The organism is Nitrosomonas communis (genome assembly GCF_900114745.1).
Lineage (GTDB): Bacteria > Pseudomonadota > Gammaproteobacteria > Burkholderiales > Nitrosomonadaceae > Nitrosomonas > Nitrosomonas communis_A.
This window is the reverse complement of record NZ_FOUB01000005.1, coordinates 1-57,671: the sequence shown is the minus strand read 5'-3', so window position 1 is coordinate 57,671 and position 57,671 is coordinate 1. Positions and strand designations below refer to the sequence as shown.

Below are 57,671 nucleotides of genomic sequence, written 5' to 3'. Positions count from 1 at the left end.
TCCACCATGGACAACACACGCTCGACTTCACCGCCAAAATCGGCATGCCCAGGCGTATCGACGATATTGATATGCACACCCTCATAATCGACTGCGCAATTCTTGGAAAAAATCGTGATGCCACGCTCACGTTCGATATCGTTGGAATCCATGACGCGTTCGGCGATGGTCTGATGCGCGGCAAACGTCCCTGCCTGATGCAGCAATTTGTCTACCATAGTAGTTTTGCCATGATCAACGTGAGCAATTATTGCGATATTACGGAGTGGGCGTGACATATAATAAGTACCTAAGAATTAACTTGAAATGGATGCGGACAAAAATAATTATACACTAAATCAGTGACATAATCAGTTATTGTGACTACCCCTAAACTTGAGCTATTCCGCTAATCTTTTTCAGTAAGAATGCGATTCACTGTAGTGGCTGCACATCTGTTTAAGGTACGCGTATTAAAAAACTGAAAAAGATTATCAACTGTTAATTTATCGCCGAGATTCGAGCAGTGGTAATCATTCATTTCTTGATTGATGATTGATCCAATTAGATAGTCAAATGTTTCATAACTTTCCAGAATAGCTGAGAAATTAGCTTGTTTATAACGTATTGCGAAGGTACTTCTGAGCGATCACATGGGTGATTTTGTATATTTCTGCCAATGAGAAATTGAAATTGTATGCAAATGTATGGTTGCCCATCTATTTATTATTCATTAGTATCACGAGGCTATAAAGCTAATGACATAGAGTGATTATCAATATTTATAGCATTACTCAAAAAAGAAGAGATGAGCGAGATACCGAATCAGAACAAACCCTCGTAAGATTAATGACACACTGACGTTAACTCGAAAGATCCAATTCAATTATTAGTTTAGGCAAATTCTATTTTCCTCTTTATTTAAGCGTGCTCTTCCTCTTCGAGAATACTGAATACTGGAGGTATTAGATGACTATCAAAGTCTGGTTTCGCTGGATGGGTCGCTGTCAGAAACAAGCTGCAGGTGAAATTGTTGATCGATTGAATCAACAGGACATCGAAGTTCAAGACTATGATAATGGTTTTTCCTGTATTGCAGGAGTGATTTTTAGTAATGAGGTTACGCCAAAAATCTGCAAGCAATTACGCGAACTTAGCCGTAATGGCCAGATAGCCGTGCTTGCCTGTTGTCATACGACTATTCCGGGTGATGCCGTCTGGCAGCTATTGGAAGCAGGCGCTTCTGACGTCTTGGTGAGCTCGCAAGATAACACCCTCATCCATGAGATCATTTCTCGTCTCCAACGCTGGGGGGCGGTGCATCGTTTGGTATATTCACCCGCAGTGCAAAATGTATTAGTGGGAGAAAGCCAGGTCCTGAAGACGATTCTACGTCAAGTGGTGGAAGTAGCCCATTTCACCGATGCTTCGGTTTTGATCCTTGGAGAAAGCGGTACCGGTAAGGAATTGCTGGCAAATCTCGTGCATGCCTTGGATCCCCGTCCGAACAAGGGCAATTTGGTCATCCAGGATTGCACCACGATCGTGCCGGAATTATCCGGCAGCGAGTTCTTCGGTCATGAGCGGGGTGCTTTTACTGGCGCGGTGTCTTCCCGTGATGGGGTGTTCGCGCTCGCCAACGGCGGCACGCTATTTCTCGATGAAGTAGGGGAACTTCCTCTGACACTGCAAGCCCAGCTATTGCGGGTTATACAAGAACATACCTTCAAACGCGTCGGTGGCAATGCTTGGCAGCGAACTTCCTTCCGCTTGATTTGCGCCACTAATCGCGACCTTTGGGCACAAGTGCAACGCGGTGAATTCCGCGCTGATCTCTATTACCGTATCGCTAGTTATATTTGTCATTTGCCGCCTTTGCGGGAGCGTCCTGAAGACATTCTTCCCTTGGCCAATCACTTCCTGAAGGTATTCCTCCCCAATCAAGACCCCCCTGAGCTGGATGCTCCGGTACAGGAATACCTGCTGCGCCACGAATACCCTGGCAACGTACGTGATCTCAAACAGGTTGTAGCACGTATGCTCTGCCGTTACGCCGGGCAAGGAGCAATCACGGTAGGCTGCATCCCTCCGGAAGACCGACCAAATCATACTAATTGCTGGAGCACATGGTGCGACGATGGCTTTGAGCGTGCTATCCGCGTCGCCTTGACGCGTGGTGTAAGTCTCAAAACCATCAGTCGGGAAAGTAAAAACATTGCTATCCGAATTGCTGTGGATGAAGCTAGCGGCAACCTGCAAAAAGCCGCTCAGCGTCTGGGCGTTACTGACCGCGCACTTCAGATGCGGCGGGCAGCGCAGCGGCAGGAAAACTTTTAGCGTATTTCACGAAAATAACCAACTTACGCGACATGATAGACGGACAATATGCTCTATCTCACATGACCAATAAGCTAAAACCGAGCGTTTTCAGTAATCATTTTCGCTGAATTAGCTAACTTGCCTGTCGCTATTAATGATTTGCCATTTTTAGCTACGCTGATTAAATTTAGAAAATTTCCTCCTGAAATTAAGTTTTCCTGGGATGGCGGCAGTCCTAATGCCTTGATCTTGGTCAGTTCAACTCCAGGATGCAGCCACGGCCCGTCGGAGCCAAACAAGAGTTTATTTGCTCCCGCCCGTTTGACGGCTTGTTTCAGCAAATCAAAGCGCCGTATGCCAGAGGTATCAGCGTAGATATTCGGATGGCGAACCAGATGGTCGATCACAGCAAGTTGAGCACGCCAGTCGTCGGCAAAACTGCCGAGATGCGGAATGATGAAGTTAACATCAGGATATTCTTGAGCAAGTAGCTCGCAGACAGATACCTCACCCGCTACATCGTACAGCACCGGCAAGTTGTAAATGCGCGCAGTTGCACAGATCTCGCGTGTAATGGGGGCATCATGGCGGTGAACTTTGATGCCCACGAAACCATAGCACTCAACGGCAACCTTGACCAGTTCATGCACACGTCCCCGATCACGTGCAGGATGAACAAAAGCAAAGCCGAAAAAACGCTTAGGATTACTCGCTACGATGCGTGCCACCTCTTCATTGGCTATGGCATAGTTTGAATGAAAAGCGGCAAACAGTACCGTTTTGTGTATTCCTGCTGCTGATGCGCGTCGCAGATAATCGTGCAATGATGCCCTGGTGTCCCAGGGGCCAGTCAAGCCATCGCCTGTTCCAGCATGGCAGTGGCAATCAATGATCACGGTGCACCTCCCTTTAAGGAATTAGAATGGATGTGCCATCTCAAAAAATAGAATATTTGCTTAGGAATAGCCGATGAACTGTCCATTTCAGTCATGAAATGTAGTTCCTTCAAAAAGCTGGCGTAGTCCCTATGCAAGTATGATATTTTCATAGCATTTGAAATGAGTATTAAGGTTAAAGACTGCATTATCCAAACTTCACCACGCTGCACTATGGCTATGGGATGCCGGATTCGCTCACCCGCAGCTCATCGACCAGTACAATCGCTTTCTTTCCAGCCGGCGATCGAGCAATGCCAGCCCGCAGAATCGATGGCTCATTAACTGTCGAATCCCAGTTAAGACGGACACGCTCTTCTAGTACGCCATCATTGTCCAGATAAAGCACCGCGGTACTCTCGCGAGTTCCAATCCGCAGCAGATGCAATCGCCATCGACGCCACTCATCGAGTTTAATAATTGCCGAACTGTTTTCGAGCTTTGAGTCATTTGCCACGATTCCTGCTAACAGCAAACCTCCCTTGTGACAGATAATACGTGCCGCAACGCTCAAGTTCTCGCCATCATGAAAACGAAGCAACTGGATCGATTCATCCCCTTTCAAATCCAACGTTGTTGGCTTAAACCGGCCTTCGGCAACCCACTCAAAGCGACCAGTCGGCAACGTTAGTTCGATACCTGCGCGCTGTGGGTTGGTCTCCGTTGTCGAGTTATCGATGCAGAGCATGCCGCGCGTACCTGAGTGAGCAGCGGTGGCATCGTTTGTCACCGTCGTGCCGCTCCCCGTGGTACTTCTCACGCGTCTCCAGCCTGCGGGCGGCATGACGCCATCTTCGAAATCAACAAACTCATCTGTTGCGGTCTGATTTGGAACGGGAATGGGCGCACTCATAACCATATTGCCGCCAACATCGCAAACACGGGCGATAAGAGTATCGCACTCGTCGGGTAAGTTGCGCACCAGAATGCCATAGCGAAGGTCAGTTCGTGGATGTTTTGGATCATTCATACGGGACTTCTGATAGCCTTCCACCCCAATATCGTTGGTAAATATCAATGTGTCGCTGTTTCCTCTCTTCTTGCTGATGGTTGCCTTGTCGTGAAAATCAACGACTCGGGTGTTAATTAGCTGGGAACCGCTCAGAAGGTCCACTTCGACCCTGAGCAAATCGCCCTCTGATTTGTTAGAGGTGCCGAATAAGAGTCGCGTTGTCATACCCATCCCAAACCGGTTGAAGCGATCGATAACCGGTGCAGTAAAATTCATCGTGTTAAAATAAGGGAGATACCGCAAAGGGTGACGGCTAGTTTGCGCCTTGGAATCAGGCGTGTCTTGCAGAAACTCAATATGTAAATGTGGATACGTCGCATCATCCTCACCGACAGTGCCGAGCTCCTGACCCTGCACGACATTCGCACTGGGTGTCACATCCTCGTTGATGCTGTCGAGATGCAGGTGGACAAGATATATTTTCCCGTCATTGGGGTCGTCGACCTCGAGGACAATGTGGCGCGAACTGTACCCATCCTGACCTTTATTTCCGGCAAAGCGCACTGTTCCCTCGCGCATAGCATAAATCTTTGCGCCCTTCTCGGCCGGCAGGTCTATGCCATCGTGGAAATCCCACCGATTAGTATTGATGCGTGGCCCGAATGAAGTATTCATGGCATTGGGCATGGAGCTCCTGCTGAGCGGCCAAATGTAATCTGCACCCATTTTTTCCTCCTCTCAATTCTACGAAATGGCTTAGCATGAACAGATTTCGCTCGAAAGATTTCAGTGATTCATTGCATACTGCTTTCGGCATTCCATCCATGCGATGGAAATGCTAGACCCCATCACGAATCGATCACCGTCTAAGCGGGCGCGATCCTGGTTACCGTTCCCTTCGAACCCCGGTACATAAGCGCTCCGTCCTCAACAAGCAAGATTCCCCCATCAGCAGGATTCACGGACGGAGCGACCGAAGCATTGGCAATCGCGATTACACCCTGCCCTGCTCCAAATTGGCTAGTGGTTCCTAAACCGATATTGCCACCCACGGCCCGTCGCTGAAACACGGCGATGGTCTCGAAGCTGGTATCACTCGCGTTGCGGCCGTTGATCTGAAGCTTGTCCGACTGAACGGCAATCTCATATTTTTCTGCAGGAGCTATTTGATCAGTTTCGACGAACTCGATGTCAGGATTTTGGTCATCGATCCTAATGGAGGCAGCACCTCCATGTTCACCTGCTTGTTTGATATGTAACACGGGTTGGTTATATTCCGGATTTGTGGCCTTTAATAAAAGCACAGCAGACGCAGAATCAAGATGGCCGTCATTCGTCGTGATAACAAGGGCACCCTCGTTCGATTTGGTAGAAATAGCCGTCATCGTATTTTTCCTGTAAGTTAGCGTACTGTTTTAGGCAGAAGACAACCCATCACAATCCTCCATTACAAAATCTTGTCCGCGACCCGATATTCCCGTTTAGTGGGATTCCAAACTTGCCGTTACGTTAAAAGGTGTCCAATTAAAAAGTGAAATACCTCCGTGAAACAGCGATTAAGCTTTTCGTTATCCTCTCAGAACTGAGCATGGCGCCGCACGAAGTTGATGATCGCGAACGCTAAATCCTCGATCAGGCGCAGGCGTTTCCGTTCACACTCAATTTCACTTTCGCCGTCCTGACAGAGACAGATCGTGTCGGCGAGCTCAATTTGAATAGAGTTGATGCATCTTTTTCCGTAGCGTTGAACGGAAAATCTCCCATCCACTGAAGTGTTCTCCTTCCCCTTAGCGTCCGCGGGCGAGAAATCGGACTGAAAGGCCTTGAGCAATCCTTGCAGGCGTGCTCTCCGACTTTCGCACATCAAAGCTCTGGATTTTTACGGTTCCATCATGTGGGCAGGTCAAGATCACCGGCATGGTGCCACGATGTCTATTCATCAGGCGGTCTTGCTCATAGATTAAAGTTTGCATAAATTATCTCCTCGCGCCATGTCAGCGCTTTTTGGTGGTGTCAAGCTGCAATTGCAGGCCGAGTTGCTTGTCATCCAGGCAGGAAGCGACAACCACCTTCGGTAAGAAATATTCTGAATAATCGCGGACGTACAATGCCATCGCAAGTCTTCAGCCACTTGGCAATTCTTGGATCATTGTTGGTGACCGAAACGTAAAAATTATGCCCTGTGCTATATCCAATATACCTGTCGGTTCCCACTTTATCCAAGGGCCGCGACACGTTGACCGATATTTTGGAAATGTTTGTCAGGCGTATATTCACCGTATTTTTTCTCTCTCAATAAATATCTAGCTTGTTCTTTTACATTTTTGCTGTATGCGATACGTGCTTTTTCGATGTAGTAGCCGACACCTGTTGGTCGCATATCGAAGTGCATCATATCGCCGTAATGACCGCCCCAATGCAAGCCCATGGCCTCCATGCCAACGACAAAACGTTTATCAAAATTCAGGATTGCATTTTTCTTGAAATAACCTTTATATTTACCACGCGCAAGGAATCCTGCGAGGTTATTTAGGTTGCTCTGAATTTTTGTTTTTGCTTCCGATAAAGTTAATCTACGCCAGTCAGACGATTGTGAATCTCGTAGGTATTTCAAAAGTTCAGTTGGACTGTCTAATAATTTGAAATAATTCTCCAAGACAGTATCCAGCGCCTGAACATAATCGAATCTGTCTTTAAATTTTCCTCTTGTTTCTTTTTTATAGGCCAATACTTCTGTATTCATCAACAGGGCGGCACTTTTTAAGACATTGTTGAGAGCGTTGATGTCATTTTCTGATTCGATGTAAGGATTTCCAAGATAATTGACATCAACAGCCAAGCCAAACATGTGCATCGAGAATGTAGCGGTTGAGGACGTTTTTCTTGATCCCGAAATGCCTTCTTTACTGTTATTCAACAATATATCGCCTGTTTTTTCCGCACTGCTGCTCCCTAAGATTTTAATAAATTCCCCTTCGATGGTTTTCAACAGTTTCGCCATTTCGATATGAATGTATTGTCCATCCTTAAACCGTCGGCCTAAAAAGGTAATGCGTGTGAACTGTCTGAACCATGTGTCGGGATTCAGTTTTATGGCAATATCTTTTTTCTTATCCTTGAGGGCTATTTCTCGTGCCTTGCGGATAATCTCAGGTAAAAAAACTGCGGGAGCTTCCTTGATAACAACGTAATTCCCTTTTTTAGGTAAACCTGCACTGGCGAGTTTGATTTTACCCTTATAAAGTTCCACTTCCGTTAGTGGGTATTTTGCTGTGGGATTAAATTCGTAATTATGTACAAGGAAAGGCGACTTCGAGGTTTGCATCGTCATACGTCTGTGTGAAGGAAATCTTAATATAACCTCTCTTTGTCGAGCTGGAGATTGTGACAATGATGCAACTTGTTTTACTCGACAAGGTGTATTTTGAATTCGTTCTTTAAGGTAAATGATAGGAACCCAGAAGTGTGGACCTGCATTAGATTTTTTTAAGAGTGGTTGTGTTTTAACCCAATCGGCAAAATCTTTTTTTTTCCACCCATGCACGCAAACATTTTGAAGATTCCGCTCCTTGCTAAGTTTTTCGAGTATTTTCGACCTGCTTGCTGTGTCGTAATAATATATAAAGAGCTTTGCATTTCGATGAGACATTGCCCAATCAGCCCACCTCTTTTCTACTTCCCCATACATACTATCGAAGCCCCAGCATTCCGATATTTTTAACGTGTTCGAGCTTCCCTGCAATTCAGCTATCCGCAACATCGGACTTCCACCACCGGAATGTGCGGCAAGAATTATCCTGCTAATATTTTTGACTTCTTGCTGTGAGCTCTTGCTTACAAAGTGTTTGTTCAATGCGGCTAAGATCTTAGATAAAAAGCTGTCAAATCCTTTGGCAGTTGTCAGATTTCCTGCTTGTGAAAGTGGGCCAAGTGTAGGCGCGACGAATATGACATTTTGCTCACTTGCGCTTACCTCTTCGCGTAACGCAAAGAAGGGAAACTTGCTACCGTTCCAATAATCATCAATTGTGGCGGCGTTTCCCGGATACGCACCTTTATGTCCATGAAGATAAATAATAATATTCACTTCTTTTTTGGGAACATAAGCTTGTGGGATAAAAATGCCGGTCATTGGTTGGATTTTGAAAAACTTTGCGTCTGGCGTTGGTTTACCTGTTTTTTTGTCAACTTTGTTTGGCGCAATGTTTATCCCAAGACCGATCTTGACGCAAAGGGTATCACCGAGCAAAGTTTTTTTGCAGTTTAAAAGCATGGGTACAGACGGGGCATCTTGTATCTCAAACTCTTGCTCATCACTGTTACCGTAGTATGCTTCCCACCCAAGTTCGGGAGCACTCTTATCACTTTCTTTGCTTAGAGATTTATTGGCTTCCAGTTTTTTAAGCCAATCACCAGCTTTTCTCAGCATTTCATCAGCGTTGTGGATACCCTGTTGTGGGTCACGTTTTATTTTTTTCTTAAGTCTGCCTCGATTCTTTAGGTCTAAAGCGTAGCTTGTGATAGCAGCCCAGCTCGAAGGTTTAACGCCGTGTGTATGCATATCTGCAAGAATTTTTTCAGGACCAGAAGGTATCCAATGATGTAGCTTCACTACTTTCCAAAACACTTCGCCATGATTTGGAAGCCCATATTTTTTAACAAGAATGTTCGTTCTCGCAATAAAATAATTTATCAGTTTCACTCCGCTTTGAATCGAATGGTCTTCATCATAGCTGAGCAGTTGATGATTTTTTATTCCACGGTTTTTTGCTTCACCGGGATAAATCTGGAAGTAACCTCTTTCACAAAGATTAGTAATTCTGCCAATTTGTCTTCCCGATTCGATCTCGATCCAACCTAATAGAATGTGAAGAGGAATGTTGCCTCTGTACTTATTAAGTTTTTCGATGAGCGTTTCCGCTTTCGTAGGCGAACATGGCAGTTGCTTCAGCTCAGGGGGTCGACTCGCCCCCTTGGAAATGAGCGTTTTTTCCGTGATAGGGCCAAACTCTCCATCGGGCTTTAAACCATATTGTTTTTGAAAACTTTTAATCGCACGAAGTGTGAGGCTGTCGTGAAAACCATCTTCTCTAAGCTTTGTTCCGGTCTTTATAAGTTGATTTAATGACTTTTGCACCCATTGGATGTAATTTGGGCTACACCAATCATTCTTACATTTTTTTCCTATTGCGAATTCGAGCTCGTTTCCATTCTTTTCCTCAAATAAATCGGATTCGAATTGTGGATCTAACTCAAATGGTTCATTCCGTAAAAGAAATTGATATGTCATGGTACATCTCCTCTCACAAGCTCGTTTGATTATTGGGCCAACTCACAGACAGACGCATCCGACGCGGGCATGAAGTCAGCATGAAACTCACTCCGTCTCCATTTTTCCTTTCATGTTTGTACCCTCTGGCAAAGCTCTACTTTTTCGTACGAACTTAAGAAGAGATCAGCTTTCGAAGTGGCCAGACGCGGGCTGGGGTGTTATAGCCGACGTTCTTCCGGTCCTTCACCGCCTGCCACCACCCCTGGGTCTTGGTGGTGATGCGCTGGTCGAGGGTAGTGGTGACATCGTCGTCAATGTCCGAGCTGAATTGGTCGAGCCAATAGATCTTCCCGTCATTGCCGGTCTTGTCGATTAGGAGCAGCACGCTGTGGTAGCCGTCCATAATAGAGAGACCATAGGCGTACCAACAACCCTTGACTGTCGACAGGTTGAGCACTGCTTTCTGCACGCTCTTCTTGAGACGCTCCGGTCTCAGGGTTCCCGCAGTCTTGTTGCGGCGATCGAAGAAATCAATTGAGATTGCCGGTCTGGCGAAACCCGCCGTGCGAAGCTGTGCCATTGCTTTCTCGATCGTCTCGGTGGTGAGCGCTCCCATTTGCACCTTGCGGCTGCTCTTGCTCCGGGCTTGGGACTCTTTCGTCTTTAACTTCAGCAGCTGCCCTAGCGCCACGTTGAACATCACGATGCAGGAGGCACGATCGACGCTGTTGGCCCCGGCCGCGATGGTATTGTCCTGATAAACCTTCCTGACTCGCTCGACGTCCGCGCCCTTGAAGCAACGGGTCCAGCGCCGCGCAGGCTTCTCTTCCTCTAACTCCATCGCCGAAACACTAATTGGGCGCCTTGCCGCGATCTGCTCCGCGATCGCCGCCAGTGAGGCATCACGACCTACCTCCCACTCCCCCGGCCAGCCATCGAGGGCTCCGTCGGAAAGCATAGTAATTTCAGGATCGAGCGTCTCTTCCCACTCCGAACCTAACCATTCCGGCTCGGCCTCGGTCATTTCCTCGGCATCTTCGAACTCATCGCTGAACGTCTCCCATTCGAATTTGAATTCTGCAGCTGGGTTTGTGCTAGCGGGTTCGGCTGGTTCCGGCATGGCAGGCTCAGCAGGTTTTGTAGCGCCGATTCCTGATAATTTTCCACTTTTCGCTCCTATCAAAGCATCCTTGGATTCCGGCCCCGCGATGCCATCGACTGGCAAGCCCTGTTTCTCTTGAAAACTGCGCAAGGCACTGCGTGTTGGCACATCCATGATGCCGGTAACTGCCAAGCGCAGATTCATGATTTGATTCAATGAACTCTGCACCCACCGCACATACTCGCTGCCATGACGTGGACAGTTAGGCGCTGGACAGGTACAAACATGGGGTGCTGTTATGACGCCCCCAGGCCAGCGCCTATACTTCCCAAAAGGTTTATGAAATGGATAATTACCACGAGATTTAGGTTGGCTTGATGATCCAGGCCTTCGGTAAGCAGCAGGTCTAAGTCCGGCTGGACGCATGGGCATACGTTGGTCCCTTCTGATTTTGGCTTTCCATTCCGCCTCACCTAACTCTGTGTCGAATCCAGCGCTTGTTTCGTACTCGTAATCCGGCTTCCCCCCCGGTTCCCAAAAGCTATAGGTTGCCTCACCCTCAAACCCATTCATTTCGAAGGCATCGCCAACGATTTCGGGTTCTAGATTCAATGCATATTTCATAATTGATCTCCTTCAGATTTTAATCCGAGTTGCAATCATTTCCGATCAATGCGCAGACGGTTCGCCATTTTATTTGTCAATGATGCATACGCAGTCCGCCGAGTATTAGCCAAACGTTGGATAGGACCGGTAACCCTATTTCTTGGCTGCTGCGTAGCCAGTCGTTTTTGGAGCAGTAGGGATGGCTGTGCATAACGCGCTTCCGCTGTGCGGGTATCGACGGTTTCCGAAGTCAGATCGACCCCTGATACTGCATGGTATGCATGCATATAGCGCTGAATTTCAGGCCGCCAGTCACGCGCCCAATTTCTAGCTTGTTCCTGATCGTTAGCAGCGATCCAATCGCCATAGCGGATAGAGAGTAAAATCTGTTCACCATAAGTCCCAAGTTCGTGGAAATGGGTGATTGTGACATCCGTCCAGTCCTGTAGCCGTTTCATGTCATCCACAGCCCCCATCCACGTTTCTTGATACGGCACCGAATAACGGCCCCGCAGAAATTCCTTCATCTCGGGCCGCGCCAGTATCCATTGCATTACCAGCATCTCGTGGCGTGCGGTCCATGGTAGATCGCCGAACTGGTTATGTGCCCCCTCGGCGAGGATGATATGAACTTCCCTCAGGGCATTGAGTAATGAGAAGGCATCGGCGGTGACAGTAGTGTCATCGTCTTCACGATAGAACATCGCCGTACGGTAAAGCAAGTTATGAAACGCCTTGATGAACTGCGAACGACTATCGGCGGAATCCAGTATGGGCACGGCTTTACCTACAAGGGTAATCCCGTATTGATTGTCGTATTCATAGCAGCGGCGTTGAATGCTTAAGCGATTAGGCTCATCCTGAATGAATCCCCAGAAGAGATTATTCAGAGGGCGCAAAGGATCAAGCGCTAGATTTGCCAGTGGATCTTGTGCATGCCGCTTCTTGTTTTGAAAACGCAGAGCAATGGCATTCATCGTTTGCACCAGCATGCCTTCCTCGTGCCAATAGGACCAGATAAGTTCCAGGAGGCTCGGACAGCTAAGCCGATGTTGCAGAATATTATTGCAAAATGGTGATCCCTCTGATTCGTCTACAGTGCGTGAATTCAACGAAGGAAGGGCGCTGACGATTCGCTTCAGATAAGGCAGCGCCCTGCCACTGACATTGCCTACGGTAGCTTGAAGATAATTTTCCAATTCTCCCTGGATTGCTCCAAAGGTAACTGGGTTACCCCGTGCTTTTTCTACTGGTACGGTATCATCGCATTCTCGGTCTCTAAAGCCACTGGGAGTAGGAACGACAAACCGCCCGGTGTTAGGATGTCTCGTGCCTTCGACCACCACTCCGCTTTCAAACAGCAAAAAGGCTTGTGTTGCCAGTTTTAACAGTTGGTAAGCTTCGACGCCGTATATACCGGGTCGGGCGAGCAATTCGTCGTGCCTCTCCGTAACTGAAGGTGATCCAATCGAGCCGGCTGTGGGCGGGGGACCTAGGCTAGATATGGTAGCACCAGTGAAATCTGAACATAACTCAGTGGGGCAAGTTGCTCTGCCTCTGTCTTTGGAATCGCAAAGCACCCGATCAATAAACTCAGCATATCGCTCAAAGCTGATTGCATTCGTTCGATCCCGGATCGCTGCCCAGAGTGCCTGATCTTCAGTTGGCCGTCCCGCAGCGCGTTGCAAAGTTGTGCTTGTTTTTCGGACGAATCCGCCGTCGAAGAACTCCATCGCTTTCTGCACCAGGCCACTGATTTCAGGTGATACTTTTATATCACTATATGTTCCGGTGGAATGGCTAACTCGGATGGTATCTTTATCAATATCATCTTTTTCCATAATATTTCTCCTCAATTAAAATCAATTACATCCCTAGTGCTACACCATCCTAGGTTCATTAACACGCCTTCGATGGCGGTTGGGCTGTCTCAGGCGTTACACAGGCTGTATTGGCCTTCAATGTGCTATACACTGCCCAATAGGTCAGAAGCTTGCCCAAAATTGCGCTCTCCTGTTCCGGACTCATCCTGCCATCGGATCGTGCCTGCCCAATCACCGCAAATACCAAAGTCGGAGCAGTGCGATACATTGCTGCGGGTGTCCGCTGCCAGTGTTCAAAATAAGCATTTAAACGATCAGGTTGACGATTGGCGGTATCCATGACCTCTATCAGCGACTGGCCATGCAAGCTTCGAGGCTGATGGTGAATTAACAGGTCAATGAACTCAGGGATCCCGGCTTCAAGCTGATTAAGCAAGCTATAACCTGCCGTATCCAAGGTTGCCTTTGGATAAAATGACTTCCAGAGTTGGGCCAGTCGATGCCATTGCGGATGAGGATAAAGTGCCTGCCCGATGGCGCAGCTCAGGATGACCCTGATCCAGGGGAAAGGATGGGAATCATTCATATTCATGCGAAAGACAAAAGCCCGTGGCAGACTTACCACCCCCATCAAGCCAAGGGTTGAAGTCACCCCTACCCTGGCAACCGACCAGAAATCCGCAACAATTTCCGATATCCACCGTTCCCAATAACGCCAAATGCTATCCTTGACCTCACGCTCCTGCTGTTGCAATACGACGCGAAGGGAGTTGACGAGATTCAGCAGCGCCGCTGCTTGGTGACCAACCTCATGGATTAATGATGAGGCAATGCCACTGCCAATCATCCGCTCACGCGGCACCCGAATCACGGCCACCGGATTTTCTCCACCACCCGGCAAGCGGGTCCTGGCCCGGCGGATCGCCGCACCCGAACCACGATCTAAATAACAGATCACGGGAGGAGGCACATAATAATCCTCCAACCTCAAGGCATCTGCGGCCACGACATCTAGCCCAGCCAACCTGATACCAGTTTCATATTCACTGCGTTGCGTCAAGGCATCTGCAAAAATATCAAGCTGTGAAAGTGTTGCGTTGAAGCGTAACCGCAGTAAACTCAAACGTTGCTGCGCCTCAACTGGATGGGTGCTCTTGTCGTCCAGGCCTTGCAGCCAATGCAAGTAGGTTTGTACCTGCAACTGCAATGCATGCCGCCCCGCCATCAGATAGCGATCGATCGCGCTTTGAGCCGATAACGAGAAATTTGCCGCCGGCACAGTTGACTCGGTCAATACAAACGGTTTTACCTGAGCCAGCCGAACTAGCATGGCACGAGCCTCCTGCATCAACATCCAGCGCACATAAGCAGGTTTGTTCACCATGAGTGACACTCCAATCAATGCAATGACTACTTGACGCCGTACAGAATGATCTTGCTGCCCCGCTTGACCCAACGCCCGCTGCGGCCACTACCCGGCAGCGACATAGTAGACATGGACGTAGTGAAAGGGGCAGGGCGTAACAGGCCAGGCGCATACTGCTTGGCTGATGTTATCGCGGCGGATTTTGCCGCTACTTTTGAATCGATATTGGACGGAGCATCGGCCGCTTGCTCTGCCGCCGTACTGGCAAAACGTACGAACTGTTTTGCCATTTCAAACTCCTGATCTTCTTCGCTTAGCCCTTCCAGCTCCATACCATAGATTTCGTTTCCAGCTTCTAGCAATTGACTGGCCAGCGCACCGCCTACAGGACCACCAAACGCTGTGCCTAGCATCGGCAGTGCTTTTTGCGCAGCACTCTTCAGAATGCCCTTCAGTGCGTGTCCGGTCGGAGATTTAATAAATTTACCTACCTTGCTTCCGATTTTTTTGAACAACTTTCCGAAAAACTGATCGAGTTCTGCTTCATCTGTAATACCCAGCAATTCCGCTGCCAAGTCCATTTCCTCGGCTTCATCGAGTATGCCTTCCATATCAGCATATTCAAATTCACCGAACTCATAACCAGCTTCAGATTCCATCTCTGGCTCATATTCCATCTCTGGCTCATATTCCATCATTGTGCGATCAATATCATGCATGGCTTAGTCCTCCAATTTTTAGGTCCCCGTTACGCATCGAGTTATGGTCAAATCAGTCATCCAGTTTTGCGTTAACGTGTTTTGGTTTCGTTATCGTCAGGTCAACCTGTTCAACTTTGGTTACCTTCACTATAGATATATGCAAAGATCGCGCCAGAAATGAGTGTTGCCAGAGCACCCGTTTAAAAATTAGTTAACAGATTGAAAATAGGATGAAATAATTGATCGATCTGAGGTATGACATGGAAAAGGAACTGTAAAATTTGGCGAAGTTAGCTTCGCCAAAGGCAATAAATGCTCCTTGGGAGGCGAAAAATATTTCGGCAAGATAGGTGGCGTTAAAAAAGCTGGTGCTAGCCGTATGTTCTGGGCAATTTGAATTGAAAAAAACTTTCAGGATGGCGTATGCTGGTGATTGCGTCGCCAAGAAGCATAATCAAGGCGATGGCTCTCAATGTTAGGAAAATAAAAATGTTTACAGGAATCATCGAAGCAATCGGAGAAATTAAACAACTTACCCAGAAATCGAATGCAATCAGCCTGCAAATTGAGCCAGGCAAGCTCGAGATGGGCGATGTCAAAGTGGGCGACAGTATTGCAGTAAATGGCGTGTGCCTGACAGTAACTTCATTAAGCAATCATCTTTTTACGGTTGATGTGTCCGAGGAGACTTTGCATTGCACATTTGGCCTGGATAGAGTAGGTAATGATGTTAATCTGGAAAAAGCAATGCGCTTAACGGATAGATTAGGCGGTCATCTGGTCAGTGGCCATGTGGATGGGATTGGTGAAGTTACGAAATTCGAGCAAGTGGGAGAAAATTACTTGCTGGCGATCAAATCACCGCCATCGCTGTTAAAATATATCACAGTAAAAGGATCGATTACGATCAATGGTGTCAGTTTAACCGTCAATCGTATCTGTGACGATATCTTGGCAATCAATCTTATTCCCCATACACTAGCTGAAACAAACCTGAAACATCTTAAACCGGGTGAACGATTAAATTTGGAATCGGACATGCTGGCGCGCTATGTAGCGCGTCTGATGGAACTCTCTTCTGGAAGATAAATTAAAAAATATGGCAATTAGCACTACCGATGAAATCATTGCAGACTTCAAAGCCGGGAAAATGGTTATTCTCATTGACGAAGAAGACCGTGAAAATGAGGGTGATCTGGTTTTGGCTGCTGATTTTGTGACAGCAGAAGCAATCAACTTTATGGTTAAATATGGCCGCGGACTGGTTTGTTTAACACTGACCGAAGAACGCTGCCATCAACTCAAATTGCCAATGATGGTTTCGGCTAATTATTCAGTCCATGGCACCAACTTTACTGTTTCCATTGAGGCGGCTAAGGGAGTCACGACAGGGATTTCTGCGGCTGATCGCGCTCGTACTATTCAAGCTGCTGTTAAAGCAGATGCCAAACCCGAAGACATCGTGCAGCCTGGCCATATTTTTCCGCTCAAGGCCCAAAAAGGAGGCGTATTGGTACGCGCTGGTCATACCGAAGCAGGGTGCGATCTGGCGCATATGGCAGGATTGACCCCTGCTGCAGTCATCTGTGAAATTCTGAAAGAAGATGGTGAAATGGCGCGCCTCCCGGATCTCATTGAATTTGCCGCCAAGCATCAACTCAAAATTGGCACCATCGCGGATCTCATTCATCATCGCAGTCTCACCGAAAGCTTGGTCACACGTGTGGCTGAGCGACCCGTTCAAACGACCTATGGTGAATTTCATCTGACTGCTTATCATGATAAAACGGCTAATACTATTCACCTTGCCCTGGTAAAAGGCATACTTCATCCCGATCAAGAAGTGCTCGTTCGCGTGCATGAACCTTTATCTGTCATTGATGTTCTGGATGTCAATGATCGGACGCATTCCTGGAGCATCAATGATGCTATGCGTGCCATTGCTGAGGCGGGGCAAGGAGTGATCGTACTGTTGCATCGCAAAGGCGATGCAGCCATCTTGACAGAACGTCTTTTGCAAAGCAAAGCACAGTATCATGATCAGCCCAAGACTGATTTACGGGATCATGGCATTGGTGCACAAATACTAAAAGATCTCGGCGTAGGTAAGATGCGTTTGCTTGCAACACCCCGCAAAATGCCCAGCATGACAGGTTTTGGCCTTGAAGTGACGGGATATCTGGAAACTCGGAATAAACTAACTGCTTTACAATAGATCCAATCTTTTTATTTTTTTAACTATTAGCACCCTTACTGGAGTGATCATGGCGTATTATGACAATATCCCAGAAGTTGAAACCACACTCGTTGGGGCCGAACTTCGCATCGGCATCGTGATGAGCCGCTTTAATATTGAAGTAGTAGAAGGGCTACTTGGCGCTTGCACTGCGGAATTAACGAGGCAGGGTGTTAAAGGACCCAACATGTTATTGGCTACTGTACCTGGTGCATTGGAAATCCCGCTAGCATTACAAAAAATGGCCTTATCCGATCAGTTTGATGCTTTGATTGCATTAGGAGCTGTCATACGAGGCGATACCTATCATTTTGAAATCGTCGCCAATGAATCAGCCAGGGGCTTAATCACCGTGCAGCTCGATACGGGTATTCCTATAGCAAATGGCATACTCACGACTGACAACGGTGATCAAGCGCTTGCCCGCATGACCCAAAAAGGAATAGAAGCTGCACGCGCAGCGATTGAAATGGCCAATCTTCTGGCAAAATTTGATGAAATAACCTAAGAACACATTCATGGCTGCTGCACAATCAACTTCACATTCAAAATCTGGCTTTAAATACAAGAAACGTCGTCATCTTTCGCGCGAACTCGTGCTACAAGGCATTTATCAATGGCGGGTCGCTGGAAGCGATGCTAGTTTCATCGAGACACAATTACGTGATACCAGCCTTTTTCCCAAAATAGATGAATCTTTTTTTTCCGAATTACTTCGCGGTGTACTTAAAAACGCAACCATGCTGGAACAACACATACAACCCTGTCTTGATCGTTCTCTGACCGATCTCAGCCCTATTGAGTCTTCTATTCTTTTACTCAGTACCTATGAGCTCATTTATCACCTGGAAATTCCTTATCGTGCCATTATCAACGAAGCCATCGAACTCGCTAAAACATACGGGGGAACCGACGGCTACAAATATGTGAATGGGGTGCTGGATAAGCTCGCAGCACAATTACGCACCATTGAAATTCAGTCGCTAGCCAAGAAAAAAATTGAACCGGCATCCTAAGTTTCTTTCTTCCAGTTTTCTGATATATCCTTCATGATAACCTTCATTCCACAGCCTAATCGTGAGTTCCGAGTTTGATATTATCCAGCGCTATTTTACACGACCGACTCCCCGGGCGATTCTTGGCGGAGGCGATGATGCTGCGCTCATTTCCTACACTGCGACGACTGATTTAGCTATTTCTACTGATACACTGGTAGTCGATCAGCATTTCTTCGCCGATACTGATCCTTGCAAACTCGGTCACAAAGCGTTAGCGGTCAATCTCTCTGATATGGCAGCAATGGGGGCCGTTCCCCGTTGGAGCACACTCGCACTGACATTACCTGCCAATTTGGTTAACATGAATAGTGACTGGCTGGAAGCATTTACAGAGGGCTTTTTTACGTTGGCCAACAAGTATCAAGTGGAACTCATTGGTGGTGACACCACCTGTGGCCCGCTTAATATAGGTATACAAATCATGGGAGAAGTCCCCAAAGGTAAAGCCTTGAGAAGAAGTGGCGCAATACCAGGAGACGACATCTGGATTTCCGGGCATTTAGGCAATGCTGCCTTAGCGCTGGCTCATCTGCAACAACGCATCACTTTGGCTCCAGAAGAACTAGCTGTATGTTTACCTGCACTTGATATGCCTATAGCACGCGTCGAACTCGGGCAACGATTAATTGAGCTTGCGCATAGCGCTATCGATATTTCCGACGGATTGCTGGCTGATCTTGGGCATATCCTGGAATGCTCCCATGTGGCCGCCACGATCCATGTAGAAAAAATAGCATGTTCATGGGTCATGCAAAAATACTTATCTTTACCACTCGCGATTGACTGTTTACTAGCAGGGGGAGATGATTATGAACTCTGTTTTACTGCACCCGAGATAAAATTTGCCGAAATAGCGCGATTATCCCAGGAATTGACTATTCCCCTTACCCGCATTGGCAAAATATCCCAAGGCGAAGGATTGCTCCTTCTGGATTCAAACGGCAACGCGATCACATATGAGAAAAAAGGCTATGACCACTTCCTTACCTGAACCTTATCAATCTGACCTCAAGCTTTCTCGTTTACAGCCTGATTTAGCGTTTGTTCATAGCCGCTTTGCCCACTTTATCGCATTTGGTGCTGGAGTAGGATTAATCCGGCTGGCGCCTGGCACGTTTGGAACACTGATTGCTTTTCCATTATTCTGGTCCCTGAATTCGTGGTTCGAACCGATCGCACTGTTACTCGCTATTGATATACTGTTCATTCTAGGTATATGGGCGTGCAGTATTACTGGCAAAGTTTTGGGCGCACCGGATCATCCAGGTATGGTATGGGATGAAATCGTGGCTTTCATGCTGGTGCTTTATTTCATTCCCAATCATGTGCTATGGTATAGCGCTGCATTTATATTGTTTCGTTTTTTTGACATACTTAAACCTCCTCCTATCAAATATTTTGAGCGCAAGTTACGCGGTGGCTTCGGTGTGATGTTTGATGATTTACTGGCAGCATTCTATACTTTACTTTGCCTTGCGGGCTGGAAGTCACTGGTATTATTTGAAAGTTACTTCTAATTTCATTTCTAAATCATACCTGACTTTGTCGGCTTCACCTTGCCGTATTATTTATACTGTCTGCGGCTCACCTTCGCGCCATTTTTGAATGAAATTGGTGAAACGCAGGACTGCGATTCAAATTTCTAGAGGTGATTTTATGATCGATGATCAAATGCTGCTAACTTATGCTCAGCAGTTAGGCGAGGCGCTTACTGAAAGAGGCTTCATGCTGGTTAGTGCTGAATCATGCACAGGTGGTTGGATAGGTCAAGCGGTGACTGCCGTTGCGGGGAGTTCAGCCTGGTATGATCGTGGTTTTATTACCTATAGTAACCATGCTAAGCAACAAATGCTCGGAGTCCAACCTGCCACTCTGACTCAATATGGTGCAGTATCCGAACAAACTGCACAAGAAATGGCATTAGGCGCCATTAAAATGAGTGATGCTCAGCTAGCAGTGGCAGTAACTGGCATTGCCGGCCCGACAGGTGGATCGAAGGAAAAGCCTGTCGGGATGGTGTGCTTTGCTTGGGCATCCAGGCAAGAATTCGCACTCAGCAAAACTCATTTTTTCTCAGGAAATCGTGAAGCAGTAAGACGGCAATCTGTTGGGACCGCCTTACAGGGTATTCTCAAACTCTTAAAGGATATTCCCCCTTCACTCGCTTGATTCTGTACTGTTATGCAGCGTCGCCGCCATTAGGCGATCTGTAAAGGCAATTGCAATTGCGGATAGCAAGAAGGCAATATGAATACCTGTTTGGGCAATCAATGTCTTTTCATCATAGGCACTGGCATTGATAAAAGTTTTGAGCAGATGAATAGACGAAATACCAATGATGGCGGTGGCGAGCTTGATCTTTAATACCGAGGCATTAACATGCGACAGCCATTCAGGTTGGTCGGGATGACCTTCCAGATTCATGCGTGAAACAAATGTTTCATATCCGCCAATAATTACCATGATCAGCAGATTGGAAATCATTACTACATCAATCAAGCCCAGCACTACCAGCATAATCGCTGTTTCAGTAATTTTCATCGGCACGTCGGCCTCTTCATGCGAAACGATATGCAGAATATGCTTCAGTGATTCTTTGTCACCCATCATGGCGCCTAGCAGATCGGTCAATTCTACCCAGAAATGAAATACATAAATACATTGCGCCAGTACTAACCCTAGATAAAGCGGTAATTGCAGCCAGCGCGATAAAAAGAGAAAGCGGGCTATTGCTGAAATTCTTTTTTTGTCAGTCTTTTGATTAATGTCCATAACTTCAGAAATTACTTCAATTTTGCGCACGATAACGTGCATTTATTGTATAGATGCTGATAACAAATTTAAGAAAATTGACCAGACTTATAACACAGTAATTGCAAAGTCTGGCCAGTAAGCTGAGAAAACAATATTTAACTTATAATTTAGCCAATACTGAGGCCACCGTTTGTCCCATCAAGGACGGCGTTGGACAGATGGTGACATTCAGCTCTTTCAGCCGTTCCACTTTTTCTGCAGCACTTTCACCCGCAGAAGAAATGATTGCCCCTGCATGCCCCATACGTCGACCGGCAGGAGCCGTCAATCCGGCAATATAGGCTACGAGCGGTTTGCTCATATTCTCTTTAGCAAAAATACCTGCTTCCACTTCCTGGGGTCCACCAATTTCACCAATCATCAGCGCTACTTTAGTTTCAGGATCCTGTTCCAGCTTTTCTAACACATCACGATGGGAGCTGCCAATAATTGGATCACCGCCAATGCCGACAGAGGTCGAAATACCGATACCCAATCGCCGCATTTGATCGGCAGCCTCATAACCCAGCGTGCCTGAACGGCCAACTATGCCTACATTCCCTCGTTTATAAATATGACCAGGCATGATACCCAGCATAGCGCGCTCCGGGCTAATCGTGCCTGAACAATTCGGCCCTGTCAGCATCATTCTTTGTTCCTTGGGAAAACGGCGTAAAAAACTCTTGACCGTCATCATATCCTGCGTTGGGATACCATCTGTGATAGAAACGCAATACTTGATACCCGCCTCGGCTGCTTCCATGATCGAATCAGCGGCAAATGCCGATGGTACAAACACGATACTCGCTTCGGCACCGACTTGTTCAACGGCTTCTCTCACAGTATTGAAAACCGGCAGCCCCAAATGCGTTTGGCCACCCTTACCTGGGGTAACGCCGCCCACCACTTTCGATCCATATTCGATCATTTCCTGCGCATGAAAGGTACCAATTCTACCCGTAAACCCTTGCACAATAATGCGTGTATTTTCGTTAATTAAAATGGCCACTCTGTTCTCCTTTAACCTTGTTTTGCAACCATTTCGTTGCGTGCCCGAACGACTTTTTCTGCTGCCTCTGCCAATGTTTCTGCGGTAATGATCGGTAAACCACTGTCGGCAATGATTTTGCGACCTTCTTCGACGTTCGTCCCAGATAAACGTACCACCAATGGCACTTTCATATCGATATTTTTAACCGCTTGCACGACGCCTTCTGCAATCCAGTCACAGCGATTGATTCCGGCAAAGATATTGACCAGCATGGCTTTGACGCCTGCATCAGCCAATACCAAACGGAATGCTTTTTCTGTTCGCTCAGCTGATGCACCTCCACCTACATCCAGAAAATTGGCAGGCTCACCGCCTGCCAGCTTGATCATGTCCATAGTAGCCATCGCCAGGCCAGCACCATTGATCATGCATCCAATATCACCATTCAATCCTACATAGCTCAGACCAACCTCTGCCGCGGCAACTTCGCGCGAATCAATTTGTGTTGTGTCGCGTAATTCGGCAATTCGATGGCGACGGAATAAGGCATTCTCATCGAAACTCATTTTTGCATCCAACGCAATTAGCTCGTTGGTTTTAGTCACGACCAGTGGATTGATTTCCAAAATATTGGCATCCAGATCACGTAAAGCACGATAACATCCCTTGATGGTTTTAACCGCATGGTTGAGCAAGTCTTCTCCAAGTCCTAAGGCAAAAGCCATGGTACGCGCTTGAAAATCCTGCAACCCTACTGCTGGCTCTATATGAATTTTAACGATTGCTTTGGGATTGGTGGCAGCAAGACTTTCAATTTCCATACCACCCTGGGCAGAGCCCACCATAATGACACGCTCATGGCTGCGATCTATCATGAAAGATAGGTAGAGTTCTCGGGCAATATCAGTACCCACTTCGATATAAAGCCGGGTGCACAACTTACCAGCTGGACCGGTCTGATGGGTCACTAACTTCCTGCCCAACAGCGCTTCGGCTGCCGCCTCCACTTCATCATTGGTTCTACAAACTTTGATGCCACCAGCCTTGCCGCGTGCACCAGAATGAATCTGTGCCTTAATTACCCAAACATTCCCGTCGATTTCCCGACTGCGCTGTACTGCTTCTTCCACCGTATATGCCAAGCCACCTTCGGCTATCTTGATACCATACTCCGCCAGAATTTCTTTTGCCTGATACTCGTGAATATCCAATGCCTACCCCTTCTATTTAATAAACTGTTCCAAAACCTGCCTTCTGACTATTTATTTTTGGCAGCAATTGCCTCAGCAGCTTTCACAATATTGTTAGCCATTCTTTCCGAAGCCGCATCAATTAAGCGGCCATCAAGTGAAGCAGCACCTTTACCTTGCGCCGCTGCTTCTTTCAATGCCGCCAGAATACGCTTGGCTTTTTCAATTTCAGCTGGAGGCGGGGTAAATACCTCGTTGGCCAATGCAATTTGACTCGGATGAATCGCCCATTTTCCCTCGCAACCGAGAGCCGCCGCCCGTTTGGCCGCTTGCTTATAACCTTCAGGATCCTGGATATCACCGAATGGCCCATCGATTGGTCGCAAGCCAAAAGCACGACAAGCCACTGTGATGCGACTGATGGCTGCATGCCATTGATCACCAGGATAATCCGGATTCAGTCCGCCGATATTGGTAGTGCGAGCGCGATTGCTGGCTGCATAATCTGCCACGCCAAAATGCAGCGCTTCCAGTCGCCCGTAAGTGCCATTGCGCGCGATATCCTCAACATTCGCCATACCCAGCGCAGTTTCGATCAATGCCTCAATGCCGATTCTATTTTTCAGCCCTTGCTGCATTTCCAACTGATTAAGCATGGCTTCAACCATGTAAACATCTGCGTAAACGCCCACTTTGGGAATCAGAATGGTATCGATTTTGTGGCCGGCTTGCTCAACCAGATCAACGACATCGCGTACCATGAATTGCGTATCAAGTCCGTTAATGCGTACTGACAGCGTGATGCCATGCCCTTTCCAGTCCAGATCGTTAATCGCCTGAATGATATTTTTACGGGCCTGTATTTTATCGTCTGGCGCAACGGCATCCTCCAAATCCAGAAAGATGAAATCCACCCCGCTTTTCAGCGCCTTTTCAAACATTTCTGGACGTGAACCTGGCACGGCCAGCTCGCAGCGTTGCACGCGCTGAATCTTGGTTTCATACAATGTGTGACTCATTTCTCCTCCAATAAATAATATAAATCGATAGGTCCGTAGCGCTGAATCAAAAACAGGAAGTGGAAGTGATGAAACATGCTTAAAATTTTTTCTTTTGAAGCAAGCGGCGATGGGCGTAAAGCAGATTAATGACTGTGTTCGTTTCTAGCGATCTTTGCACGTTCAAGCTGGTATTTCCGGCTAAGCAGTTTGTATAGTGGTTTGATTTATGTGTAATTATACCACTGGCTGGGGCTGGATTTGAGTTAGTCTCCATTAGATGAAAATTATTCGGTTAATAGCGAGATGTTGTAATAAAGCCTGATGATGAGAATTTGCAGTATTACTTTTTCAATAACAAAGGCTTATAACACACATTTATTTACAATCTGATGTTACGCAGCCCCACGCTGATAGCGTTCATTGCCGGCATGAAAACAAAGTATTTAGATTGATACACGGATTTTTTGATCAGTACTACCGACTACGCAACGGCGACCGAATTATCAGCCATCTTAGACGGGGAGATGAGTCATGATCAAGTGACACGGTTTTTGTCGGAATGAAAATACACTGACCTGGTCAAGTGTGCTACCGGGCGGAGCGGAATTTGTGCCACTAAGTTATTCGCAAAGCACGTGCGGAAGTTATGTTCGAAGGGATAAACCCAAGCGGTTTTTATCGGCAGCAGTGCTCGATGGTGAACATTGAGCTTGCCGCGCCCCGCGGTCTTACCTAGGCAAGTTCAGCTGAAAGCCTTGTATACAGTGCAGTGCGCTGTTTGCTACATGTGCGTACCTCAACGCATCCAAAGAAGAGAATAAAAATCCAATCGAGGAATTCGAGTTCCGACACATTGTTGCTTTTTATTCTAATGTATGCTAGATATTCGGTAACTTTATCTTACTTGTTTGCCTGGTGTTTCGCGTTGTGAGAATGCAGCAGTTAAGCCGAGAAGGAAGTTCAAGATCGATCACTGAGCGTTGCAGCTTAGCCGCAACATCATGCTGAAGCGTACAAGCCAGAAAAGGAGGAGAATCATGAATTCAACAAACATTGTTACTCATATCTCGGTCTCGAACGTTTCAGTTTGTACCTGATGAACTATGGTGCTCCAATAGCGGGCGCCCACCCTTATAAACGCGATCTGAAAAATCTCGACTTCCCTCTGCTAGATACGGGACATTTTGCACTCGAGGAGGATGGAGATGTCATCGCACAGCATATCTGTGAGTTCCTGGCTTAGCGAGCGTGAAGGAGAGACCCATGTATAGCGAGAGCCTGTACGTAATGACAAATCCCATCTAGCGACTACATCTAACAGGCGTTAGGCGCTGGAATAACATCCGCGAGATAGCTTCATGGCGCCCGTCGATTTGCTATTGCATTGTACCACTATTAAAGGAGTCATGAGATGAGTTCGACAGCAGATAGAGCCAAGATCGAAGCGCTTTTCCAGCAATTGGTAAGAGCACACGCTGATCATGATGCAGACGCCATCGTTGAAGCTTATGCACCGGACGCGGTGATTTATGACCTCGCGCCGCCGCTAGAACGCCGTGGAATGGACCGCGATAGCGTCGCGGCTTGGCTTGCAGGCTGGGATGGCTCGATTCAGATTGATGCGCACGACGTTAATCTCATTGTCGAGGGCGACGTGGCGTTCGCATCGGCGCTAAACAGAATGCGTGGGAGCAAAGGCGGTGAATACCAGGATCTGTGGTATCGCACGACGATGTGTTTTCGGAAAATGAACGGGCAATGGCGCATTATCCACGACCACTCGTCTGTACCCTTCTACATGGATGGGAGTTATCACGCTGCAATTGATCTTAAACCGTAGTGGGTCGCATGAGAGGGAAGTTCATCGCCGATGAAGACTTTCGGGTACCGAAGAAAGTGTGCCACGCTCATCACTAGCAAACATGCTAAACGGAAAGGAAATCATGAGCCAATCGTCTTACTATTCGGGCTTCACCACGCTGAATTCGGAAACCAGCATCGAGCAGCTACCCGTTCTGGGTACAGTACCGGCATGGCTGACCGGTACACTCATCCGCAATGGACCGGCGCGGTTCGAGGTGGGAGAGCAGAGGTACAACCATTGGTTCGATGGGCTGGCGATGCTGCACAAGTTTGCCTTCGCCGCGGGCCGCATCTCCTATGTCAACCGTTACCTGCGCAGCCAGGCGTATGAGGAGGCGATGGCTAAAGGGAAGGTCAGTCGGGGAGAATTCGCAACGGACCCGTGCCGATCCCTCTTTCAGCGGGTTGCATCCTGGTTCTCATCGAAGGTCACCAATAACAGCTCCGTTAACATTGCCCAGTGGGCTGACGCGGTTATCGCCCTCACTGAGTCCCGGCTTGCCGTCCGGTTCGACCCAGACACACTGACCACGCTTGGGACATACGAGTACGATCGCCAGTTTAAGGGACCGCTGGCAACCGCCCACCCACACTTCGATGCGATTCGCTGCTGCCATTACAACTACATGCTGGATTTCGGCCGGCAGAGCAAATACCGCTTCTTCAGCATCGATCAGAAGACAGGCCAACAGTCCCACGTGGCAACAATCCCTGTCAAGATGCCCAGCTACGTTCACTCGTTCGGCATGACCGAGCGTTACCTGATACTGGCGGAATTTCCGCTGGTGGTCAATCCGCTGCAGCTGCGGTTCAGCAGTAAACCGTTTATTCATAACTATGAGTGGAAACCGGATCGTGGGGTCCGATTCCACATCGTGGAGAAGCAAAGCGGAAGGGTAATCTGCACGGCGCGGAGTGCGGCATTTTTCGCCTTCCACCACATCAACGCATTTGAGGAAGGGGATGAGGTGGTTGTGGACATCGTAGCCCATCCCGATTCGACGATCATCGACCAGCTTTACCTGGATCGACTTCGCTCGACCGAGCCGGTTACCGCTACAGGAAAGCTCACACGCTTCCGGGTCGCCGCCGCGGGTGGGGGAGAAAATGTCTTCGGTGAGCATCTTGCGGAAGTTTCCATCGAATTACCGCGTTTTGATTACCTGCGTCGCGTGGGGCGATGCTAGCGCTATGTCTATGGAGCGGGTAATCAGGTGCCCGGCAACTTCATCGACAACTTGGTGAAAGTGGATGTCGAGAAGGGCACAGCCTCAACCTGGCGTGAGGAGTGTTGCTATCCAGGAGAACCCGTGTTTGTCGCGAAGCCGCAGGCGCCAAACGAGGACGACGGCGTGATTCTCTCCGTGGTGCTGGATACCCGTAAGGGCGCTTCCTTCCTGCTGATCCTGGACGCATCGACCTTCGTTGAGCTGGCTCGCGCCGTTGCGCCCCACCCAATCCCCTTCGGCATCCATGGTACCTTCCTCGCGTAGATAGAAGGCGAATTATGAATAACCGAGGTATTGATACCGAATTTATCCTACTCTAATTCTGAAAATGGTATCTACCCATCAAATCCCCTCACAAGCCTCAGCCGCTATCGCCAGTTTGCGATAGCGTGCAAGCCAGGATAATGGAATGGAAGAGACCAGGTTTTGTTGCTTGGCCTGATGGGCAGCGACCAATGCTCCGAGCATAATGGCGCGTCCGCAGCTATCCCCGCCAGCGCGGATATTGGCTTTGATTGCAGTAGTGTAATCCGGCGCATGCCTGGCGATATGAAAAACAAGGGGAAGTCCTTCCATCACATGGCAAGCTGAACCAAAGGACTTTGCGGCAGATAGGCTATCCAGCATCTCCATGGAAAGTGCCTGCTCCAACGTGGGCTTCAGCACATCCCCGGCAACAGCGAGAGCATCAGTCAAAGCCTGAGTCATCGGTTTGCCACTCAATATGCCTTGCAATGCAGTTGCCGCACAGCACGCTGCGGAAACGGCGATTTCATTATTATTGGTAATGCGTACTGCTTCTTTGACACGTTGCATAAGTGCATCGTATGACCCATGGTGCGCAGCAACCAGCGCGGGAATGGCAGCGAGCGCAGGCATTTGATCATCATCCGCACCGGATACTTCCGGGAAGCTGGCAATATCAAGCGGTAATAAAACCCGTAGGGTCTGGCCAGTGGGTGAGTCGATATAACCGACATATTCACCACCTGGTCCAAAATGAGTGCGAAACTCGAGCTGGTAAGCCGCACGATCGAACCCGCTGTGTTTTGCTATATGCTTAAGCATTAACAGGCATACTTCTCCATAGCCCGAGGATTCTCCTGCCTGCTTATTGTCATGTGCAAAAAAGCCGCTTACCCCTGCATAATCGGTTGCATTGGGTTGGCGAAATACTAACGCCCCATTCTTTTCTATGTCTGCAATGCGCGCGGGATCGTAAAGCCAGTGCAAGCCAAGTGATGCTGCATCAGCAATGAGTGCGCCAAAGATGGCAGCAACGTCAGGGTTGATTAGAATGTGCGTGTTCACTTATTAGGCTCCTGATGAGTTTGATGATTTACTTTTAACAAGCAATCCAAGCGGTCTCTTAGAATTTAGAGAGAATGCCATCCAACTGCTCCAAGCTGGTATAGTGGATAACCAGATTGCCTGCTCCACGCTTTCCAGGCTTGATGACGACATTGGCGCCCAGCCTGGAAGAAATGTCTTCCTGCAGGCGTAGCAAGTCACGATCTTGCTTGACCATTTTTTCTACAGGAGCTTGCTCGATGCGTTTGATCAGGTTTTCAGTTTCACGTACTGACAATTGCTTATGAACAATTAAATGGCCGATTTCAACTTGTTTCGCAGCAGGTAAAACAAGCAGCGCACGGCCATGCCCCATATCGATTTTCCCTTGCATCATTAATTCTTGCACAGGCCCAGCCAGATTAAGCAGCCGTAGTAAATTTGAAATTGCACTGCGTGAGCTTCCGAGTGCCTCACCGGCCGTTTGATGAGTCATGCCAAACTCTTTGATGAGACGCTGGATGCCCATGGCGGCTTCTAAGGGGTTCAGATTTTCACGTTGGATATTTTCAATGAGAGACATTGCCAGTGCTGATTCATCCGGTACTTCACGTATGATGACGGGAACCTGGGTCAGCCCAGCCAGCTGCGCCGCGCGCCAGCGGCGCTCGCCTGCAATGATTTCATAATGTTCCGCAGTTACTGGTCGTACCAGAATGGGTTGCATCACACCTTGCACCTTGATGGATTCGGATAATTCCATCAGAGAGGTTTGATCCGTGCTCGTACGGGGTTGATACTTACCTGGCTGCAGCAAACTGATATCCAAATACTGCAAGGATTCTGCTAACGCATGATCGTTGTGATCACTTGATAATAATGCGTCTAGTCCTCTTCCCAGACCTTTTACCTTAGCCATTTGCTTTTGATTACCTGTTTTTTTCTAATTTATCGGGAAAATCCGGTATGTTAAGCTGCATCGCCCATAATCTCTTTCGCAAGGGCAAGATAAGCTTGCGACCCTTTTGATAATTTGTCATGGAATAAAACAGGCACACCAAATCCGGGCGCCTCCGCTAATCGGACGTTGCGCGGAATTACAGTCCGGTACACTTTATTGCCAAAATGCTGTTGCAGTTGGTCGGAGACCTGCTTGGCCAAAACGTTACGAGGATCAAACATGGTCCGCAACAAACCTTCAATCTTAAGCGTAGGGTTAAAATTAAGCCGTACCTTTCTGATAGTATTGACCAGATCACTCAGTCCCTCCAGTGCAAAGTATTCGCACTGCATTGGAATCACTACTGAGTGTGCGGCACACAGACCATTCAATGTCAGTAAATTGAGCGATGGAGGGCAATCCATAAGAATAAAATCATATTCTTCCTTTACAGGTTGAAGGGCTGCTTTGAGGCGCGTTTCCCTCTGTTCCAAATTGACCATCTCCACCTCTGTACCAGCTAGTTCCTGATTGGCCGGAATCAAATCATATTTACCCGGCGTAGAAGCCACTCTTACCTCAGTGATGGACTGCTCGCCCAATAAAACATGGTAAACCGTCTGTAACAAGCTACGTTTATCCACGCCGCTTCCCATGGTAGTATTTCCTTGGGGATCGAGATCCACCAGAAGCACACGCTTACCGATAGCAGCCAAACTTGCAGCCAGATTGATACCGGTTGTTGTTTTACCGACCCCTCCTTTTTGATTAGCGATCGCAAGAATTTTTACCACAACACCAACTCCTTAATCTCGATTTCCGAGATCTGGCTTAATAACGATGAGATGCCGGGCAGCTCTCAAACCAGGCACCATAACACGCAATACTTTTTCAACTTCAAATTGTGCAGGTAACTGCATTAGCTCGGCATCGGGAAATCGGCCCTTCATCGCGATCAATCTGCTTTTGCTATGCTTAGCACATAAATGATTTGCTGATTTGACAAAAGTGCTCAGATCAGCAAAAGCCCGAGAAATAACTATATCGAATTTCTCAGAGGGAAAGAAGCGCTCAGCACGCTCACAAACCACCTCGATATTTTTCAACGCTAACTCAATGCAGCCCTGTTTTAAAAAAGCAGCTTTTTTCTGATTGCTTTCAATTAAGGTCAGATGCCAATCTGATCGGACAATCGCCAATGGAATACCAGGCAGGCCCGCGCCAGCGCCGACATCAGCATGATGAGTCCCGCTAATGACAGGGAGCAATGTCAGGCTATCGAGCACATGCTTGGTTACCATTTCTTCTGGTTTACGCACGGCGGTTAGATTATGGACACGATTCCATTTATCCAGAAAATGGATATATTGCAGCAAGTAGGTAGTAATCCGCCCCCTCTCTTCAGGCAGACCAACCTCAAGCTTATCAAGACCTTCCAGTAGCTGTTTTTCTAAACTCATATTTTATTTTATTTCTGACAACACGAAACCGCGCTTTAGATGGACCAGTAACAGGGAAATGGCCGCAGGCGTGATTCCAGAAATGCGCGCTGCGTGACCGATCGTCTCAGGTTTATGCTGATTCAGCTTTTGTTGCACTTCACTGGAAAGACCGCGTACGCTTCCATAATCGATGTCCTTTGGCAGCCTCGTCATTTCATAGACACTATAGCGAGCGACTTCCTGTTTTTGCCGCTCAATATACCCTTCATATTTAACCTTGATTTCCACTTGCTCAATAACTTTTTCATCAGTCATGCTATCTTCTATGCCTAGCAATGCCATTAATCCGGCATAAGTCACATCCGGGCGGCGCAACAATTCATATAACGAATATTCCTTTTCTATGGTCTTACCAAGTACATTGATTAAATCCGCTTCTGGCAACATACCCGGGCGCACCCATATCTTCCGTAATTTTTCTTGCTCGGTTTCAATGGCCTCACGTTTAAGCACAAACGCTCGCCAACGCGATTCGCTGACTATTCCTAAGCGATAACCTATTTCTGTCAATCGCATATCTGCATTATCTTCTCGTAGCTGCAAACGATATTCTGCACGACTGGTAAACATGCGATAAGGCTCCGTCACACCACGAGTTATCAGATCATCCACGAGTACACCCAAATAGGCTTCGTCACGGCGTGGACACCATGCTGCGCGTCCTTGCACTTTGAGGCTTGCATTTAACCCAGCTAGTAATCCCTGTGCAGCCGCTTCTTCATAACCCGTTGTTCCATTAATCTGGCCTGCAAAAAACAGCCCTTCTATAACTCGAGTTTCTAGTGAGCTTTTAAGTGTGCGTGGATCAAAATAATCATATTCGATGGCATAACCAGGGCGGGTAATATGCGCATTCTCTAGCCCCTTGATCGATCGCACCAAATTAACTTGCACATCATAAGGCAGGCTGGTCGAAATACCATTAGGATACACCTCATGCGTATCCAGTCCTTCGGGTTCAAGAAAAATTGTATGCGAATCTCTATCGGAAAAACGAACGATTTTGTCTTCGATTGATGGACAGTAACGTGGCCCTATTCCTTCTATTTTTCCTGTAAATAAAGGTGAACGATCCAAGCCATCGCGAATGATGTCATGTGTCTGACGATTTGTGCGCGTCATCCAGCAAGCTATCTGGCGTGGATGCTGTGCCACATTACCTAGAAACGAAAATACCGGCACAGGATCATCACCAGGCTGCTCCTGCAGCAAAGGATAATTAATGCTGCGCCCATCGATACGCGGAGGTGTGCCGGTTTTGAGGCGCCCAACGGGCAATTTCATCTCACGCAGTCGTCGCGCAAGGCTGATGGAGGGCGGATCGCCCGCTCTGCCAGCTTGAAAATTATTATTACCCACATGCGCCAACCCAGCCAAAAAAGTACCGGTTGTCAAGATGACTGCTTGGGCAAAGAACTTAACGCCAAGCTGGGTAATTACTCCCACGACTCGATCACCTTGCAGCACCAGATCATCTACCGCCTGTTGAATTAACCATAGGTTAGGCTGATTCTCCAGACGCCTGCGAATAGCCTGACGATAAAGCACGCGATCGGCCTGAGCGCGCGTCGCACGCACAGCCGGACCTTTACTTGAATTAAGCATTCGAAACTGGATCCCCGCATCGTCTATAGCCTCAGCCATCACTCCACCCAAGGCATCGATTTCCTTGACCAAATGCCCTTTACCTATACCGCCTATGGATGGATTACAGGACATCTGCCCTAACGTTTCGAGATTATGGGTAAGCAGCAATGTTTTCTGCCCCATGCGAGCGGCCGCTAGCGCTGCCTCTGTTCCTGCATGACCCCCGCCTACCACGATAACATCAAAGTTTTCCGAAAAGCTCATAAATGTGCGTTGTAAAACCGGTAATCAAATTATTGTCAATTCTAAGCCATTCAGCATTTTTATTCATAAAAAATTAACTTCAAAAATAATGTTTCACGTGAAACATTATTTTTCAATACTGAGCTAAAAATCGCCTACATGGCTATATTGCATTGCAAATCAAGCAATACACTCTGCTGGAGTCTCCTCTCAACCTTAAAAATAAAAGTCACTTATCACCCACTCAAGTAGCACGAAAATTCTTGAACTGCCATGGATCGCTTTTATCCAAATCTTCTTCAAACAGATCCCCTCGTCCGCTAAGTGGTGTCCAGTCACTATATTGCCCCACCATTTTTCCCAGGTAAGGAGCCGCCACTTTCTGAATGTCCTCAAAAGGCATTTCATCGGGCTCAACAATACCTGCTTGCTGGTTTTTCATGGCCCAAATTGCCCCCCCTAATATACCCGCCGCTACTTGCAAGCTAGTGGCATTGTTGTAAGGAGCAAGCTTTCGCACCTCATGAATAGACAGTACCGAGCCATACCAATATACTCCCTTGACATGCCCCATCAACAATACCCCAAGCTCATCGGCACCATCAAAAATATCATCCACAGGCAAGCGAGTTTTTGATTGCAGCTTAAAATTCTTTCCATTGAGCTCGTGTATCGAAAGAACGGCCGCATCACAAGGATGATACGCATAATAAACTGTTGGACGGTAGCAAAGCTTATTTTCTTCTTTGACTGTTAAATAGTCCGCAATGGAAATGGACTCACTATGTGTAATCAAAAAACCGCGATAAGCTCCTTCAAGCGGAGTCCAGCCATAGACCTGCGTTTGAATACCCGGCCGTGCCAAGTAAATAGCAGCATCACAACCAAAACCATGACGCCTTCCATCAAATGGCATATGCTTTTCATGGCTTCCCCACCCTAACTCCGCAGGCTGTATTCCTTCAGAAACAAAACCATCAATTGACCATGTGTTAACAAACTCATCAACCTGCTTCGGCGGGTGGATTGCTTGCGTATCACGCTCTGCACATTGAATAACGGAAATATTGAGCATTTGCGCCAACTTTGCCCATTGGTGCCGCGTTTTCAGGACTTCTAAATTTACGCCAATATCATGCGCGATATTAAGAAGCGCTTGCTTAACCCAATGAGAAACAAGACCGGGATTAACACCATGACAAAGAACAGCTGTCGGACCGCTCCCTAATTTCTCACGCAGCGCCAATGCTTTTTCACGTAATCCATAATTAGATCGCTCAGAAAGTGATAAATTGGTATCAGCATAGCCACCCACCCAAGGCTCAATACAAGTATCGAGATAAAGCGCACCTTGTGTGTGGCATAATTCAATCAGTGCCAGACTGGATACATTCACAGATACATTAAGCAAAAAATCACCGGGCTTTAGAAGTGAGCTAAGTATTGGACGATAATTCTGCGGCGTGAGTGGATTAATCTCGAAGGAGATATTTTGACTTTCTGCTTCAATTCTGCCCCTTTCATCTGCAGCAATAATCCTAATCTGGGCAGGTAAAATATCAACATGCCTTAATAATAAGGGAAGAAATCCCTGTCCAACACTCCCGAAGCCAATAAATATAAATTTACCATTAAATTTGAATAGCTTTTCATTATTAACCATTAGCTTAATCTTTTCTTAATCCTTTTTCTTCTTTTATAATTTACCCAGTTGAAGTTATCATTAGCAATAGTTACATTTACAAAGACAGTCAAATCAATTGTGGTTAAAGTTTACAAATTATTATTATTATGAGCAAACCAACTATAGATAATTATGAATCTGAGCACACCAAATTTATGCGAGAATTATTTGCTAAAAGACCATACTTGGTCGAGCAGCAAAAGGAAGCTCGTGCTATGTGGTGGGATAAAAAACTGAATCAAGAAGAACTTAAGCGTTTTACCGAGTCGAAAGTCCCACAAAGTAGTTATGCTTATTTCGATTGGCTAAAGAAATAGAGTTTTTAAAGATAGAAAGTCTTCTTCAACAATATATGTGTGCTAGCAGCTGAAACCAATTCATAAGTTGGTATGGAGCTAAAGTTGTTTTTACGCTTTAATTGCGGAAAATCACAAGGATAAAGCCATTTGGAAGACGTACCTTTATCTATATTACTTATAGCATTATTTTTATTACTTATATTATCTGGTTTTTTTTCGCTTTCTGAAACCAGTATGATGGCAATTAATCGCTATCGCTTGAAGCATCTCGCTAAACAGGGGCATCGCGGCGCTCGCTTAACAACTCAATTACTAGTCAACACCGACAAATTGCTCGGTGTCATTTTGCTTGGAAACAATCTGTTAAATACAGCCGCTGCGACCCTGGTTGCAGTAATCGTTTCTATATTCTTTGCGCACAATGATTTGGCGCTACTTATCGGCACAATAGGTGTGACACTGGCAATATTGATATTCAGCGAAATTACGCCCAAAGTTATCGCTGCTGCCTATCCAGAGAAAATTGCATTACCAGCAAGTTATGTATTAACCCCCTTGCTAAAAATTTTCTACCCTGTCATTTGGTTTGTTAATCTTTTCGTCCAAGGATTATTAATCCTCTTTCGCCTAAAAGTTAAGGAAAATACAAGTCATAAAATCAGCCCCGAAGAACTTAAAACACTTGTTCTGGAAGCCGGCCATTTCATCCAGAAGAAACATCAAACCGTACTGATTAATCTAGTTGATCTTGAAACCGTTACCGTTGACGATGTCATTGTGCCACGAGGCCAGATCGAAGCCATCGATCTGGAAGCTGATGATGAAATCATCCATGATCAATTACTGACTTGCCACCATACTCGATTGCCGGTATATCGTGGACATCTTGATAATGTAGTCGGAATCATTCACGTACGCAAAATATTCAATCAAATGAGAGGTGGAAAAATTACTGCGACAATACTTGAGAAAGTTATGCAAGAGCCTTACTTCATTCCTTCTGGCACCCCCTTGTTTTCACAATTGCAACTATTCCAGGAAAATCGGAAACGAATAGGTTTGGTTGTTGATGAGTATGGTGAGTGGATAGGATTAGTAACCCTGGAAGATATTCTCGAGGAAATTATTGGTGAATTCACAACACACCCACCTACTCAGACTAGCACATTCATTCGGCAGCCAGATGGTAGTATAATTGTAGAAGGAAGTGTTTTATTACGTGATCTTAATCGGAAACTTGGGTTGCAATTGCCTTTAGATGGACCCAAAACTTTAAACGGTTTGATTTTGGAGCATTTTCAGGATATCCCAGAGGCTGGGATTGGGTTAAATATAGCTGGATATCCCCTGGAGATTATTCAAACAAAAAATCAAGTAGTCAAAGTTGTCCGTATTTATCCAGCTTTGCCAAAGTCTGGGTTAAAGGAATAAATCCAGACGGATTTTTCTTTATCGTAATTCCATAATTGGAATTTAAAGTTTTAAGCGCTCATAGCTCAGTGGATAGAGTACCGCCCTCCGAAGGCGGGGGTCACACGTTCGAATCGTGTTGGGCGCGCCATCAGTCACTCATTATTAAATACTGAGTAATTCTACTTCTACTTCATAAGTGAAATGATAGAAGCAGTTTATCAAAGGAAGTATGGTAATGGCACGAGTAGCCAGTGGTAAAGAAGTTCTGGAACAAGCAAAAGATTTGTTGGTTGATGCACGAAAATTGAAGAATTAAAACAAGCACAGGCTGTAGTACTACCTTTGGAACTTGGCTTATAAATGGAGCGGACAGCTACAGCAATAGGTGGATCAATAGGCTGGGCGTGCCAGCTTCGATTGCGTCTTATCAGCAATGGCGGCATACATGATACAGCCAAAAGCCCACCCGTGGTGGAAGACGGCGCGAGAACCTTTTCCATGAAGAAGAAGTTGCTTTTCTGGCGCCCTTTATAGAAAAAGCATCGGTAGGAGGTAGTTTGATTGTGAGCGAAATCAAGCAAGCATTGGATGCATGTTTAAAGCGCAAGACATCCGCTCGCAGCTACTTATTCCATTTCCAAATCAAAAATCACGCGAAGGCAAGCCGCAGACAGTGTAAATTATACGGCAAGGTGAAACCGACAAAGTCAGTTTTGATGTAGAAATGGAATAACTATCTATTTAACGCACGCTTAAGAAAAACAGAAGCCAGACTGCTTTTTTATCGAAGTCAGTTTGCTTATGCTTAATAAAACAAATTATTGCCGATGCTCAATTCGTTTATACCAAGTATCATATACTTCATTCGGCCATAAAGACTTAATCCAAACAAGAATATCATCTATTTCCTGTTCTGTAAGTTTACCTTCCCAGCCGGGCATACGGCCCTCTCCAGGAGGGCCACCCTTTAAAATAAAACGTTTCAATTCCTCAGTCGAATGATGCCAAGCATGCGCCGTGCCATCCAAAGGAGGCGGCGGGTACCGCCCATTTTCCAATGGCTTCCTCCAATTGGGTGTTGCTTCAGCATTTGGTCCATGACAAACAGCACAATTCTCGCGGAAAATTGCCCGCCCTCGAGTAATCTGGGCGGGATCAAAATTTCGCTCAACTATTTCAGTCTGTCCTTGCTGGATCTGCTGCAGAAGCTTATTGGCAGTAGAAATAGAATCGGTACAACCCGACATTAAAATAAATCCACTTATCGCTAATGTCGGCAGCAAACACTTTTTCTTTTCAAGCCACATAAGCATATAAAAAAGCAAAAATCTTTTAGTTGTAATAAAGACTTATCCGATTTTACTTATAGCTTTTTATTTAGAAGGATAGCTGCTATAAACGGCGGCATCACGTCGTTGATCGCCTTTTTGTTTGACCAGAAGCACATCGTAAGGATCGCTACGTGCGCCTTCCATACCCGGGGAACCATGGGGCATATCAGGAACTGCCAGGCCAACAGCTTGAGGGCGCTCTCGCAGAAGCCGCTTGATATCGCGTGCAGGAACATGACCTTCAATGGCGTAGCCGTTGACCAAGGCGGTATGGCAAGAGCCTAAAGAAGGAGAGATACCTGCGCGCGCTCTTGCCTCTTTATTACCAACATCATGTGTATTAACAGTAAACCCATTATCTCTCAGATGATCAACCCATTTTGAGCAACAGCCACATGTCGGGCTTTTATAAACTTCAACTGTCTCAGCAGCGAAAGTCGACAATGCTGTTAAGGCTAATGCACCTGCCATCATCGATTTCAACAAAGATCGATTAATTTGTATTCTCATTTCATCTCCACATATATCTTGCCGCGCATCCCTTTGAAATGTCCAGGATAACCACAAGCAAAATTAACTATACCACTTTCTGTAAAATGCCATACGAGCTCTTTTTGCTCACGTGGCAGCATATCAACAGAGTTGGGACCTTCACTGATTAAGCCAGGGTTTGAACGCATCATTTGGGCGTGCTTCTTTAAATTTTCCAATGAATCAATAACCATTTCATGTCGCCTCATACCTTCATTCTTAACAATAAATTTGATAGTTTCACCTTGTTTCACATTAATCCTGGAAGGTAAAAAGTGATTATCCATTGTCTTTATTTCTATCGTACGTGTCACGTTGACAGGATCACCTGGCTTACCAATGATCGAAGGATTTATACCATGTTGATTGTGATTCAAACCAGCCGATACACTCACCACCCAGAACATCATAAACGCGAAGAATACTGTTATACGCTTCTTCATATAATTCTGTCCTCTGTGCTCATGGTACAAAACTGTGATTTTAAATCCAATTGTTAGAACGCGTCACTGTTTTATTGTTCCAGCTGTTAAACTATTTATCTTTAATTTGTGGCGACAATAGTGATATAACCCATAAGGTATTTTAGAACTTTCACACTACAACATTTCTTATGATGGAACCCTTATCCAAAAAAGTGCAATATAACACCAACAAACTTCGTAAACGATTACGTCGCCTGGTAGGCACGGCCATCTTTGATTTTAATATGATCGAACCCGGTGACCGGGTGATGGTTTGTTTATCGGGGGGGAAAGATAGCTACGCGCTGCTCGATATTTTGCGCAATCTTCAGGCACATGCTCCCTTGGATTTTGAACTGATTGCCGTCAACCTGGATCAGAAACAACCTGGTTTCCCTGAGCATGTACTACCGGAATATCTCACTCAAATTGGCATGCCATTTCGCATTGTTGAGCAGGATACCTATAGTGTAGTCAAACGGGTGATTGCTGAAGGGAAAACCACATGCAGTTTATGTTCCCGTTTACGCCGCGGCGTACTTTATCGTGTGGCAACTGAACTTGGCGCGACCAAAATAGCTTTGGGTCATCATAGAGACGACATACTCGAAACTTTTTTCCTCAACATGTTTTATGGCGGCAAGCTTAAAGCAATGCCGCCCAAGCTCATTAGTGATGACGGTCATCATATCGTTATTCGCCCATTGGCCTATTGCAAAGAAAAGGATCTAGCAACTTACGCTGAAATTGAGAATTTTCCAATTATTCCCTGTAACTTGTGTGGTTCCCAAAAAAATATGCAACGCCAGGTAATCAAAGAAATGATGCAGCAATGGGATAAAAAATTCCCGGGAAGACTTGAAACGATGTTTACTGCGCTTCAGAATGTGCAATTATCTCACTTAGCAGACAATGCGCGCTATGATTTCCAAGAGCTCAAACCAAATGGTACTCCCATTGCTGATGGGGATAAGGCTTTTGATGAAGAAATATTTGAACCACCGATTGCAGAGCTCCTTCCTCTGACCAAAAATAACTTAAACGAAATAGAAAGTGATTAGACCTCAAATCACTAGCGCTTAAACTTGAATTTTCTGGGAATATCTGGTGGAACAAACTTGAAAGTGATAGCAACTAAAAGCGCAAATACTACATAGCTTGCCGTGAGTACGCCTTCAGGAAAATCATAATATAGCATTCGATGTAACCAGTACTGGATAAAGCTTTGCTCTGATTTGATTCCACGCAACTCGTTTTCCCAACTCGTCAGCGGGCAAATAATACCTATCAGCGACTCACCCACAACAAACAGTATGGCTGCAAGATGGGTGAGTCGAAATACAAAATTTCGGGCAAATTTTAGATGCAGCCACTCACCCATCCAAATAAGAGGAAGACTAGCCACAACGAATAGCACGAACAAAAAATGAATGATCAATATAATGTCCGCTAACTGCATCCCTTCCAAAGTTATAGCAAAGGTTTCAGTACTTTTTCGACTTTATCCATGTGGATGCGGCCTAAATGAGTATCAACAATTTCTCCCGTACGATTGATCATCACTGTGTAAGGTAGCGCACCTTGCGGATTACCCATTGCCTCTGCGAGTGAAAAAGCATCTAAATCCCCCACCACGACAGGATAATTAATAGCAAATTCTTTACTAAACGCGTCTACCCTTTCTTTTTGATCGATAGCAATGCCTACTACAACCAACCCCTGTTCGCGAAATTTATCTTGTGTTTCAATAAATTCTGGTATTTCTTCACGACAGGGTGTGCACCAGGTAGCCCAGAAATTTACGAGCAACACATTTCCGCGCCATTGAGAGAAAGACTGCGTATTGCCTTCGATATCTGGCAAATTAGCAGAAAAGAACGCTTCCACACCCGCTTGCTTTTCGGTGCCACTCAACTGTGGGTTCATCTGATAAGACTTGAACATAAATCCTGCAGTTATCGCTCCAAAAGCGATAGCAACATAAAGCAACCACTTGCCTAGCTTTGACATGCAATCTTTCCTTGTTGATAAATAAACGGTAAGTCAGATAGGCTAAATCAATACTGCATTCAATACAGTTAGAAAATCTTCCTTATTAAGATAGCCAATAATTTTGATGTTCGGTACCTCGTTCCCTTGATGGTCAAGAAATAGAATTCCGGGCGGACCAAACAGTTTGAAACGTTTCAGTAGCGCTGCATCATCCGGTGTTCCGGCAGTCACATCTACTTGCAATAAAACCACATCTTTCAGCCGAGCCTGCACGCTTGCATCAGTAAATGTGAAGCGCTCCATTTCCTTGCAGGAGATACACCAGTCAGCATAAAAATCCACCATAATGTATTTATTTTTTGATTGCTGGATAACCTCATCAAGCTCAGCAATTGTTTTTATCCGCTGAAATGGCAGATGGTCAGCTTGATTTAATCCCGCAGACTGCACCGTTTCATTGTTTCCTGCACCAGCAATACTCAATTTTGAGAGAGGCTGCAGAATATCCCGGCTGCCAGACAACACGCCGATCAAAAAGGCAATCCCGGTCAGTAACGTAATGACTCCTATGCCTTTAAGAAATTTTCTGAAGCCAGATGCTCTTTCAGGTAGTGGATCGATCGCATGCAGATAAATCGCTGAGATGATGAGTAGCGCAGCCCATAGCAACATATGAGCGACTTCAGAAATCACCGGTGATATCAGCCAGATAGCAACCGCCAATAACAGAACACCGAAAAATTGCTTGATTGACTCCATCCATGGGCCTGATTTAGGTAGCAACGCACCCGCTGAAGCACCCAATAATAGCAGCGGTACACCCATACCCAGTGCCATCATAAATAATGACGAGCCACCCAATACGACATCGCGAGTCTGACTGATATAGAGCAGCGCACCGGCAAGGGGAGCAGCTACACAAGGACTGACAATCAAGGCAGACAACGCTCCCATGCCAAAGACACCAGATAAATGCCCTCCTCTCAAATGTCCAGCTTCTTCTGAAAGCTTGCTCTGGAGAAAACTAGGTAGCTGCAATTCATAAAAGCCAAACATCGAAAAAGCTAGTAGGATAAAGATCAGCGCAAAGGTACCTAGTACCCAGGCGTTTTGCAAAGCCGCAGATAGCATCGCTCCTGATAAGCCGGCCGCAATGCCTGCAATGGCATAAGCAATCGCCATTCCCAGGACATAAGCCAGCGCAAGAATAAGGCCACGTCGCTTGGTAAGATGCTGACTTCTATTGGCAATGATGCCGGATAAAATTGGAAACATGGGAAAAACGCATGGCGTAAAAGCAAGCAACAAGCCTATGCCAAAAAAACCGGTCAATATCAACCAGAAATTACCACTCGCAAACATTTGCTCGATTTTGTACGACTCAGTTTCAATGGCTGGTAAGCCTGCGGGTGTTTGGAACAATTCTGCAGCAGCATCCACATTCGCAGCCGCTGCACTGCTACTAATCGTCTCAGCAACTGTATTTAAAGCTGTTTTGATTGTCGGCAGGGTAATATCGCTTTCTTTTTTGATCGGTGCATAGCACACACCAACCGGTTCATTACATCCCTGATAAGTTGCGGCAAGAGAAAGCTGGTTTGCAGCTGGCACCTCTCGTTTTAATGAAATAACTGCCTGGATAGGCTGATAATAAACTTCCGTCTTACCAAAGGTCTGATCCTCCTTCATCTTGCCGGGTGGTAATGTGATTTTTTCTATATGGATACCATCACTTTTCGGCTCAAAGGTAATTTTATCGCGATAAAGGTAATAGTCTTTTGCAGGAATAAGATTGGCAATGAGCGTACGCTCATCTCGCACCTCGATTGAAAATTTAAATGCCTCATCCGGAGGCAGCAACTCCTGTTCTGCTTGCCCAAAGCTCGCACCTAATTTCTGCAAGACCGATAGTACGCTGGAGCGTTTTTCTTCTTCAGCCACTACATTTGTGCTAATAAGAATAAATAAAATCAAAAAAAATTGAATTAAACGCATAGGAATTAAACGCATAGCTGACCCAAATTTGTTTTTTTATATTGCTAATTCAAGAATGATCGGTCACTTCACCGGCAACCCACTGCATATATGCAGGCAATCCCAACTTTACAGGGACTGCAATAATCTCAGGGAGTTCATAAGGATGGATGGCTTTAATGATTTCTTCCACCATCGTATAATGTTTGGCTAATGTTTTGATTAAGACAGGTATTTCATTGCTTATTTCAGTCTCTCCCTGCCATCGGTATATTGAAGTGGATTCGGCCAAAATATTGATGCACGCTGCAGCTCGACGTTCAATGAGTTTTTGAGCAAGCGTTAACGCGCTCGTTTTGTCAGGAAAATTGGTGATAATAAGTATAACTTCCATTTTGTCTCACACACAGGAAGATTCACAAGCCTTTTATTCTTTTTTTATACTAAACTCAAATTACTTTGACTATACAGGAATCTATCAAGTTTATAATAACTGATAGAAATTAATATATAAGATAACCCCATATGATTAAAAGACTATTTTTATTGATTCAATTCCTTTCATTGATTGCACCCGTCGGTATCTTTTTTACGTATATCATAATGGATGAAGGCGATCAATTCACTTATGAGCATTATTGGGTAACAGGGATGAGTTTTATTCCTTTTTTGTTCACTTTACTACTAAAAAGCGTATTTCTGAGTAATATTAAAAAATAATATCTCTTGAATTCAAGTAATAAGTACATAACCCACCAATTTTTCAGCATCTGTGCCTGACAATTCGCGGAACATCTCGTAAGGCGTCCTAAACCCCAGGCGCTTTCTTAGCCTGCTGTTAAGTTTGTGGACAGCCCCGATACCTGCTGGGCAGTCACATCCAGCAGCCCTATTGCTTTGGGAAGTATTGGCGTAACAGCCTATTGGCGTTCTCATTCTGACCACGCTCTCACGAGTGATAGGGTTTGGCAAAATAGGTTTCACATTCAAGAGTATTCGCTACTTCTTCATGCTTAGCGGACTCCTTGCCATTGTCAAAGGTGAGGGTATGCACCTAATCCTTGAATATCCCCAGCAGGGTAATGATACCGCATATCACCTCCTCTGCAGTTTTGTGTGCCACTGGTAGGGCAAGATGTAGCTTGGATTTGCGCTCGTCCAGCGTGACTAATGCGCCCTTGTGTCCTTGGCCCATCATGGTGTCTGCTTCCCAGTCACCTAACCGTTCTCGTCGGTTTGCCACCTCGGGGCGTCTATCAATGTCTATCCGATTAGGAATGCCCTTGCGGCAGCCTGTGATACTGCCATAGCGTTTGCGGTATTTTTTTGCATAGTAGCCGTAAGTTCAGGTATAGCTGACCGCCTGCCTGTTTATCCTTCAGGATATGCTGATAGATGGTTTCATGGCAGGCACTCTTCTTACCTTCCCGTTTCAGCCTGCCACTGATCTGCTCGGGACTCTACTACTGCTGAAGCAGCATGTCGATATGACACGTCAGCTCCATTGTCATTTTAATGGCTTTGGGTTTGTTTGTATGGCGTTGTTTGGCCTTCCTGTTCGCCTGCATATGGCGGTAACCGCGCTGCCCTGTGTTCCGTGCAAGTTCTCGGCTAATGGTGGATTGAGAACAGTTCATATCCCGCGCTATCCGATTCTGCAAATCCCCTTATTTCAGGCGCATTTCGATATAATTCCTCTGCGCAAGGGTAAGTTGTGCATAAGCCATAAGGTCTCCCGTCAGTAGTATGTCGGAATACCTTTTACCATATCTTGCTCTTGATTGCTTCGGCTGACAAGCATTCCGGCTTGATAAAAGGGTTATGCACTTATGATACAAATTTACCACTTAAAATTTCATTTAGTCTGTTTAAGACTATTCCATCTTCACATTTTATTTAGCTTAGGTAATGTACTTTATACAAAAGCAAAGATATAGATGAGCAAGAACAGAGAAGGAGTTTGTTAATGCAACAATTTTTACTAGCCAGGTATATGCTGATCGGTATTACTCTCTGGCCTCATACGACTGTCGCTAATCCAGCTTTAGCTGATTATGATCATTGCTTAAAAGCCTCTGTACAAAATAGCAATCAAAAACATGAATTGAGAAATCAGTGCGAGGAAGCCTCTCCTGATGACAATTCAAATGTGATAACGCTTCCCTCTGATGCGGTGAATAAGATCAAGATTGCTGCCGGTTTCGGTTGGGGAATCTTTAATGGCAGCATTTATAACGGCAATAAAGATTACGCTATCGAACGAGTCATTATAAAGCTGATTCCCTCACAGATAATAGGTACATCCTCTGAAATTCCGCTTGAAACGAAGGAATACCGCATCGATGTGACAGTACTGCCCTTATCCAAAGGTGCGCTTTCCATGGTTTTGGATTCGGATGGCACCCAAGAATTCGAATGGCGCTTAGTCAATATTCTGGGACGAAAGATAAATATAAATTGACAGCATTGCTCCTGCTTCCTCATTTTGATTTCACTATTTTTACTTTATTTCTTTACCAGGGAGAAAAGTTCTATGTTTATTAAAAAGTTGTTCTGGTAGAAGTATTGCTGAGCTGTTAGGACTAAAGATGTTGTATTTGTAGCCGATCATGTCACTTGAACGGAAAATTAGTCACATAGGTTAAGAGGAAGATAAATGAAGGGCTTAGAGAGCTAATTATTTACCATTTAAGTATTTATTTTTATATATTTTTTTAATACACAAGGGCTTTATTATGTTTACTAAAGTTTTGTTAATTGTCGCACTAAGTTTCAGTATTTCGTGTTTCGCAGCAGACACGGCAAAAGATAAACCCAATACATCTAATACATCCAATTCATCCACAAACATCAATAATCTGATACTACCAGCACAGCAATCTGATTCATCCACTAAAAAAGAAATCTCAGAATCGTCAAAAGAAACCGATTCAGGTTCAGAACAAGAATCATCCCATCCAAAAAAGCAATCCCCAATGGTTGATTACTGCAGAGAACATACTTGCTAATCTCATAACTAGTTACCGCCGGAGTGATCATGAAAAGAAAATTACTAAATAATTTATTCGCTGCTGTCATTATATCCTGCGCAACAAGTGCTTTTTCAGAAACACCTCATTGGGATCATGGAGAGCAAGCAACATGGTGGTCCCTGCAAGATACCTCTCAAACACCACCGTTAAGTTTTCCCTTTGCTGAATGCGGTGTAGGGCAGCACCAATCTCCTGTTGATTTGGCTTCTGCAAAAATTGATCAGACCCAGGTTAATCCAATGGAAATATTGTATTCTATTGATACGCCAGATTTTTTCAATACCGGTCATGCAGTACAAGTCAATACATCCACCCATTACACGGGTAAGCTTAAGATTGGAGAAGAATCGTTCCCGTTAACCCAATTTCATTTTCATGAGCCTAGCGAACATGTCGTGGGCGCGACAACTTTTCCAGCTGAATTGCACTATGTTCATGTTAAAAGTGATGGTAGACTTGCCGTTTTGGCAGTTGCAATCAATGTAGGAGAGGAAAACGCAACATTTCAAACCATTCTAGATAATACACCGCCTGATTCAGGAGGCAAAAAACAAAATTCTGGCTTGCAAATCGACCCTGCGGCGTTACTACCAAAACTTGAGCAGCCAATCAAGTACTATACTCTAGCCGGATCTTTAACCACGCCGCCCTGTAGCGAAGGTGTTCAATGGTATATTCTGCCCCAAGTGATCACTATTTCAGATGCACAACTTACTCAATTAAAAAGCTTCTACACAAATAATAATCGTTTACCTCAAAATATAAATGGTCGATCTATACTGACAGCACAATAATTCTGTACTATGAGTTAGATATCTCAATACTAAATAATCGGTTTGCTGTTGAGAGGTAATCCTAAACGGCGGTTTGGCGAAAGCCAAACCGCCGGAAACTTTCTAAATCACAATAATGAGTTTACTTCGCTATAAATCAGGTAATCGTCAAGTGCTCAATACCTTCATTGATGTTTTTGTGCTGGGCTTCTGAGCTGTGCAGTTTTATTTGCAAGCGTAGTTCATTCATGGAATCTGCATTTCTGAGCGCATCCTCATAACTGATCAGGCCCGCCTCGTAAAGCTCAAATAACGCCATATCAAAAGTTTGCATACCGAGCTCTCGCGATTTCTTCATGATCTCTTTAATTTCATGTACTTCACCTTTAAAAATCAGATCTGAGATCAATGGGGAATTCAGCATCACCTCAATTGCTGCCACCCGCCCTTTCCCTTCTTTCCTGGGAATCAGCCGTTGCGCGATCAATGCTCTCAAATTTAATGATAAATCCATCAGCAACTGTGCTCGCCGTTCTTCTGGAAAGAAATTAATAATGCGGTCAAGCGCCTGGTTGGCACTATTGGCGTGCAGTGTCCCCATGCATAAGTGGCCCGTCTCGGCAAAAGCAATTGCATGCTCCATTGTTTCACGATCACGAATTTCACCAATCAAAATGAGATCGGGCGCCTGGCGCAAGGTATTCTTAAGTGCTGCTTCCCAGGAATCAGTATCCACGCCAACTTCTCGTTGCGTGATGACGCAGTTAATATGCTCATGCACATATTCTACTGGGTCTTCAATAGTGATGATATGGCCATAGCTGTTCTGATTACGGTGACCGATCAAGGCGGCAAGCGATGTCGATTTGCCTGAGCCGGTACCTCCTACAAAAATAACCAAACCGCGCTTGCTCATCACCACATCTTTTAGCACAAGCGGCAAACCCAAATCATCAAATTTTGGAATTTGTGTGGTAATCGTGCGGATCACGAGACCCACCCGCTGTTGTTGAATGAATGCATTCACACGAAATCGTCCGATTCCCGCTGGATGAATAGCAAAATTGCACTCCTTGGTCGCTGCAAACTCTGCCGCCTGCTTGTCATTCATGATGGCGCGCGCCAGTTCCACCGTGTGCTGGGGGGAAAGCTGCTGCTGGGATACGGGTGTCATGTTTCCGTCAATTTTAAACGCAGGCGGATAGCCAGCTGTGATAAACAAATCGGAAGCCTTTTTGCTAAGCATTAAACGCAGCAAATCGTGCATAAATTTTGTTGCCTGCTCTTGTTCCATGATAAATTTTAGTATCCTTTCCTATTATTATTCCATTTCTAAATCAAAAATGACGCGAAGGCGAGCCGCAGACAGTATCAATAATACGGCAAGGTAAAGCCGACAAAATCAGTTTTGATTTAGAAATGGGATTACGTACATTAACCTCGAAAATTATCCTTGTTCATAGCTTTGGCTCTTGCCTCCGCAATGGAAACGACATTACGCTTCACCAGATCAGTCAGGTTTTGATCGAGTGTTTGCATTCCCACACTCTGACTGGTCTGAATAGTTGAATACATCTGCGCTACTTTTCCCTCCCGGATCAGATTACGGATGGCAGGAGTACCCATCATGATTTCATGCGCTGCGACCCGGCCAGTCCCATCTTTAGTTTTCAACAATGTCTGAGAGATCACTGCTCGCAGGGATTCAGATAGCATGGCACGAACCATTTCCTTTTCCTCCGCAGGAAAAACATCGATAATACGGTCAATGGTTTTGGCTGCGGAACTGGTGTGCAGGGTACCAAATACCAAATGACCTGTTTCTGCCGCCGTCAACGCCAAACGAATCGTCTCCAAATCACGCATCTCACCCACTAAAATAATGTCCGGGTCTTCTCGTAAAGCTGCGCGCAATGCATTAGCGAAATTATGGGTATCTTTTCCGATTTCACGTTGATTGATCAGGCATTTCTTACTTTCATGAACAAACTCGATCGGATCCTCGAGTGTAAGAATATGGCCATACTGATTCTCATTAATATCATCGATCATCGCAGCCAGCGTAGTTGACTTACCAGAACCGGTTGGACCTGTCACCAATACTACGCCTCGCGGTTGCTGCGCAATTTCTGCAAAAATCTTGGGCGCCTTGATCTGTTCCAGTGTTAGCACCTTTGATGGAATCGTCCGCATGACTGAAGCTGCACCCCGATGAGTATTGAATGCATTTACCCGAAAACGCGCTAGATTAGGTACGGCAAAAGAAAAATCACATTCCAGATGCTCTTCATATAATTTGCGCTGACCATCATTCATGATGTCATAAATCATGTCATGGACGTCTTTATGCTCCATGGCTGGCAAATTGATGCGTCGGACATCACCATGCACACGGATCATTGGTGGCATACCCGCAGACAAATGCAAATCAGATGCATTATTCTTGACCACAAAGGCAAGTAGATCTACTATGTTCATTTATGTTTTTCCCTAGATGCTATGAGTAGGTAATGTTGGTCTACACAAATTTCTTCCTGGTTATCCAGCTCAAAGTAACAGCCTGCTTGTTTATAACGGTAGGGATAAATAAAAATTGAGAAGATATTTGGTAGCTGATAGTTAATCTTATCCAGCGCTACTTTTCCCAGCTAGCACTATTTCATTATTTTTTACTGCCATTATTGCCACTAGTAAATCATGACAACAATTGCCACACGTCTGCAAACAGTTAAAATCCATATTGCAGAAGCTGCCAGGAATGCAGGACGACGACCAGAGGATATTCTGTTATTAGCTGCGAGCAAAACCAATCCTCCTGAAAAAGTAAGAGAAGCCTGGGAAGCAGGACAAACAATATTTGGGGAAAACTATCTGCAGGAAGGACTGATAAAAATTCGTGCGCTTGCTGATTTACCCATAGAGTGGCATTTTATTGGCCCGATCCAAAGCAACAAAACCAAACCCATTGCAGAAAACTTTGCCTGGGCACACAGTGTAGATCGAGAAAAAATTGCTGTTCGTTTATCTAATGCGAGACCTGAATCGCTTCCGCCGCTACAAGTCTGTGTACAAGTTAATGTCAGTGGTGAAGTGACCAAAAGTGGTATTGCGCCTGAACAGGCTGCAGAGCTCGCTGCCTTTGTTGATCAGCTTCCTCGTTTAAAATTAAGAGGATTAATGGCGGTACCCGAGCTTACTTCTGCGACTGCACTGCAACGCGAGCAATTCCAAATAATGCGGAAAATCTTTGAGCAGCTCAAAAAGGATGGATTCGAAATCGATACACTATCCATGGGCATGTCTGAAGATATGGATATTGCGATTGCAGAGGGCGCAACGATTGTACGGATAGGTACCGCCATTTTTGGACCGAGACGTTATGCTATTCCTGAGGAGCTCGCCCCGCGTCAGTAATCAACGCATGATATTTAGCTAGTAATTGCTCATGGCTCTCAGTCACATTTGGATGGGTAACAATACAATTGACGGGGCAAACCTCAACACATTGAGGTGTATCATAATGTCCTACACACTCTGTGCATAAATTGGGATTGATCTCATAAATCTCCTCACCTTGCGAAATTGCTTCATTCGGACATTCCGGCTCGCAAACATCACAATTAATACATTCATCAGTAATTAATAATGCCATCTCAACAACCTCAAAAAATCAGTTTTTCATTTTCTTGCGTAACAGCTCTGCAACAAAGGGATGTACGAATTTGTCTGCATCCCCTCCCAACCTGGCAATTTCTCGTACAATCGTTGCAGAAATAAACATATATTGCTCAGATGGGGTTAAAAAAACAGTTTCAACCTCTGGATAAAGCTGACGATTCATTCCCGCCAATTGAAATTCATATTCAAAGTCAGACACAGCACGTAAACCACGCAGAATGATGTGGGCATTTTGTTGCTGCAAAAACACGGTTAATAAACCAGTAAATCCCATCACCTCGATGTTGGGACAATCTTTTAGCACTTCTTGGGCCATTTGAATACGATCAGCCAAGGAAAAAAAAGGAGCTTTGCCACTATCGGCAGCAACTGCCACGATAACATGTTTAAACAATTTTGCGGCACGGCGCACCAGATCTTCATGGCCACGCGTTAATGGGTCGAAAGTTCCCGGATATACAGCTTTATCCATTTTTTTTCAATTTCAGCAAGTGATGATAAACCTTGCCTGCCCGGCCACTGCGCCATACAAACCATTGTTCATCCAGATCAAATTTATGATCATTTTCTATATAAACCAAACCGTCTCCTGTCATATGTGAAGGAAGCCGCATTAATAATTCAGGCAGCAGATTAAACTGAAAAGGAGGATCTAAAAATATGACATCATATTGCCTCGCATCAGAGGCAATAAATGCCAGCGCATCCATTTGCACTAATTCTACTTGGATTGCATCCAGCTTCTGCCGGGTAGCGTGCAATTGATGCATTATGCTCCTACTCAACTCTACCATCACGACGTGCTCTGCCCCTCGTGAGGCTGCCTCAAAGCCCATCGCGCCACTTCCGGCAAATAAATCCAAACAATGCTTACCGGTTAAATCCTGTCCCATCCAATTAAATACCGTTTCTCGAACTCGATCAGGTGTTGGCCGTAAATACTTCTCATCAGGAAAAGTGATCACCCGGCTGCGCCACTTGCCGCCAATAATTCGAACCTTTCCTTCTCGCAACATAAAACCAACCACATCAAATTTTGTTTTCTCCTAATCAATTATACTGAAGACGAGAGGTACTTTCTGCAATTTGGCAAAAATTCAGACTTTTTCTGGAAATTTCCTGGCTTTTACTCACCCAGCTTCATTAGAATATATAGCCCATAAGATCTCATTTTCTCCAGGAAAAATATTCGTGTTCCTCTATGAACTGCTAATCGGCTTACGCTATACACGCGCAAAACGGCGCAATCACTTCATCTCTTTTATTTCCTTGATTTCTTTGCTGGGTATCACGCTGGGCATGACCGCACTCATCACGGTCATGTCAGTCATGAATGGCTTTCATAAGGAAATCCGATCACGCATACTCGGTGTTGCTTCGCACGTTCAAATCAGCAGCATTAACGGTACTTTAACTAATTGGCAACAAGTTGCCGACATGGCAAGCAAGCATCCGCAAGTAATCGCAACAGCCCCCTATGTCAGCGCACAAGGCATGCTCTCTCATAATCAGGTAGTACGAGGCATTATTGTGCGTGGGATTTTGCCAGACTATGAAAATCACGTCGCTGATTTCGCGCAAATGATGGTGATGGGAGAACTTAATCAGTTGAAAGCAGGTGAATTCGGTATTGCCATTGGCATCGAACTGGCACGTAGTCTGGGTGCATTCCCGGGCGATAAGATTGTCCTGATCTCTCCACAAGGTCAAGTAACTCCTGCAGGGATGTTACCTCGTCTAAAACAATTCACCGTAACCAGCGTATTTGAAGCCGGCCATTATGAATACGATTCTGGCTTAGCATTAATTCACATGGCAGATGCGCAGAAGCTTTATCGCATGGAACCCAACCAGGTATCGGGGGTGCGACTGAAGCTGGAGGATATGTTTCAGGCACCCCAGGTTGTAAAAGATCTCTCATTGATGGTTTCTGCTGATAACTACATCACTGACTGGACACATCAGCATGCTAATTACTTCCGAGCCATCCAGATCGAAAAGCGCATGCTGTCCTTGATTCTGGCATTAATCATCGCGGTCGCAGCCTTCAATATCGTCTCCACCCTGGTCATGGCCGTAACTGACAAGCAATCAGATATTGCTATCCTGCGCACCTTGGGTGCCAGCCCTGGCAGCATTATGAAAATATTCATTGTGCAGGGAACATTAATTGGTGTCCTTGGCACGGTGCTGGGTCTCATTGGCGGAACACTGCTGGCTTATAACGTGGGAGAAGTGGTTGTGTTCATCGAGCGGCTATTTAGTATTCAGTTTCTCTCACAGGAAGTTTACTACATCAGTGAAATACCCTCTGATCCACAGTTGGATGATATCATGACAGTGGCAGTGGTATCCTTCACCCTTACATTACTTGCAACGCTTTACCCAAGCTACCGTGCATCAAGAGTTAACCCGGCAGAGGCACTGCGCTATGAATAACACCGTCATTTCATGCAAAAATCTCTATAAAAGCTACTTTCAGGGCAAGCTCGAAGTACCCGTCTTGCAAGGTGTCAATCTAACGTTGAGCAAGGGGGAAATGGTGTCGGTGGTTGGTGCATCCGGTTCGGGTAAAAGCACATTACTGCATCTGCTAGGCGGGCTGGACTCACCGACCAAAGGGGAGATTCTGCTGCTGGGTCAAGGCCTCACCACCATTAGCGAAGAGAAAAGATGCCAATTGCGCAATCATTCACTTGGTTTTATTTATCAGTTCCACCATCTGCTTCCCGAGTTCAGCGCCCAGGAAAACGTAGCCATGCCGCTGCTGATACGGCGCATGAATAAACAAGAAGCGATGGAGCGCGCAGCGGAAATGCTGCAGCACGTCGGCCTGAGCCATCGCCTGACTCATACGCCTGGTGAACTTTCTGGAGGAGAGCGTCAGCGGGCAGCCGTAGCGCGAGCATTGGTAACTCAACCAGCCTGTGTGCTGGCCGATGAACCTACTGGCAACCTTGATCGCCACACCGCAGAGGGTGTATTCAATTTGATGCTGGAGCTTAATCGCAAAGTGAATGCCACTCTTGTTATCGTCACGCATGATCCGCAACTTGCCAACCAGGCAGAAAGGGTTTTACAACTGGTTGATGGTGTGCTGGTGTAAACCGCGAGCTTTTTAGGAAAAAAAGTGTCATCAATAGAGTAAAAGGCTATATCAATTTCGTATTGGTTTTAATCCTGTCCTGAAATCAATCATCCATCTCCAGATCAAACTAGCACGAAAACGAGCCATAATGAAATAACCCAGCTTTATCACATGCTGATGCCAGGGTATGACTAATAACCAGGCAATAATGCACGAGCATACGACCTGTACCCCTCTACCATAACACGAAGAAAACAATTTTCCTTGTAATCTGGTTAGCACATTATTAATCTGATCATGGAAAAATTTTTCACCAGAAAAAAATGATAACAATTCAAAATTATTTTTAATGCATAACACATGAACCACGTTAAAGCTAGTTATAATCACGCTGCCTTTCAGGAATGATAAGCAAAGCTAGCTTGACCCGAGCAATAGTCGAAATATTAACTACATCCAACCGCAATGGTGAAGCCATTTTCCGAATTTCGCTGCGGGTTATTGCAATATGGCTTATCAACAAATATGATTCAGCTTGCCCTTGGCATACATTAATAATATGCTAATCTCAAGGTAAGGTAGTGTTCCTTTGTCTTCATCAATATTTAATATATTGTGATAAACAATTTTTGAGATTAACGCTAAAGTTATTTCATTTCTAAATTAAAAATGACGCGAAGGCGAGCTGCCGACAGTATCAATAATATGGCAAGGTGAAACCGACAAAGTCAGTTTTGGTTTAGAAATGAAAATACTTGACAGGCATACCTAGTTCACTCCTGTAAGAATGGCATAGAAAGGGAACGATGTTCTTTGCACGGTTTGAAAAACATATCAGTTTTAATTTGCTTTTACATGACTTCTTATTGCACAGGCCCTCAATTCCTCCCTTTTCTCCGAGTCTGATACTTATTTATCTAGTCAGAAATATCAATTATCTCATTTATAAGAAACTTTTAATCCATATAAAACAGATGCATGCCATCATTCAAAAACTTAGAGAGGCCTACTGCTCAGACGGTGTGGAAGTTCCCGAAATTCTTTTTAACTGTACGCAAAGCCAGCAAAAATACGATCAATATCGTCAAATTTTTAATCGTCTCTTCCAATTTATGCCTACTGCCATTGTGCTATGTGAAACAGCTCAACAGATAAGCGTAGCGGTTAAATTTACCAGTAAACATGCTTTGCCTTTACGTGTACGCTCGGGTGGGCATGATCATGAAGGAGAATGCTGCGGCACTGATACCATTCTGCTCGATCTCTCGAAGATTAATACGGTAGAAATTGATCGTGAGCGCAAGATTGCTCGCATACAGCCTGGTATACGCTTTCAGAGCCTGACCACGGAGCTGGCTAAATGTGATGTCATGATTCCGCATGGCACTTGCGCTACCGTGTGCATAGCAGGCTATACCATGGGTGGAGGCTGGGGTCCCTGGACTCGCAAGTATGGCATGTGCTGCGAAAGTGTCGTCGGGGCTACCCTAGTGCTGGGCGATGGCAGCATACGCGAGCTGAGTATGAATAGTGAAATAGTTGGCGATCAAGAACTGCTGTGGGCCATAAAAGGTGGAGGTGGTTTCAGCTACGGCATAGTGACCGAGTTCGTGATTGAAACCTTTGACCTGCCCGATGAAATGATTAAGTTTCAGGTTGAGTGGAACAAATACCACTATGTCCCAGAAAACAAATTGTTTGCTCTGCGCGATGCCACACCTACTCTGCATGTATTGCAGACATGGGAAAAAGTTATTGCTTCCACCCAGCCAGACGCTAACCAATTAGTAGGCACTAATCTGAAAATTGCCGCTAAGCATGCTAGCGAAGGTGAGCACTTTAACCCCCATACTGTAAGCCATAACTGTATGATGTATGGCTACTGGGAGGGAGATGAAAACAGTTTACAGAAATTTATAGATAAACACTTTAAACACACTGGCATCTACACTGTAACCATAATTGACAAAGCTGGGCGCAAGTACCAAGACTTACCCTATGGTGGTGATCACCTGATGAGTTCTTGGGATCGTTATTCGTTTCACAATATGAATTTGCTGAAACAGGGATTAGAAGGAACGCCATTTCCACCTGATGAAGACCAGCCGGCACCCCACAAAATCACCTCACGTTTAGTGAATAAAGAGGGGCTTGGCACAGAAGGCCACTATAAATTATTGGAAAGTCTCACTTCCCCGCTGGTATTAAGCGGCAATGAACAGCTGGGATTGTTTACTTACATTACCTTAGGGGCTATTGCCGGCAACTATTATCAGCATATCATGACCCTGGAGCAGAAAGATAAAAGTGCCTTTCCTTACAAAGATAAACTCTTCACCATACAATACCAAACCTGGTGGAATGAAACTGAAAAAGAAAAGGAAGAAGGTGAGAATAACCATGTGTATACCCGCGTAAACCAGGCGCTCGACTGGATGGAGGTTTGCCGCGATTATGATATTCCCAATACTTCAGGCGCTTTCATCAGCTTTAAAGATAGTTCAGTACCTACCCAAACTTATTTCGATAAAAGCTACCACCACCTTGTAAAAGTAAAGCGAACCTATGTAAACGATCCTTACAATCACTTCCGTTCGCGCAAAACGATTATGTGACCACCGAAAAAAATGACCCCCCCTATTTTGCGAATAAACTATTCATTAAAATTTTTCCCTTTAACTGAGATAGTGTAATGATAAAAATTCTTATTGCTGTTGGTAGTTGTTTAATACTCTCTTCCTGTACATGGGTTAAGGTTACTACAAAAGGCGAAGGGGTACGCTTGGTACACTCAGCCAAGGCAGTCCAGCCATGCAAAAAAATAGGCAGAGTTGAAACTAAAGTAGTCAGTAAAATAGTGTTTAACCGTAATCAAGAAAAAGTTGCAGATGAACTTGCGGATCTTGCGCGTAATGAAGCGGCGCTAATTAATGGCGACACAATTGTTCCTGTTTCAGAGGTTAATAAGGGAAGACGCAGCTTCGATGTCTACCAATGTTTTCCAACTAAAATGTAATGGTTGACATCTTCATATTAGTCAAGGGATGGTGGATGTCAACCGGCTGGCTATTACCGGCGGCAGTGCTGGCGGCTATGCAACATTGTGCGCGCTCACGTTCTTTAAGCTGTTTAGTGCAGGCGCCAGCTACTATGGCGTCAGCGACCTGGAGGCGTTGGCGCGAGACACGCACAAGTTCGAGTCACGCTACCTGGACGGCCTGGTGGGCCCTTATCCGGAGCGGCGTGACCTTTACCTCGCTCGCCTATTCAATACATCGAGCAATTAGCCTGCCCGTTGATCCTTATCCAAGGGCTCGATGATCTCATCGTGCCGCCTGACCAGTCACAGATGATGTTTGGCGCCTTGCGTAGGCGTGGATTGCCGGTAGCATATGTCACTTCTGTAGGAGAACAGCACGGTTTCGTCAAAGCAGAAAACAACAAGCGTGCACTGAAAGCAGAACTCTATTTCTACTCGCGCATTTTCAAGTTTGAATTGGTAGACGAAATTGTAATCTCAGGGTCAGGCTTTACAATTGACCTCGCTATTCTATTTAATCTTCAACAAGTTTAAATTTCAATAAGAAGTCAAATGGCTAGGTTCTGTTGACATTTTAGCGGAGCCAAATTAATGCTGAGGCAAACCATATAAACTCCATATAATTTTTAGTCATTTTTTCATAGCGTGAAGATATTCTTCTGTAATATTTAATTTTGTTGAAGAAACATTCAACCAAATGACGCTTTTTATAAACGAACTAATCCCAATCTCTTGGGTTAATTTGATTACTGCGCGGCGGAATGACAGGCTCAATGGCTTTTTTAGTGAGCGTTGAATAAAAGCATCGCTATCATAACCCTTATCACCCACCAGGGCAGCCGCACCTTCCGTCATCAGGGCTAACAAATTCTCAGCCTGCCCGATATCGCTGGCTTGAACATCCCGCTGGAATTTTCAAGTATTTTCATTGATTTTTGTACGTATCTCATAGGCACGATTTTGTTTCAGCATTTTGAATATAATGCGGCTGCCGGCCAAGCGAACGAATTGTCTGATTATGTGATTTTCCCTCAATCCGTTTTTTTTCATAGTAACCCTGTGATTCAGGTACGCATTTTCGATGCTTGTCTACAGCGGCCATCATCGCACCTTTAGCTCGTGTATTGACATGTTTCGGTGCTTTTGAGCCTCGAAACTTCCCTGAGCTGTTATCAAGGTTGGCCATCCCCAGATAGAGCGCCAGACTGTGTTCACTGGCAAACTGGTCAATGGTGCCAATCTCACCCGCCAACTCTGAGGCACAGATCACAGTAAACCCCGGAATACTCAGGGCAATCACGCTTAAAAGTGCTTGAAAATAGAATTTAGATAAGGTAATAACATTATCATTTAGATTTTAAATGATAGCAAAGCCAACACCTTCCATTATCCAT

The 57,671-nt window shown here is 45.6% G+C and carries 60 protein-coding genes, 1 tRNA gene and 1 pseudogene (1 of these 62 running past the window's edge); 26 read left to right on the top strand and 36 right to left on the bottom strand.

Annotated features, from left to right (window positions below):
* A protein-coding gene (typA, locus tag BM122_RS03510) for a translational GTPase TypA (RefSeq protein WP_074903699.1) crosses the window boundary here: on the bottom strand, window positions 1-278 show its start. Its footprint begins 1,537 nt before the window's first position; only the first 278 of its 1,815 coding nucleotides appear in the window; it begins with the start codon at window positions 276-278; its stop codon lies off the left edge, out of view.
* 670 nt (window positions 279-948) lie between these two features.
* On the opposite strand from typA, the gene BM122_RS03505 reads away from it, so the two are divergent.
* The gene (locus tag BM122_RS03505) at window positions 949-2,316 is read left to right on the top strand and encodes a sigma 54-interacting transcriptional regulator (protein ID WP_218151976.1); all 1,368 of its coding nucleotides are present in this window, start codon (window positions 949-951) and stop codon (window positions 2,314-2,316) included.
* Between the two features lie 74 nt (window positions 2,317-2,390).
* Here the strand turns inward: BM122_RS03505 and BM122_RS03500 are convergent, their stop codons facing one another.
* The 9 genes from BM122_RS03500 to BM122_RS03455 all read right to left on the bottom strand — a co-directional run bounded on the left by BM122_RS03500 (window position 2,391) and on the right by BM122_RS03455 (window position 15,073).
* Entirely contained in the window at window positions 2,391-3,194 is an 804-nt protein-coding gene (locus BM122_RS03500) for an amidohydrolase family protein (protein WP_074903697.1), read from the bottom strand.
* A gap of 217 nt (window positions 3,195-3,411) precedes the next feature.
* The gene (locus BM122_RS03495) at window positions 3,412-4,911 is read right to left on the bottom strand and encodes a M23 family metallopeptidase (RefSeq protein WP_074903695.1); all 1,500 of its coding nucleotides are present in this window, start codon (window positions 4,909-4,911) and stop codon (window positions 3,412-3,414) included.
* 140 nt (window positions 4,912-5,051) lie between these two features.
* Entirely contained in the window at window positions 5,052-5,570 is a 519-nt protein-coding gene (locus BM122_RS03490; protein ID WP_074903694.1) for a hypothetical protein, read from the bottom strand.
* A gap of 191 nt (window positions 5,571-5,761) precedes the next feature.
* The gene (locus tag BM122_RS03485; protein WP_074903692.1) at window positions 5,762-5,953 is read right to left on the bottom strand and encodes a hypothetical protein; all 192 of its coding nucleotides are present in this window, start codon (window positions 5,951-5,953) and stop codon (window positions 5,762-5,764) included.
* A gap of 447 nt (window positions 5,954-6,400) precedes the next feature.
* A complete protein-coding gene (locus BM122_RS03475) occupies window positions 6,401-9,475 on the bottom strand; it encodes a peptidoglycan-binding protein (protein ID WP_074903689.1) in 3,075 nt (1,024 codons plus the stop codon).
* A 154-nt stretch (window positions 9,476-9,629) separates the two neighbouring features.
* Window positions 9,630-10,985, bottom strand: coding sequence for a peptidoglycan-binding domain-containing protein (locus BM122_RS03470; RefSeq protein WP_256211859.1), 1,356 nt, complete (start codon window positions 10,983-10,985; stop codon window positions 9,630-9,632).
* A gap of 233 nt (window positions 10,986-11,218) precedes the next feature.
* On the bottom strand, window positions 11,219-13,006 hold the full coding sequence (locus BM122_RS03465; RefSeq protein ID WP_074903685.1) for a hypothetical protein: 1,788 nt from the start codon (window positions 13,004-13,006) through the stop codon (window positions 11,219-11,221).
* Window positions 13,007-13,064: 58 nt separating this feature from the next.
* Window positions 13,065-14,444, bottom strand: coding sequence for a hypothetical protein (locus tag BM122_RS03460; protein WP_218151975.1), 1,380 nt, complete (start codon window positions 14,442-14,444; stop codon window positions 13,065-13,067).
* Window positions 14,399-15,073 carry a hypothetical protein gene (locus tag BM122_RS03455; RefSeq protein ID WP_074903681.1) on the bottom strand — a complete coding sequence of 225 codons (675 nt, stop codon included), beginning with the start codon at window positions 15,071-15,073 and terminating at the stop codon, window positions 14,399-14,401. The genes BM122_RS03460 and BM122_RS03455 overlap by 46 nt, the downstream gene beginning before the upstream one ends.
* Before the next feature lie 471 nt (window positions 15,074-15,544).
* Between BM122_RS03455 and BM122_RS03450 the strand changes: the two genes are divergently transcribed.
* The 7 genes from BM122_RS03450 to pncC all read left to right on the top strand — a co-directional run bounded on the left by BM122_RS03450 (window position 15,545) and on the right by pncC (window position 20,518).
* Window positions 15,545-16,144, top strand: coding sequence for a riboflavin synthase (locus BM122_RS03450; RefSeq protein WP_074903679.1), 600 nt, complete (start codon window positions 15,545-15,547; stop codon window positions 16,142-16,144).
* A gap of 10 nt (window positions 16,145-16,154) precedes the next feature.
* Window positions 16,155-17,270, top strand: coding sequence for a bifunctional 3,4-dihydroxy-2-butanone-4-phosphate synthase/GTP cyclohydrolase II (gene ribBA / locus BM122_RS03445; protein WP_074903677.1), 1,116 nt, complete (start codon window positions 16,155-16,157; stop codon window positions 17,268-17,270).
* Window positions 17,271-17,319: 49 nt separating this feature from the next.
* Window positions 17,320-17,799 carry a 6,7-dimethyl-8-ribityllumazine synthase gene (ribH, locus tag BM122_RS03440; RefSeq protein ID WP_074903674.1) on the top strand — a complete coding sequence of 160 codons (480 nt, stop codon included), beginning with the start codon at window positions 17,320-17,322 and terminating at the stop codon, window positions 17,797-17,799.
* Window positions 17,800-17,809: 10 nt separating this feature from the next.
* Complete coding sequence (gene nusB / locus BM122_RS03435) at window positions 17,810-18,307, top strand: transcription antitermination factor NusB (RefSeq protein WP_074903672.1); 498 nt, start codon at window positions 17,810-17,812, stop codon at window positions 18,305-18,307.
* Window positions 18,308-18,368: 61 nt separating this feature from the next.
* A complete protein-coding gene (gene thiL / locus BM122_RS03430) occupies window positions 18,369-19,340 on the top strand; it encodes a thiamine-phosphate kinase (RefSeq protein WP_074903671.1) in 972 nt (323 codons plus the stop codon).
* Window positions 19,321-19,866, top strand: a complete 546-nt coding sequence (locus BM122_RS03425; RefSeq protein ID WP_074903669.1) for a phosphatidylglycerophosphatase A family protein — start codon at window positions 19,321-19,323, stop codon at window positions 19,864-19,866. The genes thiL and BM122_RS03425 overlap by 20 nt, the downstream gene beginning before the upstream one ends.
* A gap of 139 nt (window positions 19,867-20,005) precedes the next feature.
* Window positions 20,006-20,518, top strand: a complete 513-nt coding sequence (gene pncC / locus BM122_RS03420) for a nicotinamide-nucleotide amidase (protein ID WP_074903668.1) — start codon at window positions 20,006-20,008, stop codon at window positions 20,516-20,518.
* On the opposite strand, the gene BM122_RS03415 is transcribed toward pncC, so the two are convergent.
* The 4 genes from BM122_RS03415 to BM122_RS03400 form a co-directional block, all read right to left on the bottom strand.
* On the bottom strand, window positions 20,507-21,121 hold the full coding sequence (locus BM122_RS03415; protein WP_074903827.1) for a YqhA family protein: 615 nt from the start codon (window positions 21,119-21,121) through the stop codon (window positions 20,507-20,509). The two genes, pncC and BM122_RS03415, sit on opposite strands and share 12 nt — an antisense overlap.
* 142 nt (window positions 21,122-21,263) lie before the next feature.
* On the bottom strand, window positions 21,264-22,151 hold the full coding sequence (gene sucD, locus BM122_RS03410) for a succinate--CoA ligase subunit alpha (RefSeq protein ID WP_074903667.1): 888 nt from the start codon (window positions 22,149-22,151) through the stop codon (window positions 21,264-21,266).
* Between the two features lie 11 nt (window positions 22,152-22,162).
* Window positions 22,163-23,344, bottom strand: a complete 1,182-nt coding sequence (locus BM122_RS03405) for a malate--CoA ligase subunit beta (protein ID WP_074903665.1) — start codon at window positions 23,342-23,344, stop codon at window positions 22,163-22,165.
* Between the two features lie 47 nt (window positions 23,345-23,391).
* Window positions 23,392-24,342 carry an HpcH/HpaI aldolase/citrate lyase family protein gene (locus BM122_RS03400; protein WP_074903664.1) on the bottom strand — a complete coding sequence of 317 codons (951 nt, stop codon included), beginning with the start codon at window positions 24,340-24,342 and terminating at the stop codon, window positions 23,392-23,394.
* Window positions 24,343-25,420: 1,078 nt separating this feature from the next.
* On the opposite strand from BM122_RS03400, the gene BM122_RS22185 reads away from it, so the two are divergent.
* From BM122_RS22185 to BM122_RS03390, 3 genes and pseudogenes are all read left to right on the top strand, one after another.
* Window positions 25,421-25,567, top strand: a complete 147-nt coding sequence (locus BM122_RS22185) for a hypothetical protein (protein WP_218151974.1) — start codon at window positions 25,421-25,423, stop codon at window positions 25,565-25,567.
* 168 nt (window positions 25,568-25,735) lie between these two features.
* Window positions 25,736-26,164 carry a YybH family protein gene (locus tag BM122_RS03395; protein WP_074903662.1) on the top strand — a complete coding sequence of 143 codons (429 nt, stop codon included), beginning with the start codon at window positions 25,736-25,738 and terminating at the stop codon, window positions 26,162-26,164.
* Window positions 26,165-26,246: 82 nt separating this feature from the next.
* Window positions 26,247-27,680, top strand: a pseudogene (locus tag BM122_RS03390) (carotenoid oxygenase family protein).
* A 78-nt stretch (window positions 27,681-27,758) separates the two neighbouring features.
* Here BM122_RS03390 and BM122_RS03385 read toward each other — a convergent pair.
* The 6 genes from BM122_RS03385 to BM122_RS03360 all read right to left on the bottom strand — a co-directional run bounded on the left by BM122_RS03385 (window position 27,759) and on the right by BM122_RS03360 (window position 34,641).
* The gene (locus tag BM122_RS03385) at window positions 27,759-28,727 is read right to left on the bottom strand and encodes an ADP-ribosylglycohydrolase family protein (RefSeq protein WP_074903660.1); all 969 of its coding nucleotides are present in this window, start codon (window positions 28,725-28,727) and stop codon (window positions 27,759-27,761) included.
* A 58-nt stretch (window positions 28,728-28,785) separates the two neighbouring features.
* Window positions 28,786-29,625 carry a ParB/RepB/Spo0J family partition protein gene (locus BM122_RS03380; protein ID WP_074903659.1) on the bottom strand — a complete coding sequence of 280 codons (840 nt, stop codon included), beginning with the start codon at window positions 29,623-29,625 and terminating at the stop codon, window positions 28,786-28,788.
* A gap of 50 nt (window positions 29,626-29,675) precedes the next feature.
* Complete coding sequence (locus BM122_RS03375) at window positions 29,676-30,440, bottom strand: ParA family protein (RefSeq protein WP_074903657.1); 765 nt, start codon at window positions 30,438-30,440, stop codon at window positions 29,676-29,678.
* Window positions 30,441-30,452: 12 nt separating this feature from the next.
* Window positions 30,453-31,106, bottom strand: a complete 654-nt coding sequence (gene rsmG / locus BM122_RS03370; protein WP_074903655.1) for a 16S rRNA (guanine(527)-N(7))-methyltransferase RsmG — start codon at window positions 31,104-31,106, stop codon at window positions 30,453-30,455.
* A gap of 3 nt (window positions 31,107-31,109) precedes the next feature.
* Window positions 31,110-32,999 (bottom strand): tRNA uridine-5-carboxymethylaminomethyl(34) synthesis enzyme MnmG, encoded by a 1,890-nt coding sequence (gene mnmG / locus BM122_RS03365; protein ID WP_074903654.1) that lies wholly within the window; start codon window positions 32,997-32,999, stop codon window positions 31,110-31,112.
* Between the two features lie 223 nt (window positions 33,000-33,222).
* Window positions 33,223-34,641, bottom strand: coding sequence for a homospermidine synthase (locus BM122_RS03360; RefSeq protein ID WP_074903652.1), 1,419 nt, complete (start codon window positions 34,639-34,641; stop codon window positions 33,223-33,225).
* A 128-nt stretch (window positions 34,642-34,769) separates the two neighbouring features.
* Between BM122_RS03360 and BM122_RS03355 the strand changes: the two genes are divergently transcribed.
* The 4 genes from BM122_RS03355 to BM122_RS23095 all read left to right on the top strand — a co-directional run bounded on the left by BM122_RS03355 (window position 34,770) and on the right by BM122_RS23095 (window position 36,908).
* Entirely contained in the window at window positions 34,770-34,979 is a 210-nt protein-coding gene (locus tag BM122_RS03355) for a DUF3460 family protein (protein ID WP_074903650.1), read from the top strand.
* A gap of 129 nt (window positions 34,980-35,108) precedes the next feature.
* Window positions 35,109-36,392, top strand: coding sequence for an HlyC/CorC family transporter (locus tag BM122_RS03350; RefSeq protein WP_074903648.1), 1,284 nt, complete (start codon window positions 35,109-35,111; stop codon window positions 36,390-36,392).
* Window positions 36,393-36,446: 54 nt separating this feature from the next.
* Window positions 36,447-36,522, top strand: a tRNA-Arg gene (locus BM122_RS03345).
* A gap of 212 nt (window positions 36,523-36,734) precedes the next feature.
* Window positions 36,735-36,908 carry a hypothetical protein gene (locus BM122_RS23095; protein WP_177198033.1) on the top strand — a complete coding sequence of 58 codons (174 nt, stop codon included), beginning with the start codon at window positions 36,735-36,737 and terminating at the stop codon, window positions 36,906-36,908.
* A gap of 284 nt (window positions 36,909-37,192) precedes the next feature.
* Here the strand turns inward: BM122_RS23095 and BM122_RS03340 are convergent, their stop codons facing one another.
* From BM122_RS03340 to BM122_RS03330, 3 genes are all read right to left on the bottom strand, one after another.
* A complete protein-coding gene (locus tag BM122_RS03340; protein WP_143083301.1) occupies window positions 37,193-37,621 on the bottom strand; it encodes a c-type cytochrome in 429 nt (142 codons plus the stop codon).
* Window positions 37,622-37,747: 126 nt separating this feature from the next.
* Window positions 37,748-38,215, bottom strand: coding sequence for a DUF411 domain-containing protein (locus BM122_RS03335; RefSeq protein ID WP_074903647.1), 468 nt, complete (start codon window positions 38,213-38,215; stop codon window positions 37,748-37,750).
* A complete protein-coding gene (locus BM122_RS03330; protein ID WP_074903646.1) occupies window positions 38,212-38,679 on the bottom strand; it encodes a cupredoxin domain-containing protein in 468 nt (155 codons plus the stop codon). The genes BM122_RS03335 and BM122_RS03330 overlap by 4 nt, the downstream gene beginning before the upstream one ends.
* A 173-nt stretch (window positions 38,680-38,852) precedes the next feature.
* On the opposite strand from BM122_RS03330, the gene ttcA reads away from it, so the two are divergent.
* Window positions 38,853-39,761 carry a tRNA 2-thiocytidine(32) synthetase TtcA gene (ttcA, locus tag BM122_RS03325; RefSeq protein WP_074903645.1) on the top strand — a complete coding sequence of 303 codons (909 nt, stop codon included), beginning with the start codon at window positions 38,853-38,855 and terminating at the stop codon, window positions 39,759-39,761.
* An 11-nt stretch (window positions 39,762-39,772) separates the two neighbouring features.
* On the opposite strand, the gene BM122_RS03320 is transcribed toward ttcA, so the two are convergent.
* From BM122_RS03320 to BM122_RS22180, 5 genes are all read right to left on the bottom strand, one after another.
* Complete coding sequence (locus BM122_RS03320) at window positions 39,773-40,159, bottom strand: DUF2784 domain-containing protein (protein ID WP_074903643.1); 387 nt, start codon at window positions 40,157-40,159, stop codon at window positions 39,773-39,775.
* An 11-nt stretch (window positions 40,160-40,170) separates the two neighbouring features.
* Window positions 40,171-40,710 (bottom strand): TlpA family protein disulfide reductase, encoded by a 540-nt coding sequence (locus BM122_RS03315; protein ID WP_074903641.1) that lies wholly within the window; start codon window positions 40,708-40,710, stop codon window positions 40,171-40,173.
* Window positions 40,711-40,752: 42 nt separating this feature from the next.
* On the bottom strand, window positions 40,753-42,687 hold the full coding sequence (gene dsbD / locus BM122_RS03310) for a protein-disulfide reductase DsbD (RefSeq protein WP_074903823.1): 1,935 nt from the start codon (window positions 42,685-42,687) through the stop codon (window positions 40,753-40,755).
* Between the two features lie 49 nt (window positions 42,688-42,736).
* On the bottom strand, window positions 42,737-43,060 hold the full coding sequence (cutA, locus tag BM122_RS03305) for a divalent-cation tolerance protein CutA (RefSeq protein WP_074903639.1): 324 nt from the start codon (window positions 43,058-43,060) through the stop codon (window positions 42,737-42,739).
* Between the two features lie 660 nt (window positions 43,061-43,720).
* Window positions 43,721-43,909: a hypothetical protein gene (locus BM122_RS22180; protein WP_143083300.1), complete on the bottom strand. Its 189-nt coding sequence runs from the start codon at window positions 43,907-43,909 to the stop codon at window positions 43,721-43,723.
* Between the two features lie 160 nt (window positions 43,910-44,069).
* Between BM122_RS22180 and BM122_RS24800 the strand changes: the two genes are divergently transcribed.
* Window positions 44,070-44,411: a hypothetical protein gene (locus tag BM122_RS24800; protein ID WP_256211857.1), complete on the top strand. Its 342-nt coding sequence runs from the start codon at window positions 44,070-44,072 to the stop codon at window positions 44,409-44,411.
* Between the two features lie 248 nt (window positions 44,412-44,659).
* The gene (locus BM122_RS03290) at window positions 44,660-45,127 is read left to right on the top strand and encodes a hypothetical protein (protein WP_143083298.1); all 468 of its coding nucleotides are present in this window, start codon (window positions 44,660-44,662) and stop codon (window positions 45,125-45,127) included.
* A 216-nt stretch (window positions 45,128-45,343) separates the two neighbouring features.
* On the opposite strand, the gene BM122_RS22170 is transcribed toward BM122_RS03290, so the two are convergent.
* Complete coding sequence (locus BM122_RS22170; protein WP_143083297.1) at window positions 45,344-45,559, bottom strand: calponin homology domain-containing protein; 216 nt, start codon at window positions 45,557-45,559, stop codon at window positions 45,344-45,346.
* 144 nt (window positions 45,560-45,703) lie between these two features.
* On the opposite strand from BM122_RS22170, the gene BM122_RS03285 reads away from it, so the two are divergent.
* Window positions 45,704-46,492: a carbonic anhydrase family protein gene (locus BM122_RS03285; protein WP_074903635.1), complete on the top strand. Its 789-nt coding sequence runs from the start codon at window positions 45,704-45,706 to the stop codon at window positions 46,490-46,492.
* Window positions 46,493-46,628: 136 nt separating this feature from the next.
* Here the strand turns inward: BM122_RS03285 and BM122_RS03280 are convergent, their stop codons facing one another.
* Window positions 46,629-47,765: a PilT/PilU family type 4a pilus ATPase gene (locus tag BM122_RS03280; protein WP_074903633.1), complete on the bottom strand. Its 1,137-nt coding sequence runs from the start codon at window positions 47,763-47,765 to the stop codon at window positions 46,629-46,631.
* 140 nt (window positions 47,766-47,905) lie between these two features.
* A complete protein-coding gene (locus BM122_RS03275; protein WP_074903632.1) occupies window positions 47,906-48,949 on the bottom strand; it encodes a type IV pilus twitching motility protein PilT in 1,044 nt (347 codons plus the stop codon).
* 219 nt (window positions 48,950-49,168) lie between these two features.
* On the opposite strand from BM122_RS03275, the gene BM122_RS03270 reads away from it, so the two are divergent.
* A complete protein-coding gene (locus BM122_RS03270; protein WP_074903630.1) occupies window positions 49,169-49,885 on the top strand; it encodes a YggS family pyridoxal phosphate-dependent enzyme in 717 nt (238 codons plus the stop codon).
* On the opposite strand, the gene BM122_RS03265 is transcribed toward BM122_RS03270, so the two are convergent.
* The 3 genes from BM122_RS03265 to rsmD are packed head-to-tail and all read right to left on the bottom strand — an operon-like array spanning window position 49,854 to window position 51,177.
* Window positions 49,854-50,123: a YfhL family 4Fe-4S dicluster ferredoxin gene (locus BM122_RS03265; RefSeq protein ID WP_074903629.1), complete on the bottom strand. Its 270-nt coding sequence runs from the start codon at window positions 50,121-50,123 to the stop codon at window positions 49,854-49,856. The genes BM122_RS03270 and BM122_RS03265 overlap by 32 nt on opposite strands.
* An 18-nt stretch (window positions 50,124-50,141) precedes the next feature.
* A complete protein-coding gene (gene coaD, locus BM122_RS03260) occupies window positions 50,142-50,621 on the bottom strand; it encodes a pantetheine-phosphate adenylyltransferase (protein WP_074903627.1) in 480 nt (159 codons plus the stop codon).
* Window positions 50,614-51,177, bottom strand: coding sequence for a 16S rRNA (guanine(966)-N(2))-methyltransferase RsmD (gene rsmD, locus BM122_RS03255; RefSeq protein WP_371264887.1), 564 nt, complete (start codon window positions 51,175-51,177; stop codon window positions 50,614-50,616). The genes coaD and rsmD overlap by 8 nt, the downstream gene beginning before the upstream one ends.
* Window positions 51,178-51,340: 163 nt before the next feature.
* Here rsmD and BM122_RS03250 point away from each other — a divergent pair, with 163 nt between their 5' ends.
* From BM122_RS03250 to BM122_RS23955, 6 genes are all read left to right on the top strand, one after another.
* Complete coding sequence (locus tag BM122_RS03250) at window positions 51,341-52,588, top strand: lipoprotein-releasing ABC transporter permease subunit (RefSeq protein WP_074903622.1); 1,248 nt, start codon at window positions 51,341-51,343, stop codon at window positions 52,586-52,588.
* Window positions 52,581-53,255, top strand: coding sequence for a lipoprotein-releasing ABC transporter ATP-binding protein LolD (gene lolD, locus BM122_RS03245; protein ID WP_074903620.1), 675 nt, complete (start codon window positions 52,581-52,583; stop codon window positions 53,253-53,255). The genes BM122_RS03250 and lolD overlap by 8 nt, the downstream gene beginning before the upstream one ends.
* A gap of 1,004 nt (window positions 53,256-54,259) precedes the next feature.
* A complete protein-coding gene (locus tag BM122_RS03235) occupies window positions 54,260-55,852 on the top strand; it encodes an FAD-binding oxidoreductase (RefSeq protein ID WP_177198032.1) in 1,593 nt (530 codons plus the stop codon).
* Between the two features lie 77 nt (window positions 55,853-55,929).
* On the top strand, window positions 55,930-56,253 hold the full coding sequence (locus tag BM122_RS03230) for a DUF4156 domain-containing protein (protein ID WP_074903615.1): 324 nt from the start codon (window positions 55,930-55,932) through the stop codon (window positions 56,251-56,253).
* Window positions 56,254-56,281: 28 nt separating this feature from the next.
* Window positions 56,282-56,524: an alpha/beta hydrolase family protein gene (locus BM122_RS23960; protein WP_074903613.1), complete on the top strand. Its 243-nt coding sequence runs from the start codon at window positions 56,282-56,284 to the stop codon at window positions 56,522-56,524.
* A gap of 8 nt (window positions 56,525-56,532) precedes the next feature.
* A complete protein-coding gene (locus BM122_RS23955; protein ID WP_074903612.1) occupies window positions 56,533-56,811 on the top strand; it encodes a prolyl oligopeptidase family serine peptidase in 279 nt (92 codons plus the stop codon).
* Between the two features lie 96 nt (window positions 56,812-56,907).
* On the opposite strand, the gene BM122_RS24795 is transcribed toward BM122_RS23955, so the two are convergent.
* Both BM122_RS24795 and BM122_RS03210 read right to left on the bottom strand, forming a co-directional pair.
* Complete coding sequence (locus tag BM122_RS24795) at window positions 56,908-57,144, bottom strand: hypothetical protein (protein ID WP_083398310.1); 237 nt, start codon at window positions 57,142-57,144, stop codon at window positions 56,908-56,910.
* Window positions 57,145-57,223: 79 nt separating this feature from the next.
* Entirely contained in the window at window positions 57,224-57,577 is a 354-nt protein-coding gene (locus BM122_RS03210) for a transposase (protein WP_218151973.1), read from the bottom strand.
* Between the last annotated feature and the right edge of the window lie 94 nt (window positions 57,578-57,671).

Coding starts and splice junctions, on each gene's coding strand:
- BM122_RS03505 (WP_218151976.1), top strand. CDS start 949: ATGACTATCAAAGTCTGGTTTCGCTGGATGGGTCGCTGTCAGAAACAA.
- BM122_RS03495 (WP_074903695.1), bottom strand. CDS start 4,911: ATGGGTGCAGATTACATTTGGCCGCTCAGCAGGAGCTCCATGCCCAAT.
- BM122_RS03490 (WP_074903694.1), bottom strand. CDS start 5,570: ATGACGGCTATTTCTACCAAATCGAACGAGGGTGCCCTTGTTATCACG.
- BM122_RS03475 (WP_074903689.1), bottom strand. CDS start 9,475: ATGACATATCAATTTCTTTTACGGAATGAACCATTTGAGTTAGATCCA.
- BM122_RS03470 (WP_256211859.1), bottom strand. CDS start 10,985: ATGCGTCCAGCCGGACTTAGACCTGCTGCTTACCGAAGGCCTGGATCA.
- BM122_RS03465 (WP_074903685.1), bottom strand. CDS start 13,006: ATGGAAAAAGATGATATTGATAAAGATACCATCCGAGTTAGCCATTCC.
- BM122_RS03455 (WP_074903681.1), bottom strand. CDS start 15,073: ATGCATGATATTGATCGCACAATGATGGAATATGAGCCAGAGATGGAA.
- BM122_RS03450 (WP_074903679.1), top strand. CDS start 15,545: ATGTTTACAGGAATCATCGAAGCAATCGGAGAAATTAAACAACTTACC.
- ribBA (WP_074903677.1), top strand. CDS start 16,155: ATGGCAATTAGCACTACCGATGAAATCATTGCAGACTTCAAAGCCGGG.
- ribH (WP_074903674.1), top strand. CDS start 17,320: ATGGCGTATTATGACAATATCCCAGAAGTTGAAACCACACTCGTTGGG.
- nusB (WP_074903672.1), top strand. CDS start 17,810: ATGGCTGCTGCACAATCAACTTCACATTCAAAATCTGGCTTTAAATAC.
- BM122_RS03425 (WP_074903669.1), top strand. CDS start 19,321: ATGACCACTTCCTTACCTGAACCTTATCAATCTGACCTCAAGCTTTCT.
- pncC (WP_074903668.1), top strand. CDS start 20,006: ATGATCGATGATCAAATGCTGCTAACTTATGCTCAGCAGTTAGGCGAG.
- BM122_RS03415 (WP_074903827.1), bottom strand. CDS start 21,121: ATGGACATTAATCAAAAGACTGACAAAAAAAGAATTTCAGCAATAGCC.
- BM122_RS03400 (WP_074903664.1), bottom strand. CDS start 24,342: ATGAGTCACACATTGTATGAAACCAAGATTCAGCGCGTGCAACGCTGC.
- BM122_RS22185 (WP_218151974.1), top strand. CDS start 25,421: ATGAACTATGGTGCTCCAATAGCGGGCGCCCACCCTTATAAACGCGAT.
- BM122_RS03395 (WP_074903662.1), top strand. CDS start 25,736: ATGAGTTCGACAGCAGATAGAGCCAAGATCGAAGCGCTTTTCCAGCAA.
- BM122_RS03380 (WP_074903659.1), bottom strand. CDS start 29,625: ATGGCTAAGGTAAAAGGTCTGGGAAGAGGACTAGACGCATTATTATCA.
- rsmG (WP_074903655.1), bottom strand. CDS start 31,106: ATGAGTTTAGAAAAACAGCTACTGGAAGGTCTTGATAAGCTTGAGGTT.
- mnmG (WP_074903654.1), bottom strand. CDS start 32,999: ATGAGCTTTTCGGAAAACTTTGATGTTATCGTGGTAGGCGGGGGTCAT.
- BM122_RS03360 (WP_074903652.1), bottom strand. CDS start 34,641: ATGGTTAATAATGAAAAGCTATTCAAATTTAATGGTAAATTTATATTT.
- BM122_RS03355 (WP_074903650.1), top strand. CDS start 34,770: ATGAGCAAACCAACTATAGATAATTATGAATCTGAGCACACCAAATTT.
- BM122_RS23095 (WP_177198033.1), top strand. CDS start 36,735: ATGGAGCGGACAGCTACAGCAATAGGTGGATCAATAGGCTGGGCGTGC.
- BM122_RS03340 (WP_143083301.1), bottom strand. CDS start 37,621: ATGTCGGGTTGTACCGATTCTATTTCTACTGCCAATAAGCTTCTGCAG.
- BM122_RS03335 (WP_074903647.1), bottom strand. CDS start 38,215: ATGAGAATACAAATTAATCGATCTTTGTTGAAATCGATGATGGCAGGT.
- BM122_RS03330 (WP_074903646.1), bottom strand. CDS start 38,679: ATGAAGAAGCGTATAACAGTATTCTTCGCGTTTATGATGTTCTGGGTG.
- ttcA (WP_074903645.1), top strand. CDS start 38,853: ATGGAACCCTTATCCAAAAAAGTGCAATATAACACCAACAAACTTCGT.
- BM122_RS03320 (WP_074903643.1), bottom strand. CDS start 40,159: ATGCAGTTAGCGGACATTATATTGATCATTCATTTTTTGTTCGTGCTA.
- BM122_RS03315 (WP_074903641.1), bottom strand. CDS start 40,710: ATGTCAAAGCTAGGCAAGTGGTTGCTTTATGTTGCTATCGCTTTTGGA.
- dsbD (WP_074903823.1), bottom strand. CDS start 42,687: ATGCGTTTAATTCAATTTTTTTTGATTTTATTTATTCTTATTAGCACA.
- cutA (WP_074903639.1), bottom strand. CDS start 43,060: ATGGAAGTTATACTTATTATCACCAATTTTCCTGACAAAACGAGCGCG.
- BM122_RS24800 (WP_256211857.1), top strand. CDS start 44,070: ATGGCAGGCACTCTTCTTACCTTCCCGTTTCAGCCTGCCACTGATCTG.
- BM122_RS03290 (WP_143083298.1), top strand. CDS start 44,660: ATGCTGATCGGTATTACTCTCTGGCCTCATACGACTGTCGCTAATCCA.
- BM122_RS03285 (WP_074903635.1), top strand. CDS start 45,704: ATGAAAAGAAAATTACTAAATAATTTATTCGCTGCTGTCATTATATCC.
- BM122_RS03280 (WP_074903633.1), bottom strand. CDS start 47,765: ATGGAACAAGAGCAGGCAACAAAATTTATGCACGATTTGCTGCGTTTA.
- BM122_RS03275 (WP_074903632.1), bottom strand. CDS start 48,949: ATGAACATAGTAGATCTACTTGCCTTTGTGGTCAAGAATAATGCATCT.
- BM122_RS03270 (WP_074903630.1), top strand. CDS start 49,169: ATGACAACAATTGCCACACGTCTGCAAACAGTTAAAATCCATATTGCA.
- BM122_RS03265 (WP_074903629.1), bottom strand. CDS start 50,123: ATGGCATTATTAATTACTGATGAATGTATTAATTGTGATGTTTGCGAG.
- coaD (WP_074903627.1), bottom strand. CDS start 50,621: ATGGATAAAGCTGTATATCCGGGAACTTTCGACCCATTAACGCGTGGC.
- lolD (WP_074903620.1), top strand. CDS start 52,581: ATGAATAACACCGTCATTTCATGCAAAAATCTCTATAAAAGCTACTTT.
- BM122_RS03230 (WP_074903615.1), top strand. CDS start 55,930: ATGATAAAAATTCTTATTGCTGTTGGTAGTTGTTTAATACTCTCTTCC.
- BM122_RS23960 (WP_074903613.1), top strand. CDS start 56,282: ATGGTGGATGTCAACCGGCTGGCTATTACCGGCGGCAGTGCTGGCGGC.